The organism is Nocardioides cavernae (assembly GCF_016907475.1).
GTDB classification, from domain to species: Bacteria; Actinomycetota; Actinomycetes; order Propionibacteriales; family Nocardioidaceae; genus Nocardioides; species Nocardioides cavernae.
The window spans coordinates 1-55,885 of record NZ_JAFBCA010000001.1 but is presented as its reverse complement, the minus strand read 5'-3'; the positions used below and the strand labels follow the sequence as shown (position 1 = coordinate 55,885).

Below are 55,885 nucleotides of genomic sequence, written 5' to 3'. Positions count from 1 at the left end.
AGGAAGTGGGCCGCGAGGCGCTCGTGGCTCTCGGGACGGTCCTCGTGGCGCGGGTGGAGCCGGCCGCCCGCGGGGTAGACGGCGTCGTACCCGCCCCACAGCACGCGGTCGTCGGCGGTCAGCCGGGCGTAGTGGAACTGGTTGGCGAGGTCGCCGAGCCCCTGCCGCCCGGCCCAGCCGATCGAGGCGCGCTGCTCGGCGGTGAGCGGCTCGGTGACGAGCACGTAGTCGTAGACCGGCACGGTCATCAGCCGGTTGCGGCGCAACAGGGCGGGGAAGACGCCGGTCGCGAGCACGACGTGGTCCGACGTGACGGTTGCGCGATCGGTGGCGACCTCGACGACGTCGCCCTCACGCCGGATCGCGGTCACCGCCGAGTGCTCGTGGACCTCCACGCCAAGGTCCGCAGCGGCGCGCGCCAGCCCCAGCGCGAGACGGGCCGGATGGACCAGGGCGGTCGTGTCGGCTGCGAGCCCGCCGGCCAGGAAGAGCGGGCTGTCGATCGCGGCCCGCACCTGCTCGCGGTCGAGGAAGTGCTGGTCGGGGTGGGCAGGGGAGTCACGCAGCCACTCGACCTGGTGGTCCTCGACCGCGACCGACAGGGCGCCGGTCCGCTCCCACTCGCAGGCCAGGCCGAGGTCGCGCACGTCGGCCTCGAAGGCGTCGAGGTTGGCCGCGCCCAGCCCTTCGAGGACGTCGTGCTCCTCGGGCCAGCGCGACCGGCCGTTGTCCTCGCCGTGCGTCAGCGACGCGTCGCAGAATCCTCCGTTGCGCCCCGACGCCGCCCACCCGACGGTCTGCGCCTCCAGCAGCACCACCCGGCGGCCGGGGTCGCGGCGCTTGGCGTGCACGGCCGCCCAGAGGCCGAGGTAGCCGCCGCCGACGACGGTGAGGTCGGCGCGGGTCGGAGCCGTCAGCGGGTCGTACGCCGGTGCTGCGCCGACGTCGTCGAGCCAGAAGACCGCCTGCACGCTGTCGGCCAGCGACTCCGCCACGAGCCGCGGGTCCGGGGCGTGCCGCTCGTAGGCGGTGAGGTGGGCGGTCAACGGACGTCGGTCGTCAGCCGGCGGCCGCGGCCAGAGCCGCGTCGAGGATCGCGAGACCCTCACGCGCCTCCTCGTCGGTGGTGGTGAGCGGCGGCACGACGTGGATGCGGTTGTAGTTGACGAAGGGCAGCATCCCGCGCTCCTGGCAGCCCTTCACGACCGCAGCCACCTCCGGGCTCGAGCCGCCGTAGGGCGCCAGCGGCGCCCGGGTCTCCCGGTCGCTGACCAGCTCGAGCGCCCAGAAGGCCCCGGTGCCCCGCACCTCGCCGATCCACTCGTGCCGGTCCGCGAGCTCGCGGAGGCCGGGACCGAGCACCTCGGCACCGAGACGGTCGGCGCGACCGACGACGTCGTCGTCCTCCATCGTGCGGATCGTCGCCACCGCCGCAGCGCACGCGAGCGGGTGGCCGGAGTAGGTGAGCCCGCCGGGGTAGGTGCGGTGGGCGAACGTCGCGTGGATCGCGTCGCTGATGGCCACCCCACCGAGCGGGACGTAGCCGGAGTTCACGCCCTTGGCGAAGGTCAGCAGGTCGGGGACGACCCCGCCGTGCTCGACGGCGAACCACCGCCCGGCGCGGCCGAAGCCCGACATCACCTCGTCGGCGACGAGCACGATGCCGTGGCGGTCGCAGATCTCCCGCACGCCGGCGAGGTAGCCCGGCGGCGGCACCATGATCCCGGCGGTGCCGGGGATCGCCTCGAGCACGATCGCGGCGACCGTCGAGGGCCCTTCGAGCGCGACGACCTGCTCGAGGTGCTCGAGCGCCCGCTCGCACTCCTCGGCCTCGGTGGTCGCGTGGAAGGCGCTGCGGTAGAGGAACGGGCCGAAGAAGTGCACAGTGCCGGCCGAGCCGTGGTCGCTGGCCCACCGGCGCGGGTCGCCGGTCATGTTGACGGCGAGGTGGGTGCCGCCGTGATAGCTGCGGTAGGTCGTCAGCACCTTGTGCCGGCCGGTGTGCAGCCGTGCCATGCGTACGGCGTGCTCGTTGGCGTCGGCACCGCCGTTGGTGAAGAAGACGTGGTCGAGGTCGCCTGGGGTGTGGCTCGCGATCAGGCGGGCGGCCTCGGACCGGGTGCCGTTGGCCACCGCCGGGGCGATCGTGCACAGGTGCTCGGCCTGCTCCCTGATCGCGGCGACGATGCGCGGGTGCTGGTGGCCGAGGTTGGTGAAGACCAGCTGCGAGGAGAAGTCGAGGTAGCGCCTCCCGTCGCCGTCCCACACGTGGCTGCCCTCGGCGCGGGTGACCACCATCGGGCTGATCTCGGCCTGGGCCGACCAGGAGTGGAAGACGTGCGCGCGGTCGAGCTCGTAGGCCCGCTGGGGGTCGTACGTGCTGGCCAGGTCGGTGGTGCCGGAGAGGACGTCAGTCATTGCGCGGGAATCCCAGCTCGAGGCCGCCCTCGGGGCGGTTGGCGGGGTCGATCCACCGGGTGGTGACGACCTTGCCGCGGGTGAAGAAGTGGACGCCCTCGGTGCCGTGGGCATGGGTGTCGCCGAACAGCGAGCGCTTCCAGCCGCCGAAGGAGTAGTAGGCGACCGGCACCGGGACGGGCACGTTGACGCCGATCATCCCGACGGTGACGTCGGCCTCGAAACGGCGGGCCGCGCCGCCGTCGTTGGTGAAGACGGCGGTGCCGTTGCCGTACTCGTTGGCGTTGACCAGCGCGACCGCGTCCTCGTACGACCTCGCGCGGACCACCGACAGGACGGGCCCGAAGATCTCCTCGCGGTAGACGTCCATGTCGGGGGTGACGTCGTCGAAGAGCGTCGGGCCGAGCCAGAAGCCCTCCTCGCCGCCGCGGGCCGCGACGTCGCGGCCGTCGACGACCACCTTCGCGCCGGCGGCCTCGCCGGAGTCGATGAACGAGCTGACCCGGTCGCGGTGGGCCCTGGTGACGAGCGGCCCCATGTCGGCTTCCTTCTGCTCGCCCGTCGCCTCGCGGCCACCGTCGCCGATCAGCAGGGTGCGGGTGCGGTCGGCGATCCGGGCCACGAGCTCGTCGCCGATGGGGTCGACCGCGACGAGCACGCTGATCGCCATGCAGCGCTCGCCCGCGCTGCCGTAGCCGGCGTTGACCGCCGAGTCCGCGGCGAGGTCGAGGTCGGCGTCGGGCAGCACGACCATGTGGTTCTTCGCGCCGCCGAGGGCCTGGACGCGCTTGCCGTGCCGGCTCGCGGTCTCATAGACGTACTCCGCGATCGGGGTCGAGCCGACGAAGCTGATGGCCTGCACGTCAGGGCTGGTGAGCAGCGCGTCGACGGCGGTCTTGTCGCCGTGCAGGACGTTGAAGACGCCGTCGGGGAGCCCGGCCTCCTGCCAGAGCGCGGCGATCCAGCTGGCCGCGCTCGGGTCCTTCTCGCTCGGCTTGAGCACGACGGCGTTGCCCGCGGCGATGGCGATGGGGAAGAACCACATCGGCACCATCGCCGGGAAGTTGAAGGGGCTGATGATGCCCACCACGCCGAGCGGCACCCGCTTGGAGTGCACGTCGACGCCGGTCGAGGCCTCCTCGCTGTGGCCGCCCTTGAGCAGGTGGGAGATGCCGCACGCGAACTCCACCACCTCGAGCCCGCGGGCGATCTCGCCCATCGCGTCGGAGTGCACCTTGCCGTGCTCGGCGGTGATGATCGCGGCGAGCTCGTCCTTGCGCGCGTTGAGCAGCTCGCGGAAGGAGAAGAGCACCTGCGTACGACGTGCGAGCGACGTCGTGCCCCAGGTCCGGGCGGCGCGCGACGCGGCGGCGATGACGTGGGCGGCGTCGGCCTCGCTCGCGAGCGCGACGCGACCGGTGACCCGGCCGGTCGCGGGGTTGGTCACGTCGGCCCAGCCGGTGGGGGAGCCGGTCAGGGGCGAGCCGTCGACCCAGTGCACGATCTCGACAGGGACCTCGTCGGGGGTGGAGGTGGTCATGCGGCTCATCCTGCTCGTCGTACGACACCACGGCGGGTGTCGGATCGTCGGCATCGGCCGCACCGGCCGGACACTTCGTCACCCCGCCCGCGCGTAGGCTGGGCGGCGTGGTCGACGTGACGCCGGGGGTGACGCTCCGTGAGGCGCTGGAGCTCCCCACCTTCCGCCGCGCCGCCCCCAAGGTGCTCGCCGGTGCCGCCGGGACTGACCGGGCGATCCGCTGGGTGCACGCCACCGAGCGCCCCGACGTGCGCCAGCTGCTCCGCGCGGGCGACCTCCTGCTCACCATGGGCACCGGCCTGCCGGAGGACGACGACGCGGCCGGCCTGACGTCGTTCGTCGACGAGCTCGCCGACGTCGGAAGCGCGGGAGTGGTCGTCGAGCTCGGCCGGCGGTGGGGGGCCGCGCTGCCCGAGGCCCTGGTCGACGCGTGCGAGCGGCACGGGCTGCCCCTTGTCGTGCTGGCCCGGGAGACCCGCTTCGCGGCGCTCGCGCAGGAGATCGGCGAGCGCGTGGTCGACCAGCAGCTCGCCGAGCTGCGCGAGGCGCAACGCGTGCACGAGACCTTCACCGAGCTCAGCAACGAGCTGGCCAGCCCCGTCGAGGTCCTCCGGGCCGTGCAACGCCTTGCCGACGCGCCCGTGGTCGTGGAGAACGCCCAGCACCGTCCGCTCGACTACTTCGCCGGGCCCGACGAGGACGACGGCTTCCTCGCCGGCTGGCCGGCCCGCTCGCGCCGCGTCGAGGTGGCCGGCCGCACCGGCTGGGACGCCGCCAACGGCTGGCTGGTGACCAGGCTCGGCACGACCGACCGGGCGTGGGGCCGGCTGGTCATCGGGTCGCCGCAGGCGCCGTCGCAGCGGCTGGTCGCCGTGGCCGAGCGCGCCGCGTCGGCCCTCGCGCTCCACCGGCTGCACGACCGCGACCGCGGCACCCTCATGCGTCGCACGCACCTCGAGCTGCTCACCGGGCTGGCGGAGGACCCCGGCTCCGACGACGTACGACGTCGCTGCGAGCTGGCCGGCTTCCCGGTGCACCGCCGCAGCCTCACCGGCGTCGTCGTCCGCGGCCGGATCGGGACGGTGGCGCCGGTGGACCTCGACGAGGTGGCCGCCACGGTCGTCCGGGCGGCGCACGCGCTGCGCGTACCCGCGCTGGTGTGCGAGGTGGAGCGCGACCTGCGGGTGCTCGTCTCGACCACCCCCGGCGCGGACGCCGACGAGCTCGTCGACCGGCTGGCCGCGCGCGTGCTGGCGCACCACGACGTCGTCGTCGCCGCGGGCCGCACCGCACCCGACCGCACCGGCGTCGCCCGCACGGTCGCCGAGGCCGGGCAGGTCGCCGACGCCGCCCCGCAGGCCCGGCGTGAGCAGGACCCCGACGTGCACCGGCTCGCCGACCTCCACCTGCGCGGCCTCCTGGCGCTGCTCGGCGAGGACGAGCGCGTCCGGCTCTTCGTCGAGCGCGAGCTCGGGCCGTTGCAGGAGCACGACAGGGCCGACGGGTCTCGGACCGAGCTCCTCGCTGCCCTGCGCGCGCTGCTGCTGCACCCGTCCAGCAAGACCGAGGCGGCTGCCAGTCTGCACCTGTCGCGGGCAGCCTTCTACGACCGTCTGGCACGGATCGAGGCGGTCCTCGACGCCGACCTCGACGACCCCGACGTCCGCGTCTCGCTCCACGTCGCGCTCGTGGCAGACGAACTGTTGGGCGGGCAGCCGAAGTGACGACAGATCGTCGGCCCACGGGTGCCCCGCCGCTGGGGACGATGCTGGACATGACCCGCGTGACCACCCGTGTCCTCGACGTCGCCACCACGGTGCCGACCACCCCGCTCGACCCCGGCGCCGTCGTCGACGGTGCCCCCGCGGCGGGCTCGCGCGCGCTCGCCGCGGTCTCCGGGGTCGAGGTCGGCGTGTGGGAGATGACGCCGGGCACCGCGACCGACGTCGAGGTCGACGAGGTGTTCGTCGTGCTGTCCGGCTCGGGGACGGTGTCCTTCGACGACGATGGCGAGCAGGTCGAGCTCGCGCCCGGCAGCGTCGTACGCCTGCGGTCCGGAGAGCGCACCACCTGGGTCGTCCGCGAGACCATCCGCAAGATCTACGTCGCCTGAGCACCGGAGGAGTCCCCATGACCGAGCCCACCGACCAGACGGTCCGCAACGTCATCGACGGCGAGCTCGTCGCGTCGGCGACCACCGACTTCATCGACCTCGTCGACCCGGTGACCGGCGAGCCCGACGGCCGCTCGCCGATCTCGACGCACGAGGAGGTCGACCGGGCGTACGCCGCTGCGGAGCGCGCGTCGGCCACGTGGAAGCGGCTCACCCCCGGGGCGCGGCAGGCGTACCTCCTCGACCTCGCCACCGCGATCGCCGGGCGACGCGACGAGATCAGCGCGGTGCAGGCCCGCGACACCGGCCAGCCGGTGCGGTACATCGCGAGCGAGGAGGTCGACCAGGGCGTCGACCAGCTGCGGTTCTTCGCCGGTGCCGCGCGACTGCTCGAGGGGAAGTCGTCGGGGGAGTACCTCGAGGGCCACACCTCGGCGATCCGCCGCGAGCCCATCGGCGTCGTCGGACAGGTGACGCCGTGGAACTACCCGTTCGCGATGGCGATCTGGAAGATCGCGCCCGCCCTGGCCGCCGGCAACACCATCGTGCTGAAGCCGAGCGACACCACGCCCCGCTCCACCGTGCTGCTCGCCGAGATCGCCGGCGCCGTCCTGCCGCCCGGGGTGCTCAACGTCGTCAACGGCGACGCCTCGACCGGCCGCTACCTCGTGGAGCACCCGACCCCCGGCCTGGTCGCCATCACGGGGTCCGTCCGGGCCGGCACGGAGGTCGCGCTCTCGGCGGCGAAGTCCCTCAAACGCGTGCACCTCGAGCTCGGCGGCAAGGCGCCCGTGGTCGTGATGCCGGACGCGGACCTGCCTCGCGCCGCGGAGATGATCGCCGCGGCGGCGTACTTCAACGCCGGCCAGGACTGCACCGCCGCCACCCGCGTGATCGCGCACAGGAGCGTCCACGACGAGCTGGCGGACCTGCTCGTGAAGGCGGCCGAGGGCACGAAGCCCGGCCCGCCGTCGGACGACGAGGCGGAGTACGGGCCGCTCAACAACGCGAGCCACCTCGCGAAGGTCGAGGCGTTCCTCGCGGACCTGCCCGGCCACGCGACCGTCCGCACCGGGGGGAGCCGGCACGGCGAGGCGGGGTTCTTCTTCGCCCCGACTGTCGTCACCGGCGTACGCCAGGACGACCGCATCGTGCAGGAGGAGGTCTTCGGGCCGGTGCTCACCGTGCAGTCCTTCGACGACGAGGCCGACGCGGTCGCGATGGCCAACGGCGTGCCCTACGGGCTCGCCGCCAGCGTGTGGACCCGCGACGTCGGCGTCGCCGACCGGCTCACCCGCGAGCTCGACTTCGGCTGCGTGTGGGTCAACACCCACATCCCGTTCGTCTCCGAGATGCCGCACGGCGGCTTCGGCGCCTCTGGCTACGGCAAGGACCTGTCCGGCTACGGCTTCGACGACTACACGCGCATCAAGCACGTGATGACGGCGCACTACTGACCGGCCGTCGGGGCTCCGACCTCGAACACGTCGAGCAGCTGCGCCAGGGTGCGGTAGTAGCCGACGAGGACCACCAGCTCGGTCGTCGCGCGCGGGCCGAGCCGGGTGGTGAGGACGTCGACGTCGGCGCCGGCAGCGAGCTGACCGTCCTCCAGCAGGTGGCGGCAGAGGTCGTGCGCAGCGACCTCCTGCGGGTCGGCCGAGGAGAACGACCCGTCCGCGAGGGCGGCGAGCTCGTCGTCGGTGAGCCCGACCGCCCGGCCGACGCGCTCGTGGGCGTACGCCTCGAACGCGCTGCCGGTCGCAGCGGCGACGGCGAGGATCGCGAGCTCGCGCACCCGGTCGGTGAGACCGGTGGCGTAGCGCAGTGCGGCCCCGAGCTCCTGCAGCGGCGCGCCGAGCGCGGGCTCGTGGAGCATGATCCCGAACGGCCCGGTCAACGAACCGTCGTCGTGGACCAGCTGGAAGTGCTGGGGCCCGCTGCCACGCGGGCCGCCGAGGATCTGCTCCCGCAGCGCGCGCTGCTCGTCGCTCAGCTCGGCAGGGGTCAGGTCGGGCAGGCGCACGGATCCTCCTGTGGACGGGGTCGGGGCCTCAGGATGACCGACTCGCCCCCTCTGCAGCGCACAGGTCCGGCAGGCATAGTTGGGCCATGCGCTTCACCGAGCACGAGCTGACCGTCGCCGTCACCGCTGCCGCGAAGATCGTCGCCGGCGGCAAGGTCGGGCGCCGCGCCAAGGGCGAGGCGGCGTGGGACTCGATGAGCAAGATCGATCGCTACCACCTCCTCGAGGCCGTGGGCAGCCAGGTGCTGCCCGTGCTGCTCGCGCTGCCCGACGTCGAGGTGCCCGCCGGCACCCGCCCCACCTTCACCGACGCCCAGATCGGGGACGCGGTGGAGCAGACGCTCGGCGAGACCGGGGTGGGCCGGCTGCGCCAGAAGGTCACGGTGGCCGCCCGCCTCACGCTCGTGCGTACGGCGCTCGCGCAGCTCCCGGTGCGCCAGGACCCCGACGCGCTGATCGTGCCCGACTCCCTCGACGGCCTGTGACGGCCGCCACGACCTGAGAACCCTGAGGACGGCGCTCAGGTTGGGTGCGTACCGTCGGGTGCGATGACTTCCACGATGACTTCCCTGTTCAGCACGCGCGCGCGCACGGCCCTCGGCGCCCTCTCGGTCGCCGCCGTCCTCACCCTCTCCGCCTGCGGCGGCTCGGACTCCTCCGACGCCGACGCCGGCAAGGACGCCTCCAAGGACGCCTCGTCGAGCGCGTCGCCGTCGGCGGGTGCCTCGGACGGCGCCGCCGAAGGCCCCCAGCCCGACCTCGACGCCATCCCCGACGTCGTGGCCGAGGTCAACGGCGAAGAGGTGACCAAGGAGGAGTTCGTCCCGATCTACGAGGCGGCGTTCCAGCAGGCGGCCGCCCAGGCCCAGATGGGTGGCGAGGACCCCGACGAGGAGGCGCTCCGCAAGGAGACCGCGGACAACCTCGTCGACACCGAGCTGCTGCTCCAGGAGGCCGAGTCCCGTGGGCTCGAGGTCTCCGACGAGGCCGTCGAGGCCGAGCTCACCAGCCTGGCCGAGCAGAACGGCATGAAGACGGCCGACGAGCTGCTCAAGGCGGTCGAGGCGCAGGGCGTCAGTGCCGACCAGGCGCGCGAGCAGGTCGAGACGCAGGCGATGGTCGAGCAGCTCGTCAAGGACGAGAACGGACCCATCAAGCCCACCGACAAGGAGCTGCGCAAGCTCTACGACCAGGTCAAGAAGCAGCAGGCGGCCTCGGGCGCCGGCGGCCAGAAGATCCCGCCGTTCGCCCAGGTGCGTGACCAGCTCGCGGAGCAGGCGTCGAGCCAGGAGACCGGCAAGGTCGCGACGGCACTCGTGGAGGACCTCCGCAAGCACGCGGACATCACCATCAACCTCTGACCAGGCTCCTGATCAGCTCCAGAGCTCCGCTCCGCCCACGCCGGGCAGGGCGAGCAGGTTGTCGACGGCGGCGAGGAACTCGCCCCGGTTGAACGGTTTCGGCAGGAAGTGCCGGTGCTCGTCTCCGACGTCGAGGTCGCCCGACATGATGAGCACCTTGGTGGACGGGCTGGTGCGGCGCAGCTCGTCGGCGACCGCGAGGCCGGTCATCCGCGGCATGTGGTGGTCGACGACGACCAGGTCGAAGCTCTCCGTCGCCGTGTGCGCGAGGACCTCGGCACCGTCCCCGGCGGTGGTCACGACGTGACCCGCGCGCTCGAGCACGTGGCCGATGAAGTCGCGGATGTCGGGCTCGTCGTCCGCGACGAGGCTTCGCAGCGCCATGGTTCCGAGTGTGGACCCCGGGGGGTGCTGCTGTCCTGCCGTGGCGCGATCCTGGGGCAGATGTGAGCGGATCGTGAGGTTTGGCGTCGGCGGAACGCCCCTCGGGCGCCGACCGCCGGCCGTAGTCTTTGCGCATGACGAGGGCCCTGTCTCCGGCACGGGCAGCAGCCTTCGCCGCGGCGTACGCCCTGCTGACCCTCATCGGGCGGGCCACCGCCACCGAGGGCCTCGTCGTCAGCCTCATCTGGCCGGGCTCGGGCGTCGCCCTCCTCTGGCTGCTCGCCGAGTCGCCACGCCACGTCCTGCGCGTGCTCGTCCCGCTGATGGCCATCCACTTCGGCGTGGTCCTCGCGACCGGGGTGTCACCGCTCCTCGGCTTCTTCGGGGCCGCGTCGGTGACGCTGCAGACCGCCGTGGCCGGACTGCTGCTGCGGCGCTGGTGCCCGACGATGCTCGGAGCGGGTGGCACCGCCAGCATCCGCTCGCCGCGCAACCTGGCGGCCATGGCGGGGGCGGCGGCCATCGGCTGTGCGCTGGGGGCGGTGATCGGGACGCTCGGGCTGTGGGTCGACCAGGCGCCGGTGACGGCCCTGACCCCCGTGGCCTGGTTCGCCCGCCACATCGCGGGCGTCCTGACCGTCGGTGCCGTGGGCCACCTGGCGTGGGAGTGGCGCACCCAGGCGATCCCCGCTCGCACCCACGGCGGCTCGCGCGCCGAGCTGGCGCTGCTCTGGGTCGTCTCGGTCGTCACGACGGTCCTGCTGTTCGTGCAGCCCTACCCGGTCGTCTTCCTCGTCATCGTCTTCGCGGTGTGGTCGGCCGCCCGGTTCCCGACGTTCCCCGCTGCCCTGCACTGCCTGGTCCTCGGTGGCATCGCGCTCTGGCTGAGCCTCACCGGTCACGGCCCGTTCGACGCGATCGGCGACCCGGTGGCCGAGGTGCTCGTCTCGCAGCTCTTCATGGTCGCCGTGCTGCTCACCGGCCTGGCGGTGGGAGCCCTCGGCGACCGGGTCGACGAGTCGTACGCAGCCGCGACCGCCGCCCGCTCAGAGGCAGCCGAGCAGGCCGAGCTCCTGGCCGAGATGACCGAGAGCATGGACGAGGGCCTCGTCGTGCTCGACGCCGACGGCGGGGTCGAGCGCAGCAACGGCGCCAGCCGACGGCTGGCGCACCGGGTGAGCCTGGCAACGACCGATGTCGATGCGCTGGCCGAGCTGGTCGGCCAGCTGCGCGACCCCGATCCGTCCAACACCGGCGCGATGCGCGCCGAGCTGGGCGTCGGCGACGTCGTCATCCCGTTGCGCAGCGGTGAGGAGGTCGTCCTCGCGGTCTCCCACGCGACGCTCTCCCGCGCGAACGGGCGCCCCGGTGTCCTGCTCGTGCTGCGCGAGGTGACCGAGCACCGCTCCGGCCTGCGGCCGCTCGCCGGCTTCGCGTCGACGGCCGCCCACGACCTGCGCGGTCCGCTCTCGGCGATCCGCTCCTGGGTCGGCCTCGCCGCCGACGACCTCGAGCCCGGCTCCCCGGCGGCGGAGCCGCTGCGCCGCGCCGAACGGGCGTCGGAGCAGATGGGGGAGCTCATCGGTGACCTGCTCGAGCACGCCCTCGCGGAGTCGGGGGAGCTCGCCGCCCGCGAGGTGCCCCTCACCGGTCCCGACGGGGTGCTGGACCAGGTCTACGGGCTGCTCGGCCCTGACGACGTCCTGACGGCTGCTCCCGACCTGCCGTCGGTGCGCGCCGACCCGGTGGCGCTGCGGCAGCTCTTCGGCAACCTGGTCGGCAACGCGGTGAAGTACGCCCGGCCCGGCGAGCCCGCGACCATCGCCGTCCGTGCCCGGCGCAAGGGGTCGCGCGTCGTGGTCGAGATCGAGGACTGCGGAGTCGGGGTCGAGGACTCCGAGCGGTCGCTGATCTTCCAGCGCTTCCACCGCAGCGGCGCCGTACGCGCGCACTTCCGCGGGACCGGGATGGGCCTCTCGATCTGCCAGACCATCGTGCAGCGCCACGGTGGCACCATCGAGTGCCTCACGACCCCGCCCGGGAGCGGGACCGTCTTCCGGTTCGACCTGCCGGCAGCCGAGTAGGCCCTCCGGCTCAGACGTTGCGGCGGTACTGCCCGCCGACCTCGAAGAACGCCTCGGTGACCTGCTGGAGCGAGCAGACGCGGGCGGCGTCCATCAGCACGGCGAAGACGTTGTCGCCCGAGATCGCGGCGTCCTTGAGCCGGGCGAGCGCCTCCTGCGCCTCGGCGCCGTGCTCGGCCTGGAAGCCGCGCACGCGGGAGAGCTGCGACTCCTTCTCGGACTCGGTCGCCCGGGCGAGCTCGACCTCCTTGGGCTGTGCGTCCGCCGCGGACTCCTTGACGAAGGTGTTCACGCCGATGATCGGGAGCGAGCCGTCGTGCTTGCGGTGCTCGTAGAGCATCGACTCGTCCTGGATCCGGCCGCGCTGGTAGCCGGTCTCCATTGCGCCGAGCACGCCGCCGCGCTCGTTGATCGAGTCGAACTCGGCCAGCACGGCCGCCTCGACGAGGTCGGTGAGGTCGTCGATGACGTACGAGCCCTGGAGCGGGTTCTCGTTCATCGCCAGGCCCCACTCGCGGTTGATGATCAGCTGGATCGCCAGCGCGCGGCGCACGGACTCCTCGGTCGGGGTCGTCACCGCCTCGTCGTACGCGTTGGTGTGGAGGCTGTTGGCGTTGTCGTAGATCGCGATGAGCGCCTGCAGCGTGGTGCGGATGTCGTTGAAGTCCATCTCCTGCGCGTGCAGCGACCGGCCGCTCGTCTGGACGTGGTACTTCAGCTTCTGCGAGCGCTCGGAGGCGCCGTACTTCTCCTTCATCGTCACCGCCCAGATGCGGCGGGCGACGCGGCCGAGGACGCTGTACTCCGGGTCCATGCCGTTGGAGAAGAAGAACGACAGGTTGGGCGCGAAGTCGTCGATCTTCATGCCGCGCGCCAGGTATGCCTCGACGTAGGTGAAGCCGTTGGCGAGGGTGAAGGCGAGCTGGCTGATGGGGTTCGCCCCGGCCTCGGCGATGTGGTAGCCGGAGATCGACACCGAGTAGAAGTTGCGCACCTGCTGCTCGATGAACCACTCCTGGATGTCGGCCATCATCCGCAGGCAGAACTCCGTGGAGAACAGCGCCGTGTTCTGGCCCTGGTCCTCCTTGAGGATGTCGGCCTGCACGGTGCCGCGGACGTTGGCGAGGGCGTACGCCGCCACGGTCGCGCGCTCCTCGGCCGACGGCTCGCGGCCCTCGCGCTCGGTGAACGCGGCGACCTGCTGGTCGATCGCGGTGTTGAGGAAGAACGCCAGGACGGTGGGGGCGGGGCCGTTGATGGTCAGGGACACCGACGTCGTCGGGGCGACGAGGTCGAAGCCGTCGAACAGCTCCTTCATGTCGTCGAGCGTCGCCACGCTCACACCGGACGTGCCGACCTTGCCGTAGACGTCGGGGCGCGGGTCGGGGTCGCGGCCGTAGAGCGTCACCGAGTCGAACGCCGTCGACAGGCGGGTGGCGTCGTTGCCCTCGGACAGGATCTTGAAGCGGCGGTTGGTGCGCGCGGGATCTCCCTCACCGGCGAACATCCGCGCCGGGTCCTCGTTGTCGCGCTTGAACGGGAAGACGCCGGCGGTGAAGGGGAAGTAACCGGGCAGGTTCTCGTTGCGCCAGAAGCGCACGAGCTCGCCGTGGTCGGTGAAGCGGGGGAGCGCGACGCGCGGGATCTTGTTGCCGCTGAGCGACTCCCTGGTCAGCTTGGTGGTGATCTCGCGGTCGCGCACCACCACGACCTGCTCGTCGCCGGAGTAGGACTCCACGACGGCGGGCCAGCGCTCGATCTGGTCGCTCACCTCGTGAGGCAGCTCCTTGCGCGCCTCCGCGAGGAGGCCGTCGACGCCACCGGTGGGCTCGCCCACGTCGGCCAGCTCGCCGCGTACGACGTCCAGGCGCTGCGTGCGCCGTGCCGCGTCGGCGTACTCCTCGGTGCGCGCGTGGTAGCCGCGCACCGTCTCGGTGATCTCGGACAGGTAGCGGACCCGGTCGGCCGGCACGACCTGGCGGATGCCGGAGGAGTGGCGGACGAAGACATGGGGGAGCGTGCCCTCCTGCACCTCGAGGCCGGCGTCGGCGAGCTCGCCGCGCAGGTGCTGGTAGAGCGCGGTGACGCCGTCGTCGTTGAAGGTCGCGGCGCTGGTGCCGAAGACGGGCATGTCGTGCGGCTGCTTGCCGAAGGCGCCGCGGTTGCGGACGAGCTGGCGGCCGACGTCGCGCAGCGCGTCCTTGGCGCCACGGCGCTCGAACTTGTTGATCGCCACGCTGTCGGCGAAGTCGAGCATGTCGATCTTCTCGAGCTGCGAGGCGGCGCCGAACTCCGGCGTCATGACGTAGAGGGAGTGGTCGACCAGCGGCACGATGCCCGCGTCGCCCTGCCCGATGCCGGGGGTCTCGACGATGACGAGGTCGTTGCCGGCGGCCTTCATCACCGCGATCACGTCGGCGAGGTGCTCGGGCACCTCGTGCGCGCCGCGAGTCGCCAGCGAGCGGAAGAACACGCGGTCGCCGTCGAGGGAGTTGGCGCGGATCCGGTCGCCGAGCAGCGCCCCGCCGCCCTTGCGACGGGTCGGGTCGACCGCGATGACCGCGATGCGGAGCTTGTCCTGCTGGTCGGTGCGGAAGCGGCGGACGATCTCGTCGGTGAGGCTCGACTTGCCCGAGCCGCCGGTGCCGGTGATGCCGAGCACGGGTACGACGCGGCTCGCGGCCGCGCGGCGTACGTCCTCGAGCAGCGACTCGTCGAGGCGACCGCCCTCGGCGCCCGTGATCGCACGGGCGACAGCGAACCGGTCGCCCGAGAGCACCTGCTCGACCGTGACCTGGCGGTCGGCCCACAGGTCGACGTCACAGTCGGCGACGACGGAGTTGATCATCCCGACGAGGCCCATCTTCTGGCCGTCCTCGGGGGAGAAGATCGTGACGCCGGAGTCGCGCAGCCGCTGGATCTCCTTCGGCACGATGACGCCGCCGCCACCGCCCACCACGCGCACGTGGCCCGCGCCGGCAGCACGCAGCGACTCGACGAGGTACTCGAAGTACTCCACGTGGCCGCCCTGGTAGGACGACACCGCGACGCCCTGGACGTCCTCCTCCAGCGCGGCGTCGACGACCTCCTGCACCGAGCGGTTGTGGCCGAGGTGGATGACCTCGCAGCCCTGGCTCATGAAGATCCGCCGCATGATGTTGATCGAGGCGTCGTGGCCGTCGAACAGCGCGGACGCCGTGACGAGGCGGATCGGGTGCGTGGGGGTGTGCAGGTCGGCCATGAGCCGATAGTAGGACTTCCAACTAATACTCGCGAGTCACCAGCTCGCTGCAGGCTCAGACGTCGCCGAGGCCCGCCCGCAGGCCGGTCAGTCGGTCGGTGAGCTCGCGTACGTCGCCCTCGGGCAGCCCGGGGGTCTCGAAGACCTTGCGGTTGAGGGCGTGCGTCGCCTCCTCGACCGCGTCGCGGCCGGCGTCGGTCAGCACGGCGCGTACGACGCGCTTGTCCTCGTCGCTGCGCACGCGCTCGACGTAGCCCTGGGCCACCAGGCGGTCGACCGCGCTGGTGACGCTCGTGGGGTGCACCTGCAGCAGCGACCCGAGCCGCGACATCGGCATCGCGGCGCCGCGGCTGAAGGACAACAGCCGCAGCACCTCGTAGCGGGCGAACGTCAGCCCGCGGGGGCGCAGCACCGCGTCGATGCGCTCCATCAGCAGCTGCTGCGCGCGCACGACCGAGGTCACCATCGCCATCCCGTCGGCGGCACCGGCCCAGCCGTGGGCCACCCACTGCCGGTGGGCCTCGCTGATCGGGTCGCGCGTCATGGGACGGGAGGCTACTCAGCCAGGCCGGTCAGCACGGCGTGCGCCTCGACCATCGCCGGGCCGTACCACGTGAGCAGCCGCCCCGACACGAGCCGCGTCGGCGTCCGCAGCGCCTCGGGGCCGTCGTCGGCGGTGAAGACGTAGGGCTCGTCCGGGAGCAGTACGACGTCCGCGCCGGCGCCGTCGATGTCGTCCGGGGTCACCGTCGGGTAGCGCCCCTCGCGCTCTGCCGGACCGTGGGCGAGCACGTTGGTCAACCCGGCCCGGGTGAGGAGGTCGTCGGTGTAGGTCTGCGACCCGACGACCATCCACGGGTCGCGCCAGATCGGCACGGCGACCCGGAGGCGAGGGACGGCGGGAGCGGACCACAGGGCCCGGGCATCGACCAGCCATGACGGGTCCGGGAGCCCGAGCGCCTCGCGGAGGAGCCGCGACATCGAGTCGAGCGCCTCCTCGACGGTCTCGATCCGCGTCACCCACACCGCGACACCGGCGTCGCGCAGACGACGTACGTCGAGCTCGCGGTTCTCCTCCTTGTTGGCCACGACGAGGTCGGGGGAGAGGGCCCGGATCGCCGCGAGGTCGGGGTTCTTGGTGCCGCGCACCCGGGCGACGTCGAGGTCCGCGGGGTGGGTGCACCAGTCGGTGGCACCGACGAGCCGGTCGGGTGCCGTGACCGCGAGCGCCTCGGTCAGCGACGGCACGAGCGAGACGACCCGCGTCGCCGACACCGGCAGCGGGACGTCGGCCCCGAGGTCGTCGCGCATGTGCCCGAGGCTAGCCACCGCACTCCCATCAGGGACGCACCACCGGGTGATGAACGTCGGGCAGGCGGCGTGGTGGAGTTGCGCCATGAACGCACCCCACGACGTTCTTCTCCTCCGCTGCGCTCCCCCGAACAACGCCGCGGGGACCCCGCAGTGAGCAAGCACGCCCGTCCCCGGGGGCTGCCGGTGGACGGCGTCGAGCGGCCCACGGCCGACGGCTGGACCTTCCCGGCCCGCAACCCGGCGACCGCGGAGCCGCTGTGGGACGTGCCGGACGCCGGGCTCACCGACGCCCGCGACGCGGTCACCGCCGCGCGCCGCGCCTTCGACGCGACGCAGTGGAGCTCCGACGCCGACCTGCGCGCCGACGCCGTACGACGTCTCGCCGCCGCTGTCGCCGAGCACGCCGGCGAGCTGGTGGCGCTGATGGCGGCCGAGACCGGGGTGCCGGTCGCGCTGCGGTCGTCCCACCTCGACGACGCGGTCGCCGCGATGGGGTCCGCGACGGGGTCCGAGCCGCAGCGCGGACCCGCCGGCGTGACGGTCGTCGTCACACCCGCCACCTCGCCCCTGTCCGTCGCGCTCACCGAGATCGGTCGCGTGCTCGTGGAGGGCGGGACCGTCGTGCTCAAGCCCGCGCCGGAGGCCGCGACCGCCGCGACAGAGCTGGGCCGGATCGCCCTCGACGTGCTGCCGCGCGGCGTGCTCAACGTCGTCACCACCCGCGACGTCGACGTCGCGATAGCCCTGACCCTCGACGAGCGCGTCGACGCGGTCTCCCTCACCGGGTCGCCCTTCGTGGCCGAGCGGATGCAGGTCGCCGGCGAGCGGGCCGGCAAGCGCGTCCGCATCGACATGGGCGGGCCGCGCACGGTCCGGGTGGCCGACGACGCCGAGCTCGAGGCGGTCGTCTCCGCGACGGCGTACGACCTCACAGCCAACGCCGGCCAGGGCTGCGGGCTCCCGACGAGCGTCGTCGTGCCCGTGCACCGGCACGCCGAGGCGCTGCAGGCCGCGGTCGCCGCCATGGCGGACGTCGCCGTCGGTGACCCGACCGACCCCGCCACCCGGTGCGGGCCGCTGCGCTCGGTCGTCGCCCGCGACCGGGTGCGCCGCTACGTCGACCTCGGTCACACGGAAGGCGGCGACGTCGCCCTCGGCGGACATCCGCTCGATCGGCCCGGTTGGTGGTTCGCCCCGACGGTCATCGGGGGCCTCGCTCCGGGCTCGCGGCTGGTCCGCGAGGAGGTGCTCGGCCCGGTGCTGATGGTCGTCCCGGCAGGCTGACCCGCGGGCGCCGCGCTCACTCCTCCTCGTCGAGGTGCGGGTCGGCGAGCAGGTACTGCGTGAGCTTTCCCTGGTGGGTGCGGTCGTGGTGGCGTACCGGCTCGGGGACCATGCGCCCCTCCGCGGCGTCCCAGAAGCGGTCGATGCGCCGGGCCACCGCCCGGGCGAAGTGACCCGCCACGCCCTGGTGCGGGATCCACGGGTGCGGGCGGGTGGGCGAGGTGAGCTCGGCGTGGTGGAGACGGGTGCCGAGGTCCTCGGTGCCGTGGTCCTCGTCGAGCAGCGCCTCGGCGAGACGGAGCTCGAGCGCGCACACCGTGTCGAGCTCGCGGCGCACCTCCGCCCAGATCTCGGGCCACGGCCGGTTCACGGCGTAGCTGGAGCCGTAGAGCCGGGCCTTCACCTGGGAGAGGGCCTCTTCGTAGGTGCGGCTGGCGGCGAGGTAGTCGTGGGCGAGGTCGTGGCCCCCGGGGAGGTCGCGCACGAGTGGGGCGATCGCGTCGACCATCGCCGCGTTGTGGCGGCTGGCGATGGCGAGGAAGGTGTCGATCGCGGTGTAGTGGTCGCGGGGATGACGCCGGTCGCCGCGCGCGCTGCTGGCCAGCGCGAGGCGGTACTGGAGGTCGTGGTGGGTCGTCTCGAGGTCGTGGGCGAGGGTGATCACGGCGATCATCTCCTTCGAAGAGCCGTGTCCTTCCAGTCTCGCTCGCCCAGCACCGATCACAAGGTCGAGGGACGCTCCGCGCGGGCCATCGGCACGTGCATGACGCCGTCCTCGTCGAACTCCGGCCCGGTCGCCACGAAGCCGTAGCCCTCGTAGAAGGCGGTGAGCCCGGTTTGGGCGTCGAGTCGCACCTCGCGGTCGCCGCACAGGGCCATCGCCTCGTCCATCATCACGGCCGCCAGCCCACGCCCCCGTGCGGCCGGGGCGACCACCACGCGGCCGATCCGCGACCATCCGCCGTCGTCGAGCACGCGCAGGGTGCCGACCACCGCGTCCTCGTCGTCGAGCAGCACCAGGTGGCGGGTCGAGTCCTCGAGGTCGCGGCCGTCGAGGTCGGGGTAGGGGCAGTCCTGCTCCACGACGAAGACCTGCTGGCGCAGCCGCCACACGTCGTACGCCGTGCGCACCGGCAGCTCGTCGAAGCCGGCGACCAGCACCCTCACCGGAGGAACTCCGTCACCTGACGGAAGGCGCGGGCGCTCTCGGGGACGAAGGGGAGCAGGCCGTAGACGTGGATCAGGTCCGGCTCCTCGATCGCCGTGAGGTCCCAGCCTGCCTCCGCTGCCCGACGCGCCAGCAGGCGGCAGCCGGGCGCGAGCAGGTCGCGGGTGCCGTAGAGCACCAGGGCGCGCGGGAGACCGGTCAGGTCGCCGAGCGCGGGCGACACCTCGGGACGGTCGAGGCCGTCGGCCGACCCCGCCCACCACGCGGCGTACGCCTGCACCTTGCCGATGAACAGCCACGGGTCGATCGCGTCGGCGGCGAAGGTCTCGGGCGTCGAGGTGGTGAGGTCCACCCAGGGCGCGTGCATCACGAGCGACGACGCCTGCGACAGACCGCGGTCGCGCATCGACAGGGCCATCGACAGCGCGAGCCCACCGCCGGCGGAGTCGCCGGCCAGCACCGCACCGCCCTCCGAGCCCGCCCACCGCGCGGCGTCGTCGACCAGCGCGTCGTGGGAGTCCTTCCACGTGTGCTCGGGGGCGAGCGGGTAGTCGGGCATCACCACGCGGGCCTCGATCGCGTCGGCCAGGCGGGTGGCGTAGCGGACGTGGAAGGGGTCGATCGGCGCCATGTAGCCGCCGCCGTGCACGTAGTAGAGGGTCCGCGTCACCGGCCGGCCGCGCGGGGTGAGGACGTGGCAGGGGAAGCCGATGTCGGTGACCGTGGCCTCCCACCGCTTCGCGAAGCGCGGAACCGCGCGGGTCGGCAGGGTCCGGTCGAGCCCCTGGTCGAGGGTGGCGTGCCAGGCCTCGACGCGTGCCCGCTCGGTCGGCTCGTCATCGAGCTCGCGCGAGCGGCGCACCGCGGGCACCAGGCGGGCGAGGAGGTCGTGGCGGCGACTCGGCATGGGAGGCAGCGTAGGGGGAGGCTAGGGTTGGACCACGAAGACAGGGGAGCACGTGCAGGCGTGCTGAGAGTGCGGACCAGCCGCAGACCCTCCGAACCTGATCCGGTTAGCACCGGCGCAAGGGAGTCACACATGTTGCACGTACGCGTCCGCGCTGCCCTCACGGCCTCGAGCCTCGCCTCCGTGGCGGCCTTGTCACTCGTCGGCTGCAGCCTCGCCGGGGGTGGCGGCGACGGGTCGACCGCCACCGAGCCGTCCGCCTCCTCCTCGGGGGCCGAGCAGCGCGGCGGCACCGTCGTCCTGGCCACCCACGAGTCCTTCCACCTGCCCAAGAAGCTGGTCAGGGCGTTCGAGGCCGAGACCGGCTACGACCTTGAGGTCCGCGCCGCGGGCGATGCCGGCACGCTGGCCACCAAGCTCAGCCTCACCGCCGACAACCCGATCGCCGACGCTGCGTTCGGCGTCGACAACACCTTCGCCTCCCGCCCGCTCGGCGAGGGCGCGTTCGCCGAGGTCACCACCACGACGACCCCGCCGGCGGAGTACGCCCTGCCCGAGGGCGGCGACCGGCTGGTGCCGATCGACTCGGCCAACGTGTGCGTCAACGTCGACACCGCGTGGTTCGAGCAGGAGGGCCTCGAGCCGCCGCGCACCCTCGACGACCTCGCCGACGACCGCTACCGCGACCTCTTCGTGACCCCGGGCGCCTCGACCAGCAGCCCGGGGATGGCCTTCTTCCTGGCGACCGTCGCGGCCTTCGGCGACTCGTGGCCCGACTACTGGACCCAGCTGCTCGACAACGGCACCAAGGTCGTCGACGGGTGGGAGGACGCCTACTACGGCGACTTCACCGCCGCCTCCGACAACGGCACCCGCCCGATCGTGGTGTCGTACGACTCCTCCCCGGCCTTCACCGTCAGCGGCGGCAGGACCACGACGGCAGCGCTGCTCGACACCTGCTTCCGGCAGGTGGAGTACGCCGGCGTGCTGGAGGGCGCCGACAACCCCGCGGGCGCCGAGGCGCTGGTCGACTGGATGCTCACCGACGAGGTGCAGAGCGCGCTGCCGGAGTCGATGTACGTCTTCCCCGTGATGCCGGGTGCCACCGTCCCCGAGGACTGGGCCGAGTTCGCGCCGCAGCCGAGCGACCCCTTCGAGGTGGACCCCGCCGAGATCGACGCCAACCGCGAGCAGTGGCTGACCGACTGGACGGACGTCATCTCGCGGTGAGTCTCGATACGCCCGGGCTCGTTCCTCGCCCGGCCACTCGACCACCGAGGGCTTCGCGCCGGATCGCCGGCCTGCTCGCCCTCGCGGCCGCGCCGGTCCTGGTGCTGGGCGTGCTCTTCGTCCTGCCGGTGGCCGGCATGGTCGCCGAGGGGTTCGTGGTGGACGGGCGCTTCGCGCCGGGCGCGGTGCTCGACGTCCTGGCGCGGCCGCGCGTGCACCGAGTCGCCTGGTTCACGGTGTGGACCTCCGGCCTCGCGACGCTGCTCGCGGTCGCCGTCGGGCTGCCGGCGGCGTACGCCCTCCACCGGCTCGCGCTGCCGGGCCGCACGGCGGTGCGCGCGGCGCTGCTCGTGCCGTTCGTGCTCCCGACCGTCGTCGTCGGCGTCGCCTTCCGCCAGCTGCTGGGGGAGGGCGGCCCGCTGGGCTTCCTCGGCCTCGACGGCACGCCCGTCGCCATCGTGTGCGGGCTGGTCTTCTTCAACGTCGCCGTCGTGGTGCGCACCGTCGGGGTCGCGTGGGAGTCGCTCGACCCGCGGCCCGGGCAGGCCGCGGCCGCGCTGGGCGCGTCGCCGTGGCAGGTGCTGCGCACCGTGACCCTGCCGGCGCTGCGGCCCGCGATCGTCGGCTCCGCGAGCATCGTCTTCCTCTTCTGCGCGACCGCCTTCGGCATCGTGCTCACCCTCGGCGGGGTCCGCTACTCGACGGTCGAGACCGAGATCTACCTGCTCACCACCACCGTCTTCGACCTGCAGGCGGCGGCCGCGCTGTCGGTGCTGCAGATCGTGGTGGTCGTCTGCCTGCTCGCCCTCTCCGCGCGACTGCGGGCCACTCCGGACCCGACGGCCCAGCGCGTGGTGACGCCGGTGCGGGCCGTACGCCGCTCCGACGCGCCCGTCGTCGTCGCGACGCTGCTGGTGCTGGCGGCGATGCTGCTGCCGATCCTCACGCTCGTGCTCGGGTCGCTGAGCGTCGGCGACGGCTGGGGGCTCGACAACTACCGTGCGCTCACCACCGCCGGCGACGACCAGGTCCTCCTCGTGCCGGTCACCGCGGCGCTTGCGACGAGCCTGCGCACCGCCGTCGACGCGATGTGGATGGCGCTCCTCGTCGGTGGCGTGGTGTCGCTGATCGTGACGCGCCGCTCGCACTCGGTCGGGGAGCGGCGGGTGCGCTCGACCCTCGACGGCTTCTTCATGCTGCCCCTGGGCGTGAGCGCGGTGACGCTCGGCTTCGGCTTCCTGATCACCCTCGACGAGCCGCCGCTCGACCTCCGCGACTCGCCCCTGCTCGTGCCGATGGCCCAGGCGCTGGTCGCCCTGCCGCTCGTCGTGCGCACCCTCGCCCCGGTGCTGGGCGGCATCGACGACCGGCAGCGCCAGGCCGCCGCCTCGCTGGGCGCCTCCCCGTGGCGGACGCTGCTCACCGTCGACCTGCCGGTGGTCTGGAAGCCGATGCTCGCCGCCTGCGGCTTCGCCTTCGCGGTGTCGCTGGGGGAGTTCGGCGCGACGTCCTTCCTGGCGCGCGACACCAGTCCGACCCTGCCCGTCGTGATCTTCCGGTTGATCGGGCACCCCGGCGAGATGAACTACGGGATGGCCCTGGCCGCCTCCGTCGTGCTCGCTGTCGTCACGGCCGTGGTGGTCCTGGCCGTCGAGCGGCTGCGCGTGCCGGGTGTGGGAGCGTTCTGAGGTGCTGGCCCTGCGGGACGTGACCGTGCGCTACGGCGACACCGCGGCCGTCGACGACGTGTCGCTCGACCTCGCATCGGGACAGGTGCTCGCCGTGCTCGGCCCCTCGGGCTGCGGGAAGTCCACCCTGCTGCGCGCCGTCGCCGGCCTGGAGCCGCTCGCGTCCGGCTCGATCGCCTGGGGCGGCACCGATCTCTCCGGCACGCCCACCCACAAACGCGGCTTCGCGCTGATGTTCCAGGACGGCCAGCTCTTCGCCCACCTGACCGTCGCCCGCAACGTCGCCTACGCGCTCCGGCTCCGTCGTACCCCGTCGGCGCGCGTCGCGGCGCGGGTGCGCGAGCTGCTCGACCTCGTCGGGCTGTCGGGGTACGACGACCGGCTCCCCGGCACCCTGTCCGGGGGAGAGCGGCAGCGGGTCGCCCTCGCCCGGGCGCTCGCCGTCGAGCCGCGACTGATCCTGCTCGACGAGCCGCTGTCGGCGCTCGACGCCTCGCTGCGCGAGCGGCTGGCCGGCGACCTGCGGTCGATCCTGCACGAGGCGGGGACGACCGCCCTGCTGGTCACCCACGACCACGAGGAGGCCTTCGCGCTGGCGGACCGGCTGGCCGTGATGCGCGGCGGACGCGTCGTGCAGCAGGGAGCGATCGACGAGGTGTGGCGCGAACCGGTCGACGAGGAGACCGCCCTGTTCCTCGGCTACGCGCGCGTGCTGCGCGACGACGCCGCGCGCCGCGTGCTCGGGGCCGCCGCGCTGCCGCCGGCGTACGCCGTCGCGCTCCGCCGCTCCGCCCTGGTCGTCGACGACGCCGGCTCCCTGTCCGCTGTCGTCGAGTCCGCGCGCGTGACGCCCGAGCTGGTCCGGCTGGTCGTCCGTGTCGAAGGCGCCGGCATCGTCGACGCCGTCGCTCCGCTCGGCGGCCGGGTCGCCCCCGGCGACGAGGTGTCGCTGCGCGTCGACGTGACGCGTCTCGCTGTGCTGCCGATCACCCGGTGACGGTGCCGCGTCCCTAGACTGACCTTCGTGTACAGACCGGCCTATGCCCTGCTCGTGGGAGTCGCCGCCACCATGGGCGCGCTGGCTGTCACGGCTGCGCTCGTGCTCGACCGCCCCCTGGTCGACCCGGAGGGCTTCCTCGGTCCGTCGTGGCTGCGGCTGCCGCTGCTGATCCTCGGGGCGTTCCTGCTCGACATCCTGCCCCGGACGCTGTGGTACTCGCGGATGAATCCGGCGCTGATGCGCGACATCGCGCGCGAGCGGATCCGTGAGCACTGGGACCGCGAGCGGATCACCCTGGTGGTGCTCGGGCTCGTGTCCTTCTACATCACCTACGTCTGCTACCGGAACCTCAAGTCGTTCCTCCCCTTCATCATGGGCGAGGACAAGTACGACCGCGAGCTGCACCTGGTCGACCGGGCGCTGATGTTCGGCCACGAGCCGGCGACGATCCTGCACACGATGTTCGGCACCGGGTTCTCCGCCCACATCCTGTCCACGATCTACCTGTGGTTCCTGCCGCTCGTGCCGCTGGCGCTCGCCGCCTGGCTGGTGTGGTCGCGCAACATCACCTTCGGCTACTGGTTCGCCACCTCCCAGTGCCTGGCCTGGTCGCTCGGCACCGCGTCCTACTTCGCGCTGCCGACCCTCGGTCCCGGCTTCCAGTACAGCTACCTCTACGCCGACCTCCCCGACACCGGGTCGAGCGCGTTGATGGAGTCACTGTTCTACGGACGCAAGGGGGTCATCCGCGACGGCGCGGAAGGCGCCGTGCAATCCGTGGCCGGCTTCGCCTCGCTCCACGTCGCCATCACCCTGCTCGTCGCGCTGATGGTGCAGTACACGCTCCGCAACAAGGTCCTCCACATCGTGTTCTGGACCAACTTCGCCATCACCGTCGTGGCGACCCTCTACTTCGGCTGGCACTACATCGCCGACGACCTCGCCGGCGTGGTGATCGCCCTCTTCTCCTTCTGGCTCGGCGGGCTCGCGAGCGGGCAGAAGTTCGATCGACATGGCTTGGCGAGCCATCCGACCTCGACGACCAGCCAGGTTCCCGTCGACGCCGAGTGACCGGCGTACGCCTCCGGTCTACTTGCCTGAAGTCCCCGGATATCCGGGGACTCTCACACCTGTCACACCAGATCTCGGCCGACAAGTGTGAGACTCGGGTGCGAAGTCGGGGTCACGCGACCTGCTTGCGTCGCGCAGCGATCACCCCGCGGATCCGGGTCGCCAGCCTCTCGGGGCGCGCCAGGTCGGCCCAGGTGATCCGGATGCAGGTCCAACCGGTGAGCAGGCACACCAGCTCCTCACGCGCCTTCTCGCGCATGAGGAACTCGTCGAGCGTCTCGCCGTCCCTGCGGTAGCGCTCGTACTTCACCTTTCCGTCGAACTCGACGAACACCCCGTGCTCCGGCCACGCGAAGTCCACCCGCGCGACGAGCGTTCCGTCTTCGTCGAAGACCTCGAACTGCGGCTCCGGCTTCGGCAAGCCCTGCCTGTAGGCCAGATAGCTGAATCGGTCCTCGCCCACGGACTCCAACCGAGGGTCGGCCAGCCGCAGGACGAGGTCCGAGGTCAGGCTTCCGGGCCACCGCTGGTGGCACTCCACCTGCTCCATGAAGTCCGCCATCGTCATCGCGCCCGCGTGCAGGAGTCGGTTCACGGCCACGAGGGACCGCTCGACGTCGCTGATCGTCGTCAGCTCGAACGCCGACCTGGCCGCTGTGCTGATGACGACGCCGTTGATCTCTTCATGGTCGTCCTCGCCGAGGACGCCGCGATGCGGCGCCCAGTCGCCCTGTCGCCGGCCGGCGCGCTCCGGCCCGGTGCGGGTGGTGTGGACGACGTCGAGGGTGAAGCCCCAGAGCGGGATGCCCCGCTCGATGATCGACGAGACGTGCGTCAGTGCCGTCGAGGTGTGCGCCCGCGCAAGGACCGCGCGTGCGAGGACGCGGTGCCGGTCCTCGGGTGACAGGTCGTCCCAGACGGCGTGGTCGACGAACGCGCCGTACCTGACGCGTTTGAGGACCTTGGCGCGTACGAGGCTGGTGATCTGGTTGTCGGTCATGCCGTCTGCGATGAGCTGGCGCCGCAGGCGAACGACACCGGTCGGGTCGAACTGTGGTTTGGTCATGCGCGCATGGATGCCCTCGCCGGCGAGGTCGTACGCCCGGGTTCGGCGATCTGTGGACAACGGGCCGGTCACCGTCGGACGACGACTTCGCACCCGAGTTCCCCGGTTGTCGACCCAGATCTCGGGCGCTCAGTGTGAGAGTCCCCGGATATCCGGGGACTTCATGAGCGCGAAACCGAGAACTACATTGATGTAGTTCGCAAGTCGACACGCCGTGCGACGGTGAAAAAGTTGAGGAAAGTGTTCCCAGTGTGACGAAAGTTCACTAACGTGCCTCGAGTTGCCCGTGCGAAGGGGAAGTCGCACGGGCCCGAGACCACCCAGGGAGCCCCGTGCCCGTCGCAGCACCGCACGACCACGAGCCACGACGGCGTACGACGTCGCGCTGGGCGAGCGCGGTCGTCCTCGTCGCCGGCCTGGCCGTCGGGGGCGGGCACGCGGCGTACGCCGACGACGACCCGACGCCCAGCGAGTCCGACGTCGCGGCCGCGAAGGACCGGGCCGACGCCAAGGGGCGCGACGTCGCCACCGTGCAGGCCGACCTGATCCGCGCGAACCTCGCGCTCGAGACCGCCGGTGACCGCGCCGCCCAGGCTGCCGAGGCCTGGAACGGCGCCCGCTGGCGCGCCGAGCAGGCACGGGCCGACGCCGACGAGGCCGAGGAGGCCGCCGAGGCAGCGCGTGAGGACGTCGAGTCGCAGCGGGAGCTGTACGCCGCGACGGTCGTGCAGTCCTACGAGGACGGCACCCAGGTGCAGGGACTCTCGGCGATCGTCGAGGCCGACGGGGTCGAGTCGCTGATCGACCGCACGGTCACGATGGGCAACACCTCGGACGCGCTCAACCACCAGTACGACTCCTTCCTCGCCTCGTCGGCCGTCGCTGACGTCACCGCGTCGACCGCGGCCCAGGCCTCCGAGCGGGCCGAGGTCGCCGAGGCGGACGCCGAGGAGGCGTACGACGCCGCCGGGGCCGCCGAGGCCGCAGCCGGGGCGGAGGCGCAGTCGGTGTCCGCCACGAAGGCCGACCTGATCGCCGAGCTCGCCGAGCTCGAGGGGATCAGCGTCCGCCTCGCCGAGAAGCGGCAGTCCGCGCTCGAGCGGGAAGCCGCCGATGCAGCAGCGGCCGCAGCCCAGGCGCAGGCCGAGGCCGTGGCTCAGGCACAGGCGGAGGCGGAAGCGGAGGCCCAGGCCGTGGCGGACGCCCAGGCGCAGGCCCAGGCGGAGCAGGAGCAGCAGTCCGCGCCGACACCCGCGCCGACGCCGACCAGCACGCCGACCACGAAGCCCACGCCGACGCCGACTCCCGCTCCGACGGCAACGCCGACGCCGACGCCGACCGAGACGCCCACACCCACGCCGACCCCCACTCCGACCCCCACGCCGACCCCCACCCCGACCGAGACGCCGACCCCGGCACCGACGCCGACGACGCCTCCGCCCCCGCCCCCGCCCCCGCCGGCGTCGACGGGTGCCGCGGCCGTGATCGCCTTCGCCGCCGCGCAGATCGGCGACCCGTACAAGTGGGGCGCCTCGGGTCCGAACGCGTGGGACTGCTCAGGCCTCACCGCGGGCGCGTGGGCGGCTGCCGGCAAGGTGCTGCCGCACTACTCGGTCGCGCAGTACACCCAGTCGACGAAGATCACCGCCGCCGAGCTCGCGCCGGGTGACCTCGTCTTCTGGGGGTCCTCGAGCAGCCCGAGCTCGATCTACCACGTCGCCCTCTACATCGGCGACGGCCAGATCATCCACGCCCCGCGCACAGGTCGGCCGGTGAGCCAGGAGTCGATGTACTACTGGCGGGCGCCGAACTTCTTCGCCCGTCCTTGACGACTGTGCACCCGAGTCTCCCGCTTGGCGCCCCAGATCTGGTGTGACCAGCGGGAGAGTCACCGGATATCCGGTGACTCCATCGCGGGCAGTTCCTCAGCGCACCTTGCGCGCCAGCCGCGCGGCCAGCTCGCCGGGGTCGAGCTGCCCGTCGAGGATGAGGCGCGTCGGCCAGGCTGAGGTGTCGATGCCCGACAGCTCCTCGAAGAGCGCGAGGTCCTTGGCGTAGATCTCGGCGACGCGCGCGAGGTCGTCGCCGGTGGGAGCGGTTCCGGGCACCTGCTCGGCGCCGGCGTGCCAGTTCTGCAGCGGCGGCACCTGCTCGAAGCGGGGCAGGTCGAGGAAGTCGGTGGTGCGGTCGACCGTCGCGGAGAAGTCGCCGAGCATCGCGCGCAGCTCGATCAACAGCCACTGCCGCCGGTCGAAGAGCTCGAAGCCGCGCTGCAGCTGCTCGCCGTAGAACCCGCGCGCCAGGCCGGTCATGTGCCGCCACCGCATGGTGCGTACGACGGCGGGATCGGGCACCTCGTCGGGCAGCGAGGTGTGCGGCCACTCGGTCAGGAAGTCCGGCCAGTCGGGCCACGCGAGGTTGCGCGAGCGCAGCATCACCCAGTGGGAGAACAGCCGCTCCAGCGGGTCGCGGAACACGGCGACGAGCGGCATGTCCGGCTTGTAGGCGCGCATCCGCTCCAGCGCGTGCGGCCAGTAGAGGTAGGTGGGCGAGGCGTCGCCGAGCAGCCGGTGCACGCCGGCCCGTCGCGGCGCGGTGTAGTCGCGGTCGTAGTCCGGCGCGGACCAGTCGACGGTCTCGTCGTCGAAGTAGTGGCGCTCCTTGTCGGGCGCCTGGCACACGAGCCGGTGCTGGTTCAGCGTCACCGCCAGCGTCGACGTACCGCCCTTCTGCACGCCCACGACGGCGAAGTTGTAGGGCATCGACCCCAGCGCTTCGCCCGGAGGGGTGGCATCCGACACGTTCATCGCGGTGAACCTACCGGCATGGCTACCTTTGGTGAATGGCCACCGACCAGGTTCCGCCCATCGCCGACGAGATGCCCACCGTCGAGCCGGAGACGGCCCCGGCCCGCGTCGAGGACGACGGGCCCCACGCCGACGACTCGGGCTACCGGCAGCCGGAGGTCGACGTCGACGCGATGCGCAGGCTGCTCGACGGCCGCTACGGCGACGTCCGCGACCTCGTGCGCGACAACCTCACGGAGCACGCGCAGATCCTGGTCGACCAGGAGCAGATGACCACCGCCGACTTCCGCGAGCGCGTGAAGGACGTCGTGGTGATGATGGCCGAGACCGGCCAGACCGGCATGGGCTTCCCGGAGGAGTACGGCGGTGGTGGCGACATCGGCGCCTCGATCGCCGCCTTCGAGACCCTCGCCCTCGGCGACCTGTCGGTGCTCGTGAAGGTCGGCGTGCAGTTCGGCCTCTTCGGGGGCGCGATCCTGCAGCTCGGCACCAGGCACCACCACGACGCGCACCTCGCCGACCTCGTCAGCGGCCGCACGATGGGCTGCTTCGCGATGACCGAGAGCGGCCACGGCTCCAACGTGCAGGCGCTCGGCACCGTGGCGACGTACGACGCCGAGGCGCAGGAGTTCGTGATCACGACGCCCGACGACACGAGCCGCAAGGACTACATCGGCAACGCTGCGGCCCACGCCGAGCTGGCCGTCGTGTTCGCCCAGCTCGAGGTCGGCGGCGAGCGTCATGGCGTGCACGCCTTCGTCGTCCCGGTCCGCGAGGACGGCCGGGTGCTCGACGGCGTCCGCATCGAGGACTGCGGCCCCAAGATGGGCCTCAACGGCGTCGACAACGGACGCATCTGGTTCGACGGGGTCCGGGTGCCGCGCACCGCGCTGCTCAACCAGTTCGCCGAGGTGACGCCCGAGGGCCGCTACCTCTCGCCGATCGACAACCCCAACAAGCGCTTCTTCACGATGCTCGGCACCCTGGTCCAGGGCCGCGTGTGCGTCGGCGGCGCCGGCATCAACGCGTCGAAGGTCGCACTCACCATCGCCACCCGCTACGCCGTGCGCCGCCGCCAGTTCGAGGCGACCGACCCCGACCAGGAGCAGGTGCTCCTCGACTACGGCATGCACCAGCGCCGCCTGCTGCCGCTCATCGCGAGGACGTACGCCCTCCACTTCGCGCAGGAGGTCGTCGCCGGGCAGCTGCACGACGTGTTCTCCGGCCCCGGGCCGATCGAGCAGGGCAGCGACGAGCACGCCCGGCGGATGCTGGAGTCACGCGCCGCCGGCACCAAGGCCCTCGGCACCTGGCACGCCACCCGCACCATCCAGGAGTGCCGCGAGGCCTGCGGCGGGGCGGGCTACCTCAGCGAGAACCGGTTCGCGGCGCTGAAGGCCGACACCGACGTCTTCACCACCTTCGAGGGCGACAACCACGTCCTGCTCCAGCTGGTCGCCAAGGGCCTGCTCACCGACTACGCCGGCGAGTTCGAGGAGATGGACCAGCTCGGCATGGCGCGCTTCGTCGCCGGCCTGGCGGTCGAGACCGTCGTGGAGCGGACGGCGGTGCACAAGCTCGTGCAGTCGGTGCGCGACCTGCTGCCCGGGGGCGACACCTGGGACCAGGAGGCCGGGCTGCTCGACCCGAACTACCAGCTCGCGATGCTGCGCTTCCGCGAGGAGCACATGATCGGCGGCGTTGCGCGCCGGCTCAAGCGAGGGATCGACCAGGGAGCGAACGCCGGCGCCGTCTTCTCCCGCGTCCAGGACCACGTCATCGCGGCCGCCCGCGCCCACACCGAGCGGCTCGTGCTCGAGGCCTTCGTCTCGAAGACCGCGGCCCTGCCCGACGGCGACCTCAAGGTCGCCCTCAACCTGCTGTGCGACCTCCACGCCCTCACCACGATCGAGGCCGACCGGGCCTGGTTCATGGAGCACGGCCGCCTCTCCAGCGCCCGCTCCAAGGCGATCAGCCGCGAGATCAACGCCCTGTGCCGCAAGGCCAGGCCGCTCGCGGTCGACCTCGTCGACGCCTTCGGCGTGCCCGAGGAGATGCTGCGCAGCCCCGAGCTCCTCGGCTGGCCCATCGGGTCGGACCACTGACGTGCGGCTCCCCGGGCTGGGCGGCTGGCACGAGGACCCGCTGTGGTCCTACGTCTACCCCTGGCTCGTTGAGCACGACCGCGTCGGGGGCGCCGCCTGGCGGGCCGGCACCGGCAGCGACCTTGCGCTCCTGCGCGCGACGGCCGACGAGATCGGCACCCTCCCGCGCGGTGCCCGGGTCCTCGACGTGCCGACGGGGTCGGGCGTCGCCCTCCGCGGCCTGCGTCCCGGTCAGGGGATCGACTACGTCGCCGCCGACATCTCGCCGACGATGCTCGGCCGGGCGCGCGCGGCCGCGACCCGGCTCGGCGTCTCCGACCAGGTCACCACCGTCCCGGCCGACGTGGGCGCCCTGCCGTTCGCCGACGCGTCGTTCGACCTCGTCATCTCCCTGACCGGCCTGCACTGCTTCCCCGACCCGCGCCGTGCCATCGCCGAGATGGCGCGCGTGCTGGCGCCCGGTGCCTCGCTCACGGGGAGCTCGCTGTTCACCGACACCGGCCCTCGCTACGAGCTGCTGCGCCGCGTCGGCACGCGCGCCGGGATCCTCGGGCCGATGTGCACCTCGACCGAGGCGGTCACCTGGCTGCGGGAGTCCGGCTGCCGCGACGTCGACCTCACCCTCCACGGCGGGATCGGCTACTTCCACGCGACCAAGCAGGAGGACCGCGGATGACCTTCGGAGGACTGCCCACCCGCTTCGAACCCGAGGGCCGCAGCCGCGGCGTCGCGCTCGTCGCCCCCGGCCGCGCCTACTCGCCGGCCGCGCCGCTGCTCGAGCTCGCCCGGCTCGCGCTCCTGCAGCACGACATCACCGTCCAGCAGATCTGGTGGGACTCGACCACCCGCGGCGACGAGGATGCCGAGGCGTGGGTACGCCGTCACGTGACCGCAGCGCACGCCGGCGAGGACGCCGACCACGTGCTCGTCGTCGGCAAGTCGCTCGGCACCCGCGCAGCGTCGTACGCCGCCGAGCGGGGGCTCGACGCGATCTGGTTCACGCCCCTCCTCGTCGACCCGGTCGTCGCCGAGGGGATCGCCGCCAACGCCGGGCGGCAGCTGCTGGTCGGCGGCCTCGCCGACGAGCTGTGGGACGCCTCCGTCGCCCGCGAGCTCGCCGACGCCGGCTGCGAGGTGCTGGAGGTGCCGGACGCCGACCACGGCATGGGGGTTCCGGGCGACGTGGTGCGGACCGCGGAGATCCACGTCGAGGTGGCGCGGGCCGTCGACGCGTTCCTGTCCGGCCTCTGAGCCTCAGCGTCCCTCGAACGACCACTGCCCGTCGTCGACGGTGATGGCGATCGACGCCGTTCCGCCACCTCCGGCGTGGCGGTAGGCGATGGACAGGCGCTCCTCGGTGGCATCGGTCACCGTCACCTCGAGCCGTGGCACCGGCAGGTCGGTGCCGTCGCCGACGTCGATCGACGTCCGATCGACCTTGACTCCCGGAGGCGGATCCGTGGTGAACCTGCCGCGACGGTCGTCAGGGACGCACAGGAAGACCGTCGTGGATGACCCGAGCGGGCGCTGCTCCTCGGAGTAGGTCACCGTCCAGTCGGAGTCCACGTCTGCGGAGTGGGAGCCACGTTGCTCGCGGCCGGCGCCGTAGCACTCCTCCATCGTGGTGGGCGCGACGAATGGCTCGCTGCACGCCGTCGACGCCGCCAGCAGCAGCGCGACCACGCCCGCTCGCCGAACCCCCATCCGACCGAGTGTCACAGAACCCGACCGGCCGGTGTCTCCATGTCGACGAAAACGTGTGACCCACCAGGAGGAGACATGCCCAGCCAGTTCCGGATCCCGCAGGCACGGCTCGACGGTGCCTACGGCGCACTCATGACCCGCATCGCCACACGCATGTGGGGCAAGGTCCCCGACAACGCCTACGTGCTCTGGCACAACAAGCCGGTCCTCAAGGCGGTCTTCGGCTTCGAGCAGAAGGTCGGCAAGTGGTCCGCGCTCGACCCCCACCTCACGACGTACGCCGAGATGGCCAGCGCCGGGGTGATCGGCTGCTCGTGGTGCCTGGACTTCGGCTACTTCATGGCCCACACCAAGGGCCTCGACGAGGCCAAGGTGCGCGAGGTGCCGCGGTGGCGCGAGTCCGACGTCTTCACCGACCTCGAGCGCGACGTGATGGCGTACGCCGAGGCGATGACCGTGACGCCCCCGGAGGTCACCGACGAGATGGTCGCCGACCTCGACCGGCAGCTCGGCCACGCCGCCGTCGTCGAGCTGACGATGATGGTCGCGGTCGAGAACGAGCGCTCGCGCTTCAACTCCGCGATGGGACTGGCCTCGCAGGGCTTCAGCGACGTCTGCGAGCTGCCGCTCGCCGAGGCTGGGACGATCAGCAGGTGAGCGAGACCGACCACTTCACCACCCACCGCAACCTGCTCTTCACCGTCTCCTACGAGATGCTCGGCTCGGCCGCCGACGCCGAGGACGTGCTGCAGGAGGTCTGGCTGCGGTGGGCGGACGTCGTGGTCGACGAGGTGCGCGACCCGCGGGCCTACCTGGTCAGGATGACCACCCGGCTCTCGCTCAACCGGCTGCGCACCCTCGCCCGGCGTCGCGAGGACTACGTCGGCACCTGGCTGCCCGAGCCGGTGCTCACCGCGCCCGACGTGGCGCAGGACGTGGAGCTCGCCGACAGCGTCTCGACCGCGATGCTGCTCGTGCTGGAGACGCTGCCGCCCACCGAGCGGGCGGTCTTCGTGCTGCGTGAGGTCTTCGACGTGCCGTACGCCGAGATCGCGGAGGCGGTCGAGAAGTCCGAGCCCGCGGTGCGTCAGATCGCCAGCCGCGCGCGGGCGCACGTCGCGGACAAGCGCCCGCGCGCGTCGGTCAGCGCTGCCGAGCGCGACGCGGTGATCGAGCGGTTCCGCGCGGCCACCGAGACGGGCGACCTGCAGGGCCTGATGGACGTGCTCGCCCCCGACGTCGTGCTGATGACCGACGGCGGCGGCAAGGTGAAGGCGGCGCTCAACCCGATCTTCGGGCGCGAGAAGGTCTTCCGCTTCCTCACCGCGGTCGCCCCGGAGGCCCTCGAGCTCGAGCCGGTCTGGCTCAACGGGTCGCCGGCGATCCAGTTCGTGGTCGCCGGGCACCGCGACGGCGTCGGCACGATGCTCGTCGAGGATGGCGTGGTGACGCAGCTGTTCCTGGTCCGCAACCCCGACAAGCTCGGCTCGGTGGCCGGCGGCGAGGTCCCGCTCTCCCGCCTGTAACGCCGGGTTACGGCGGGTACCCACTGGGTTGCTCGGGGGTGGGTACCCCCACTAACCCGGCGTTACAGCGGCCGCGGACCGTTCGCGGTGGGCGAAACCGGAACCGGAACATGCCTCCGGTTCTCCGGCGTTGAGAGGGCATGACGAACAACCTCTCGCTTCCCGTGGTGTTCCTCCACGACACGGTCGTGCTCCCCGGCATGGTCGTGCCCATCGAGCTCGACGACCAGGCCCGCGCGGCCATCGACGCCGCCCGCCTCGCCCACGACGCCGACCCCGACAACGAGCCCACCCGCGTCCTCGTCGCCCCGCGGCTCGAGGACCGCTACGCCACCCACGGCGTGGTGGCCGTGGTCGACCGGGTCGGCCGCTTCGCCGGCGGCAGGCCCGCCGCGGTGCTGCGCGCCGAGCGCCGCGTCGCCATCGGTGCCGGCGTGACGGGACCCGGTGCGGCCCTCTGGGTCGAGGCCGAGCCCGTGCCCGAGACGGTCGTCACCGAGGAGCTCCGCGCGCTCGCGGAGGACTACCGCACCCTCGTCGTCTCCATCCTCGAGCGCCGCGAGGCGTGGCAGGTGATCGAGAACGTACGCCGCCTCGCCGACCCCGACGCGCTCGCCGACATGTCCGGCTACGCGCCGTACCTCTCCGACGACCAGAAGCGTCAGGTGCTGGAGACGCCCGACGTGGGCGACCGGCTCCGCCTGCTCGTCGAGTGGACGCGGGCCTACGACGCCGAGGACGAGGTCAACGACAAGATCAGCGGCGACGTCCGCGAGAGCCTCGAGAAGAACCAGCGCGAGTTCCTGCTCCGTCAGCAGCTCGCCGCCATCCGCAAGGAGCTCGGCGAGGGCGAGCCCGACGGCTCGGACGACTACCGCGCCCGGGTCGAGGCGGCCGACCTGCCCGAGGCTGTCCGCGAGGCCGCAGTGCGCGAGGTCGCCAAGCTCGAGCGCTCCAGCGACCAGGCCCCCGAGGCGGGGTACATCCGCACCTGGCTGGACACCGTCCTCGAGCTGCCGTGGAACGTCCGCACCGAGGACTCCACCGACGTGGCCGCCGCGCGAGCCGTCCTCGACGCCGACCACCACGGCCTCGACGAGGTCAAGGACCGCATCACCGAGTATCTCGCGGTGCGCACCCGCCGGGCCGAGCGCGGCCTGGAGGTCGTGGGCGGTCGGGGCTCCGGCGCCGTGGTCCTGCTGGCCGGTCCTCCCGGCGTCGGCAAGACCTCGCTCGGCGAGTCCGTCGCCCGCACCCTGGGCCGCACGTTCGTCCGGGTCGCCCTCGGTGGCGTGCGCGACGAGGCCGAGATCCGCGGGCACCGGCGCACCTACGTCGGCGCCCTCCCCGGCCGGATCGTACGGGCGATCAAGGAGGCCGGCTCGATGAACCCGGTCGTCCTGCTCGACGAGGTCGACAAGGTCGGCGCGGACTACCGCGGCGACCCGGCTGCGGCGCTGCTCGAGGTGCTCGACCCGGCGCAGAACCACACGTTCCGCGACCACTACCTCGAGCTCGACCTCGACCTGTCAGACGTGCTCTTCATCGCCACCGCCAACGTGGTCGAGCAGATCCCGTCGGCCCTGCTGGACCGCATGGAGCTCGTCACCATCGACGGCTACACCGAGGACGACAAGGTCGCCATCGCGCGCGACTTCCTGATCCCGCGCCAGCTCGAGCGGGCCGCGCTGACCCCCGACGAGGTCACGGTCTCCGACGACGCGCTCGGCGAGCTCGCGGCCAACTACACCCGCGAGGCCGGCGTACGCCAGCTCGAGCGGCTGCTGGCCAAGGCGTTCCGCAAGGCCGCCACCCGGCTCGCGACCGGCGACGTCGAGCGGCTCGACATCGACCTCGACGGGCTGAAGGACCTGGTCGGGCGGCCGCGCTTCACGCCCGACAGCCACGAGCGCACCGACGTGCCCGGTGTCGCCACCGGCCTCGCCGTGACCGGCCTCGGCGGCGACGTGCTCTACGTCGAGACGTCGGTGTCGGCAGGCAAGGAGGGACTCACGGTCACCGGCCAGCTGGGCGACGTGATGAAGGAGTCGGCGTCGATCGCCCTCTCATGGGTGCGGGCGCACGCGGACGAGCTCGGGATCGACCCGGCCGCCTTCGAGCAGTCGATCCACGTCCACTTCCCGGCGGGCGCGATCCCCAAGGACGGCCCGTCCGCGGGCGTGACGATGGTGACCGCGCTCGTGTCGCTGCTCACCGGCCGGCCCGTGCGCTCGGACGTCGGCATGACCGGTGAGGTGACGCTCTCGGGACGGGTGCTGCCGATCGGCGGCGTGAAGCAGAAGCTGCTCGCCGCCCAGCGTGCCGGCCTGTCGACGGTCTACGTCCCGGAGCGCAACCGCGCCGACCTCGACGACGTACCCGCCGAGCTGCTCAGCGAGCTCGACGTGCGTCCGGTCGGGCGGGTGACCGAGATCCTGGCCGAGGCCCTCGAGCCGGCGACCGACGCTGTGGTGGGCGCGGGCCGCGCAGCCTGACGATCGCGGGCGACAGCCTCAGGCGTCCTCGCCGAGGCTGTCGTCGGCGATGTTGGCGAGGTCGTCGCCGTGGCCCTCGGTCTTGAAGCGCTCGAAGGAGGCCTTGACCTCGGCCTCGGCCTCGACGCGACCGACCCAGTCGGCGCCCTCGACGGACTTGCCGGGCTCGAGGTCCTTGTAGACCTCGAAGAAGTGCTGGATCTCGAGGCGGTCGTACTTCGAGACGTGGTTGATGTCGCGCAGGTGCTCCAGGCGGGGGTCGTGCGCAGGCACGCACAGCACCTTGTCGTCACCGCCGGCCTCGTCGGTCATCCGGAACATGCCGATCGCGCGGCAGGCGATGAGGCAGCCCGGGAACGTCGGCGCCTGCAGGATCACCAGTGCGTCGAGCGGGTCGCCGTCCTGGCCGAGGGTGTTCTCGATGAAGCCGTAGTCCGCCGGGTAGGCGGTCGAGGTGAAGAGCATGCGGTCCAGCCGCAGGCGACCGCTCTCGTGGTCGACCTCGTACTTGTTGCGCTCACCCTTGGGGATCTCCACCAGCACGTCGAACTCGAGCACGTCTTCCTCCACACTCTGCGGCACGCCATCGGGCCGCTCTGCCGCGTCGGGCCCGGCCCGACGCATGGGTACGGGGGCAGTGTCGCGCACAATGGCCCCGATGCGCGAAGCGAGAGGGTCGAAAAGGGTGGGACGTGACCTACGCCACTCCGGCCCGCGGCGACGCCGGTGGTCGGTGTGGCACTGGCTGCCGACCGTCCTCGTCCTGACCCTGCTGGCGGCGGGAGTGGGCGCCTACCGCTTCGAGTGGGGCCAGCGCTACCTGCCGGGGCTGGCCGCCGACCCGCAGACCGAGCCGGAGCAGGTGCCCGCGCCCGCCGGCCTCGACCTGCCCGAGTGGACGCCGCCGACCGACCACGCCGTCGCCCTCGACACCGCGGGCGCCCTCGTCCCGGACCGGGTCGCCGCGGCCGTCTCCGACGACCTGGCCGACCCCGACCTGGGCAAGCACGTCGTGGGGGCGGTCGCACCCCTGGCCCCCGGCTCGGCCGAGTGGACGACCGGCGACGGGCGCTACCTGCCTGCCTCGACCACGAAGCTGCTCACCCTGGGCGCCGCACTGGACGTGCTCGGGCCCGACCACACCTTCACCACGCGCGTCGTGCGCGGCACGGGCCCTCGCGACGTCGTGCTGGTCGGCGGGGGAGACCCGCTGCTGGCCAGCAGGTCCCTCACGGTCGCCGAGGCCGAGTCGACGTACCCCGCCCGCGCCGACGTGACCACGCTCGCCCTGCAGGTCGCCGAGGCACTCGGCGGCCAGGGACGCGTCCGGGTCCGCTTCGACGACAGCCTCTTCAGCGGCCCGACCGACAACCCGGCCTGGCGGCGCGACTACGTCCCGGACGACATCGTCAGCCCGATCACCGCGCTCATGGTCGACGGCGGCGACGAGCCCGACAGCGACCTCAAGTCCGACGAGCCGTCGCTGGCGGCCGCCCAGGTCTTCGCCGACGGCCTGCGCGCCGCGGGGCTCCGCGTGAACGGGCAGCCGCAGCGGGTCGTCGCGCCGGCCGGCGCCGAGGAGCTCGCCTCCGTCGAGAGCGCGCCGCTGTCGCAGGTCGCGGAGCGGATCCTCGACGTCAGCGACAACGAGGGCGCCGAGGTGGTGGGCCACCAGGTAGGTCTCGCCACCTCCGGCACCGGGTCGTTCGAGGCGGGCGCCGCCGGGGTGCTCGACACCCTCGGCGGGCTCGGGATCGACGTCGCCGGCGCCGAGGTGTACGACGGCTCCGGCCTGTCGCGGCGCAACCGGGTCTCGACGTCCCTGCTGATCGACCTGATCCAGCACGCCGCCGGCCCGGACGGTGAGGGGATGCGCAGCCTGGTCACCGGGATGCCCGTCGCCGGGTTCACCGGGTCGCTCACCTACCGCTTCGCCGAGGGCCCGGCCGTCGCCCGCGGCCTCGTGCGCGCCAAGACCGGCACGCTCACCGGCGTGCACGCCCTCGCCGGCATCGCCGTCGACCGCGAGGGGCAGCCGCTCGCCTTCGTCTTCGGGGCGGACAAGTCCCCGCCGATCGAGAGCTACGACTCGCAGGAGGCCCTCGACCGCGCCGCAGCCTCCCTCGCCGCCTGCCGCTGCTCGGACTGACGGGCGGTCGAGCACGGCCGGGCTCCCGGGTCTCGATACGCCCCGTCGCGGCCTCGCAGGCTCGGCCGCGGGGCCACTCGACCTCCTTCCCCAATGCCGCGGGCTCATTCTTCGCCCCCGGCTAGGGTCAGGACATGAACCTCGTGGACTGGGACTTCGCCGTCACCGTGGGAGCCCGGGTGGCCGGACCGGGGCCGGACGTGTCGCCCGACGAGGCGGCTGCGGCCGTCGTCGAGCTCCGCGAGGGCGCGACGCGCTCGACCCCGCTGGTCCGTGAGTTCACCGGCCTGCACACCGAGGCCGGCACCGCGCCGGTGCTGGTCGTCGACCGCAGGGGCTGGCTGCGCGCCAACGCCGACGGCTTCGCCAAGCTCCTGACCCCGGTCGTGGACAAGCTCATCGAGAAGAAGGGCCCCCCGTCGGCGTTCGCCGAGGCCGTCGGCACCCGGGTCACGGGCGCCGAGGTCGGCCTGATGCTCGGCTTCCTCAGCAGCAAGGTGCTGGGGCAGTTCGACCCGTTCCACGAGCCGTACGGCCGGCTGCTGCTGGTGGCGCCCAACATCGTCCACGTCGAGCGCGAGATCGGCGCCGACCCGACCGACTTCCGGCTGTGGGTGTGCCTCCACGAGGAGACCCACCGAGTGCAGTTCACGGCCAACCCGTGGCTCGGCCAGCACCTGATGACCCAGATGCACGCGGTCGCCGACACGCTCGAGCCGAGCGCGCTGCTCGACGGGCTCCGCCGCGGCGCCGACGTGATCCGCGGCGGCAATGGCAGCATCATCGACCTCGTCTCATCGCCCGAGCAGAAGGAGATCCTCGACCGGGTCACCGGGGTGATGTCGCTGCTCGAGGGCCACGCCGACGTCGTGATGGACGGCGTCGGTCCCACCGTCATCCCGTCGGTGGCGGAGATCCGCCGCAAGTTCAACCAGCGTCGCAAGGGTGTCGGCTCGGTCGACAAGCTGCTGCGGCGGCTGCTCGGCCTCGACGCCAAGATGGCGCAGTACCGCGACGGAGCCGTGTTCGTCCGCCACGTCGTCGACAAGGTCGGCATGGAGGAGTTCAACGCGGTGTGGACGGGCCCCGAGACCCTGCCGTCCAAGGCCGAGATCACCGACCCCGACGCCTGGGTCGCCCGCGTGCTGTGACGCTCCACCCCTCGGTCGCGGCGGTCCGGCTACCGGTCCGCCGGACGCTGTCCGGCCTCGAGGCTCGGGAAGGCAGGCGGGAGACCGTCGCCGTGGCGTGCAGCGGCGGTGCAGACTCCCTCGCCCTCGCGTCCGCGACCGTCTTCGAGGGGCACAAGGTCGGCCTGCGCGTGGTCGGCGTGACGGTCGACCACGGCCTGCAGGCCGGCTCTGCCGAGCAGGCCGACCGGGTCGTCGCCCAGCTCGCGGCGATGGGCGTCGACGAGACGCTCACCGCGCGCGTCGACGTCGACGCCGCGTCGGGGATGGGGCCGGAGGCTGCCGCCCGCGAGGCGCGGTACGCCGTCCTGGAGCAGGTCGCCGAGCATCTCGAGGCACGGCTCGTGCTGCTCGGCCACACCCTCGACGACCAGGCCGAGACGGTGCTGCTCGGCCTCACGCGCGGCTCGGGCGGCCGGTCCCTGCAGGGCATGCGGCCGTCGTTCGGGGTTTTCGCGCGCCCGCTGCTCGGCGTACGCCGTGCCGACACCGTCACCGCCTGCCTGGTGGAGGGGCTCGAGGCCTGGGCCGACCCCCACAACGCCGACCCGGGCTACACCCGGGTGCGAGTGCGTGACCGGGTGCTGCCGGTCCTCGAGGCCGAGCTCGGCCCCGGGATCGCCGAGGCCCTCGCCCGCACCGCGGACCAGCTGCGCGAGGACACCGCCCTGCTCGACGACCTCACCGACCACGCGCTCGCCCGCGCCCGCCGCGACGGCGGCCTCGACGTCGAGACCCTGCGCCTCGAGCCGACGTCGATCCGGCACCGCGCCCTCCACCGCGCCGCCCTCGACGCCGGGTCGCCGCCCTCCGAGCTGACCCGCGACCACGTCCTCGCCGTCGACGAGCTCCTCGTCGGCTGGCGAGGCCAGAAGTGGATCGACCTCCCCGGCCCGCTCCGCGCCCTCCGCCGCGACGGGCTGCTGCTCATCGAGGCACCGTGAAGGCAGTTCGCGGCACCAGTCACGGCGGTCACGCTCACCGCCGACCGGTGCCGGGCCGAACTGCCTGCACGGTGTCCTCCGTCGCCCCCTAGGCTGACGTCCATGGACTCGTCCCACGTGGAGAACGACCTGGTCAACATCCTCTTCACCGAGGAGCAGATCCAGCAGCGACTGGCCGAGATGGCCCTCCAGATCACCGAGGACTACGAGGGTCGCGACCTGCTCGTCGTCGGCGTCCTGCGGGGGGCGGTGATGGTGATGGCCGACCTCGCGCGGTCGATGCCGCGGCACCTGGAGATGGACTGGATGGCCGTCAGCTCCTACGGGTCGGGCACCAAGTCCAGCGGCGTGGTCCGCATCCTCAAGGACCTCGACACCGACATCAGCGGCCGCGACGTGCTGATCGTCGACGAGATCATCGACACCGGCCTGACACTGAGCTGGCTGGTCAACAACCTCTCGAGCCGCAGCCCCGCGAGCGTCGAGATCGCCACGCTGCTGCGCAAGCCCGAGGCGCTCTCGATGCCCGTCGAGCCGAAGTACATCGGCTGGGACATCCCCAACGAGTTCGTCGTCGGCTACGGCCTCGACTACCGCGAGCGTTACCGCAACCTGCGCGACATCGGCACGCTCGCGCCCCATGTCTACTCCTGAGCGAGCGCGAGCCGAGTACGCCACCGACCTCGAACGGGTCGCCTCGCTTCACCCCGCCTGAAACAATGAGGGCCCCGGTGGCGTGTAGTTTCGCCTCCTCACCTCCGAACCGCTGAAAGTTGCCTGTGAAGCGCATATTCAAGGGTCCCTGGCTGTGGATCGTCCTGTCCGCCTTCGCGGTCCTCCTGGCGATCCAGTTCCTCGCACCCAGCGACGGCTACGACGAGGTCGACACCTCGACCCTGGCCTCCTACATCGACGACGGCAAGGTCGACGAGATCGAGTTCAACGGCGCCGACTTCGAGATCCAGGCGACGCTCGACAAGGGCACGCGCGAGGACGGCGACAAGGTCGTCGCGCAATACATCGACGGGCAGCAGGAGAGTCTCCTCGCGGCCGTCGACGAGCAGGTCGCCGCGGGGACGATCGACAAGGCCAACTCGACCGTGCCGCAGCCGAGCTTCCTGGGCTCGCTGCTGGCGACCCTGCTGCCGTTCGCGCTGATCATCCTGCTGTTCATCTTCCTGATGAACCAGGCGCAGGGCGGCGGTGGCCGCGGCGTCATGCAGTTCGCCAAGTCCAAGGCCAAGCTGATCACCAAGGACATGCCGAAGACGACGTTCAGCGACGTGGCCGGCTGCGAGGAGGCGATCGAGGAGCTCGGCGAGATCAAGGAGTTCCTCACCGACCCGGCCAAGTTCCAGGCCGTCGGCGCCAAGATCCCCAAGGGCGTGCTGCTCTACGGCCCGCCCGGCACCGGCAAGACCCTCCTCGCGCGCGCCGTCGCCGGCGAGGCGGGCGTGCCGTTCTACTCCATCTCCGGCTCCGACTTCGTCGAGATGTTCGTCGGTGTCGGCGCGAGCCGCGTCCGCGACCTGTTCGAGCAGGCCAAGGAGAACCCGCCGGCCATCGTCTTCATCGACGAGATCGACGCCGTCGGTCGCCATCGCGGCGCCGGCATGGGCGGCGGCCACGACGAGCGCGAGCAGACGCTCAACCAGCTGCTCGTCGAGATGGACGGCTTCGACGTGCGCGGCGGGGTCATCCTCATCGCGGCGACCAACCGGCCCGACGTCCTCGACCCGGCGCTGCTGCGCCCGGGCCGCTTCGACCGCCAGATCCAGGTCGACGCCCCCGACCTCAACGGCCGCCACCAGATCCTCAAGGTCCACTCGCGCGGCAAGCCGATCGCGCAGGACATCGACCTGCTGAGCATCGCCCGCCGCACGCCCGGCTTCACCGGCGCCGACCTGGCCAACGTGCTCAACGAGGCGGCGCTGCTCACCGCGCGCGGCAACGCCAAGATGATCACCGACGAGTCCCTCGACGAGGCCATCGACCGCGTCATCGCCGGTCCGCAGCGTCGTACGCGCTTGATGAGCGAGCGCGAGAAGCTCATCACCGCCTACCACGAGGGCGGCCACGCCCTGGTCGCCGCGGCCCTGCCCGGCACCGACCCGGTGCACAAGGTCACGATCCTGCCGCGCGGTCGCGCGCTGGGCTACACGATGGTGCTGCCCGACCGCGACAAGTACTCCCAGACGCGCAGCGAGATGCTCGACTCGCTCGCCTACATGCTCGGCGGCATGGCCGCGGAGGCGCTGATCTTCCACGACGTCACCTCCGGTGCCGGCAACGACATCGAGAAGGCCACCGGCCTGGCGCGCGCGATGGTGACCCAGTACGGCATGACCGAGCGCCTCGGCGCGGTCAAGCTCGGCGACAGCAACTCCGAGCCCTTCCTCGGCCGCGACATGGGCCACACGCGCAACTACTCCGAGGAGACCGCCGCCAAGGTCGACGACGAGATCAAGGCGCTGCTGGGCCACGCCCACCAGGAGGCCTTCGAGATCCTGGAGACCAACCGCCACGTCCTCGACACCCTGGTGCTGGCGCTGCTCGACAAGGAGACCCTCGACAAGGGCGAGATCGCCGAGATCTTCGAGGCACTCACCCTGCACCCCGTGCGGCCCGCCTGGACGGGATCGCCCGAGCGCGTGCCGTCGACGATCCCGCCGGTCGACATCCCGCAGGAGATCCGCGACCGGATCCAGGCCGACGCACTCGCGCAGGAGCCCGGTGCCGGTGCGGTCCTCACGCCGCCCGGTCCCGGAGGAGACGTGCACGGCACACCCGAGGTCGGTCCCGAGACGCCGGTCCCGCCCCACCCGGACGCACCGTGACCGACCCGGTCACCGTGCCGCTGGTCGCGCCGGAGGACGTGCCCGCCTTCGATCAGCCCCGGGCCGAGGCCGCCGTGCGCGAGCTGCTGTACGCGATCGGCGAGGACCCCGAGCGCGAGGGTCTGCTCGAGACGCCGGCGCGGGTCGCCCGTGCGTACGCCGAGCTCACCCAGGGCCTGCGCCAGAGCCCGAGGGACGTGCTGACCACCACCTTCGACCTCGGTCACGAGGAGATGGTGCTGGTGCGTGACATCGAGCTGTGGTCGATGTGCGAGCACCACCTGGTGCCGTTCACCGGGGTGGCCCACGTCGGCTACATCCCGGCCGAGACCGGCAAGATCACCGGCCTGTCCAAGCTCGCGCGGCTCGTCGACGTCTACGCCAAGCGCCCGCAGGTCCAGGAGCGGCTCACCACGCAGGTCGCCGACTCGCTGATGGAGATCCTCGAGGCGCGCGGTGTCATCGTGGTCATCGAGGCCGAGCACCTCTGCATGACGATGCGTGGGGTCCGCAAGGCGGGTGCCCGCACGATCACCTCGGCCGTGCGCGGCATGATGCTCACCCACCAGGCGACCCGCGCCGAGGCGATGGCGCTCATCCGCTCGGGCACCAGGTGAGCGAGGGCGTGCCCCCTGCTGCCCGGTCGACCCGGGTGATGGGGATCGTCAACGTCACGCCCGACTCGTTCTCCGACGGCGGCCGCTGGGACACCACCGAGGCCGCGGTCGCCCACGGCCGGCACCTCGTGGAGCACGGCGCCGACGTCCTCGACATAGGCGGCGAGTCGACCCGGCCGGGCGCGACCCGCCCCCTGGTCGCCGAGGAGCTCGGCCGTGTCGTCCCGGTCATCCGCGAGCTGGCGACCGACGGCGTGGTGGTGTCGGTCGACACGATGCGCGCCGAGGTGGCCGCGGCGGCCATCGACGCCGGCGCGGGGATCGTCAACGACGTCTCCGGCGGCCTCGCCGACCCGCGGATCCTCGACGTCGTCGCCGACAGCGACGCGTCCTACGTCGCGATGCACTGGCGCGCCCACGCCGACCGGATGCGCGACTTCTCCGACTACGGCCCCGACGGCGTCGTAGCGTCCGTACGCCGTGAGCTGGGCGAGCGGCTCGACGCGGTCCTCGCCGCCGGCGTCCCGCGTGAGCGGGTCGTCCTCGACCCCGGACTGGGCTTCGCCAAGAAGCCCGGCCAGAACTGGGAGCTGCTCGCCGCGCTCGACGGCCTGCGCGAGCTGGGCTGCCCGCTGCTGGTGGGTGCCAGCCGCAAGTCGTTCCTCGGCTCGCTGCTGGCCGTCGACGGCGTGCCGCGGCCGGTCGACGAGCGCGAGCACGCCCACGTCGCCCTGGTCACCCTGCTGGCCGTCAGTGGGGTCGACCTCCTGCGCGTGCACGACGTACGAGCCACGCGGGACGCACTGGCGGTCGTGGCAGCCATGGATGGAGGGCAGGCATGACCGACGAGCTGTCCGTGACGGGCATCGAGTGCTTCGCCCACCACGGTGTCTTCGACTTCGAGAGGCGCGAGGGTCAGGTCTTCGTGGTCGACCTGGTGCTCGGCATCGACACCCGGCCTGCGGCTGCCTCCGACGACCTGGTGGACACGGTCAACTACGGCACGCTGGTGGCGGACGTGAAGGCTGCCGTCGAGCGCGACCCGGTCGACCTGATAGAAACCGTCGCTCAACGCATCACGGACGTGTGCCTGTTGGACACTCGTGTTGAATGGGCGCGAGTCACGCTCCACAAACCTGATGCGCCCATCGACGCGACGTACTCGGACGTCGCGCTGACGATCACCAGAACGCGAGGCAACGCTCATGACTGAGACTCCCAACCCCCACATCGTGGACGCCGACTCCCTCACCGGGGAGATGCACCCGATCCGCCGGGTGGTGCTCGGCCTGGGCTCCAACCTCGGCGAACGCCTGGGCTCCCTGCAGGGCGCGGTCAACGCGCTCGCGGACACCCCGGACTTCTTCGTCACAGGCGTCTCGCCGGTCTACGAGACGGAGCCGGTCGACGCGCCCGAGGGCTCGCGCCCCTACCTGAACGCCGTCCTGCTCGCCGACACCACGCTCCCCGCGGCCCGGCTGATGGAGCGTGCGCTGGCCATCGAGGACGCCTTCGACCGCGAGCGCAGCGACATCCGCAACGCCCCGCGCACGCTCGACGTCGACCTGATCGTCGTCGGTGACCGCCGCTCCAACGAGGACTTCCTGCGGCTGCCGCACCCGCGCGCCCACGAGCGCGCCTTCGTCCTGCAGCCGTGGCACGACCTCGAGCCCGACGCGGTCTTCCCCGACCGCGGCCCGATCGCCGAGCTGCTCGACGCCTCCGACTCCTCGGGTGTGAAGAGGCGCGAGGACCTCACCCTCGAGGTCGAGTGAACACCCCACGACCTCCTGCTCCTCCGCTGCGCTCCTCCACAGGACGCCGCGGGGACCCCGAGTGAGGGGGTCCGGCCCGGACACGCCCGACGAGGACCCTGACGAGCCGCGCGGGACGCTCCGTCCCACGTCTGCGCGCGCCATGACGGCGTCCATCGTCGTCGGGCTGGCGCTCGGGTGGGCGATCCACCCGGTGATGACCTCGGTGGCCGGCCGGCCGCCGCTGGTGTCCTGGGCGCAGGCCCTGGTGCTGGTGATGGTCGCCGCGATCATGGGCTTCCTCGCCTGGCACACCTGGCAGACCGTGCACGTGCGGGGTGAACGGCTCGAACCGCACCAGGCGGTCAACCGCCTCGTGCTGGCCCGAGCGTGCGCCCTCGCCGGCGCCGCGGTGACCGCCGGCTACGTCGGCTACGCGGTCAGCTGGCTCGGCGACGAGTCGCAGTACGCCGACCGCTGGGTCCTGCGCTCGCTGGTCGCCGCCGCCGGTGCGGCGGGGGTGACCCTCGCCTCGCTGGCCCTGGAGCGTGCGTGTCGCACGGACGGCGGGCTCCCGCGCGCCTAGTCTGGCGCCATGCCTTCCCAGGAGTCACAGCAGTCACAGGCGTCTCGTACGCCTGCTCGTCGCCGCCAGCGCAGCACGCGCCTGGCTGTGGCCGTCACGCTCCTCGCCGTCGGCGCGGCGCTCGTGATCGGCGCGCTCGCGACCTCGTCGGCCGGACTGACCGCTGTCGCTGCCGTCGTGGCCGTGCTCGCCGGAGCAGCCGCCACCCGCATCACCCACTCCGAGCTCATGCAGGCCCGCCGCGACGCTGCGCGCGACCGCGCCGTGCAGGCGCAGGAGTACCGCGTCCTGACCGAGCGTCGTACGGCCGAGTCCGCCGCCTTCGCCGCCGACATGCGCCGCAAGATCAACGAGCGCGAGGAGGCCATCGACGTCCTCGAGCGCGCCCTCTCGAACGCCCAGAAGAACGCCGCCGAGCAGACCCTCAAGCGCGGCCAGGAGGCACGTCGTGCCGACGCCGCCGAGCGCGGGCGTGACGAGGCCGTCAGCGGCCGCGACGACGCCGAGGGCCGCGCCGCCGAGGCGATCGTGATCGTCGCCGAGCTCGAGGCCGAGATCGACGTCCTCCGCGCGGAGCTCGACTCCCTCCGCGCCGCCGCCGCGCGCCGCGACCACCGGAGCGCCTGAGGCTCCTCGACCTGAGCGGTGGCCCAGCCACGTTCCTGACACCGGGAACGTGGCTGGGCCACCGCTGTTTCTGCGTGTAGGGCGTGTCGCGCCGGCGAGCGGTGCCGCACCTGCATTCCGTACGTCGGAAAGGTGGCTGGCGCACCGCCCGGGAGCGCGTACGGAACAATGGCCGCTCGTGATCCCCGAGGACAACCGGTTCGAGAGCGACCCCGTCGACGCGCTGCCCGATGACCCGGGACTCCCAGCGGGCTGGATGGCCGAGACGCCCGACGGTGACGACGCGGCGACGGTCGAGCGACTGACCGAGCTGCTGCGCGACCACGAGCGGGCCGGCCGCGGCTGGCCCGGCTCGGGCGAGGACGAGGTCCGGGTCGAGGTGTCGGAGCGCGGCGTGGCCATGCGCGAGAACCTCGTCGTGCGCGACCCCGACGGCAGGATCCAGGCCTGGGGCAGCGTCCACGACCGCGCCGAGGGCCGGATGCTCTTCGTCCACATCGTCGGCCGCGAGGTCGACGAGCGGGTGGCCGACCGCTGCAGCGAGGTGCTGTTCGACTGGGCCGAGGCGCAGGCGCGGGCGGTCGGCGCGGCACGCGGCCTGCCCGAGCAGCAGATCGACACCGGCTCCTTCGCCGACGACGAGCGGCAGCACGGCTGGCTGGCCGACGCCGGCTTCGAGCGGGTCCGCACCTGGTGGCAGATGAGCCGCTCGGTGGAGGCCGCCGAGGCCGAGCTCGTGCCCGACCCGGCGCGCTGGGAGCGCAAGGGAGTCGTCTTCCGCCTCGTCGAGCGGCAGGGCGGCCCGGACTCCGACGGGATGCCCGACGAGGGCGACCTGCGCGCGGTGCACGACGTGCTCGAGGGTGCGTTCACCGACCACTTCAACTCGACGGAGGAGACCTTCGACGAGTTCATCCACCGGCTCCGCGAGGACCCGGGCCACCGCTGGGACCACTGGTGGCTGGCCGAGATCGTCGACGGGGAGGGTGGCGAGCCCGAGCCGGCCGGCGCCCTGGTCGGCACGGTGAGCGAGAGCGGCACCGGGCCCGACGGGTCGTACGTCGCCTACCTCGGCGTGCTCGAGTCCGCGCGCGGCCGCGGGGTGGCCACCGGCCTGCTCCGCACGATCATCGCCGACGCCGCGTCCCGTGGCCGCGACCGCGTTGGCCTTGAGGTGGACGCCGACTCACCGACCGGCGCGGACGGCCTCTACACGGCGATGGGCTGGGGAACGAAGTACGTCACGGAGTCCTGGCACAAGGATGTGACGGTCACGTAGGACGCGAGGAACGAGCGTCCTGCGTCCAACTGGCCAGGTCGAGCAAGTCGCCCGGCTGAGCCTGCGAAGCCGGGACCGACGCGTCGAGACAATTGACGGTCTCGTAGGGCTCAGCTCAGCGAGCTCCGCAGCGCGCGGTGCACACCGGCGGGCGTGAGCACGCCGAGGAACGTCGGCCCGCGACGCACGCCGACCATCGGCTTGTCGTCGCGGAGCATCGCGGCGAGGGCGTCCTCGAGCGAGGAGTCGATGTCGATCGCCGAGCCGAGGTCGCCGGTGGCGACGCCGTCGAGCGGTTCGAGGTGCTCCACGCGGAGCCGGGTCACGGTGAGCGTGCGCAGGCCGCCGGAGCCCACGAAGTCGGCCACCTGCTCGTCGGCCGGGTGGGCGAGCAGCTCCCCGGGGGTGGCGTACTGCGCGAGCCGGCCGCCCGCGGCGAAGACGGCGACGCGGTCGCCCATCCGGATCGCCTCGTCGATGTCGTGGGTCACCAGCACCACGGTCTTGCCGAGCTCGTCCTGCAGCCGGCGGAACTCGTCCTGCAGGCGGCCCCGCACGACCGGGTCGACGGCACCGAAGGGCTCGTCCATGAGCAGCACCGGGGGGTTGGCCGCCAGTGCCCGAGCGACGCCGACGCGCTGCCGCTGCCCGCCGGACAGCTCGTGCGGGTACTTCCGGGCGTACTGCGCCGGCTCGAGGCCCACGGTCTCGAGCAGCTCGTGGGCGCGCTCGCGCGCGGTGGCCTTGGACTCGCCGTAGAGCAGCGGCACCGTCATCACGTTCTGCTCGATGCGCTGGTGGGGGAACAGGCCGATCTGCTGGATGACGTAGCCGATGCCGCGGCGCAGCTCGACCGGGTCGGCGTCGGTGACGTCCTGGCCGTCGAGCCAGATCCGACCGGTGGTGGGCTCGATCAGCCGGTTGATCATCTTGAGCGTCGTCGACTTGCCGCAGCCGGACGGGCCGACCAGGCAGACCATCTCGCCGCGTGCCACGTCGAGGTCCAGCTCGTGGACGGCAACGGTCCCGTCGGGGTAGGTCTTGCCCACGCCTTGGAGCCGGATCATCGGCTCGTCGCCCCGTGTAGCGTCCATGCGGTGACCATACTGGGGGCAGCCGATTCCGGGCCGAGCTGCTACAGCCGGTTCGTCAACGAGTGGTTCTGCTGGCAGTACGTCGAGGACCGCCACGTGCAGATCACCGACGCCCTCGTCGAGCACATCGCCATCACGCTGGCCGCCCTCGCGCTCGGCATCGTGATCGCCGTGCCGCTCGCCCTGGTCGCACGCCGGCTGCCGCGCCTGGAGGCCCTCGTGCTCGGGTTCAGCACCGGCATCTACACGATTCCCTCGCTGGCCCTGCTGCCGCTGCTGGTGCCGTTCACCGGCCTCTCCGCGGCCACGGTCGTGATCGGGCTCGGCCTCTACGCGCTGACGATCCTGGTCCGCGCGCTCCTCGACGGGCTGCGGTCCGTGCCCGACGACGTACGTGAGGCGGCGCGGGGCCTCGGCTACGGACGTGCGCGGATGCTCACCCGCATCGAGATGCCGCTCGCGCTGCCGGTCGTGATGGCCGGCCTGCGGGTCGCGGCCGTCTCGACGATCGCGCTGACCACCGTCGGCACCCTGGTGGCGTACGGCGGCCTGGGTGACCTCATCTCCCACGGCGTGCAGCGCGACTTCCGCGCCGAGCTGATGACCGCCGCGGTGCTGTGCGTCGTGCTGGCCGTGGTCCTCGACGTCCTGCTGGTGCTGCTGCAACGGGTGCTGACGCCCTGGACGGCAGGGGCGCGCTGATGGACCTCTTCTCCGAGACCTGGCAGTACCTCCTCGACGCCGACAACTGGACCGGCGCGGAGGGCCTCGTCGCGCGGTTGCTGGAGCAGCTGCTGCTCACCGCGACGGCCCTCGTGGCTGCCATGCTGCTCGGCCTGCCGCTCGCCCTCTGGCTGGGTCACCTCGGCAGGGGCGGCTTCCTCGCCGTCAACATCTCCAACGTCGGCCGCGCCGTCCCGACCTTCGCCCTGCTGGCCCTGCTGGTCGCGGCGGACTGGCCCGGGTCGGCGGACTTCGGCCCCTACGGCCGCGCCGGGCTCGCCACGCTCATCGCGCTCGTGCTGTTCGCCCTCCCGCCGCTGATCACCAACGGCTACGTCGGGATGCGCGAGGTGCCCTCCGACGTGCAGGAGGCCGCCGACGGCATGGGGATGTCGCCGGTCCAGCGCTTCCGGCGCGTGGAGCTCCCGCTCGCGCTGCCGGTGGTCGCGTCGGGCGTGCGCCTCGCGCTCGTGCAGGTGTGGGCCACCGCCACCATCGCGGCCCTGGTCGCCGGGCCGGGGCTCGGCCGCATCATCACCGAGGGGTTCGCGCGCAACGACTACGCCCAGGGCATGGCCGGCGCGGTCGTGGTCGCCGTCGTCGCGCTGGTGCTCGAGCTCGCCGCGGCCGCGGCCCAGCGCGCCGTCGACCCCATGCCGAGCCGTCCGTCACTGGATCGTGATCACGAGTTGTCGGTGCCCTCGACTACGGTGACAGAGGCTCCCACCGGGAGCTGAGCGGACTCGCTCGCATCACCGGACACGCGTGGCTCGGCCACGGGACACAGAAGGTTGAACGACATGCACGTACGACGTCCGCTGATGGCGGTGACCGGCCTGGCCCTCACCGCCCTGCTCGCCGGGTGCGCCGGCGACGACCTGGCCTCGGAGAACGACGAGCCCACCTCCGGCTCGGGCGGTGGTGGCGGCGGCGAGGGCACCTCTGTCGTCATCGGCAGCCAGAGCTTCGACGAGGCCGCGCTCGTCACCGCGATGTACCAGCAGGTCCTCGAGGCCGAGGGCTACGAGGTCGAGACCCGCCTGGTCGACACCCGCCCGATCTACCTCAACGAGATGCCCGACTCCGTCCAGATCGCCCCGGAGTACGTCGCCGGCATCGTCGACCAGCTCAACACCGACGCCAACGGCCCCGACGCCAAGCCGCTGTCGACCAGCGACGCCCAGGAGACGATCGACGCCGGCGCGTCGCTGCTCGAGGAGAAGGGCATCACCCTGCTCGAGCCCTCCGAGGCGTTCTCCGCCAACGGCTACTTCGCCAGCCAGGAGTTCTCCGACTCCGAGGGCGTCACCAAGCTCTCCGACCTCGAGGGCCAGAAGGTGACGTTGGCGGCGGCGCCGGACTGCAAGGGCCGCACCGACTGCGAGAAGGGGCTCGTCGACACCTACGGCATCGACATCACCCTCGAGCCGCTCGGCTACGCCTCCACCGAGACGTTCCAGGCGGTCCTCGACGGCGAGGCCCAGCTCGGCCAGACCAGCACCCTCGACGGCACCCTGGAGGATCAGGGCCTGCTCCTGCTCGAGGACGACAAGGGCATCCAGCCCGCGCAGAACCTCATCCCGGCCGTGTCGACCGACTTCCTCGCCGACCACCCCGACATCGAGGGCCCGCTCAACGACCTGATGGCGGCGCTCGACAACGAGACCCTCGGTGGGTTGCTCGTCAGCGTCCAGATCGACCGCGAGCAGCCGGCCGACGTGGCCAAGGAGTTCCTGGAGTCCGAAGGGCTCCTCTGAGACGCGCAGCGGGGCGCGCTCGCGCGCCCCGCGTGGGCGCGGCCAGATCGAGCAAGGCCCGCGGCTGAGGTACGAAGCCGTGACGGGCGCGTCGAGATCGATCAGATGACCTCGTGGTCCCGCAGCGCCAGCGCTGCGGGATCCACGGTGGTCTCGTCGAGCACCGAGGGCGGCACCGACAGCCGCCAGGCCCCGGTTGCGACGTCCTGCACCCGGGGTGCGGGGCCGTCGAGCGTGGCCACCCACTCCATGAGCGCGGTGACGTCGGCGCGGCGGTCCTGCTCGACCAGCCAGCCGGCGAGCCGGTGGACCGGCGGCAGGCCGCTGTGCACGAGCGAGCGTCGGCCCCAGAGCTCGAGCACGCCTGACCGCAGCAGCCGCCACCACTCGGGCGTGCACCCGGGCACCAGCAGGAAGTAGCGCCAGAGGTCGCCGGCCAGCACCCGGTCGACGAAGACGGCCTCGACCTCGGGCGACCCGTGGCCGCGCACCGAGGCGAGCGACATCCGCTTGGTCTCCCAGCGGTCGCCGAGGTCCTGCAGCGAGGACGCCCGCGTCTGGGTGATCGAGCCCTCCCGGATCCGCCAGCGGTAGACGACCTCCTCGAGCACGTCGAACCTGCCCTCGAGGAACGCCCGCGTGGTGGTGGGTTGGTCCTCGTAGCGCACGCCCTCGGGCCACGACAGCCCGCGCGCGTCCCACCACGACCTGCGGAACACCTTGTTCCAGGCGAAGACGTCGCCGAGGACCTCGGGCCGGTCCTCGACGCGCGCACCCCGCGCCGGCCGGTGGAGGCGCCGCATCCAGGGCGGCTCGACCAGCCGGTCGCCCTCCCAACGCACGATCGAGCCGGTCGCGAAATCGGAGCCCGAGTCGTCGAGCGCGCCCACCAGGTCGGCGTACGCCGTCGGCGGGAGCACGTCGTCGGAGTCGAGGAAGGCGAGGTAGTCGCCGCGCACGTGCTGGACGCCGAGGTTGCGGGCGGCCCCGAGGCCGCCGTTGACGGAGTGCACGACGCTGATGCGGTTGTCGCGTCGCGCCCACGCGTCGGCGATCTCGCCGGTGCGGTCGGTCGCCCCGTCGTCGACGATCACGGCCTCCCAGCGCCGGTGCGTCTGGGCGAGGAGCGATCGCAGGCAATCGTCGAGGTAGTCCTCCACGCCCCACGCCGGGATGACCACCCCGAGGAGCGGTGCCCGGGAGAAGAGGCGCTTCATGGGCGACGACCCTAGGACACGAGTCGGCAGGCAGGACGCCGGTAGGCTGCCCGCCGTGACCGAGCAGCCGAGAGCCATCGACGAGATGAACCCCGACGGAGTGCCGCGGAAGGTCCTCTTCGTCGCCGGGGCCGGCCGCAGCGGCACCAGCACCCTGGCCGGCATCGTGTCGCGACTCGGCATGCACGTGCCGCTGCCCGAGGTGCCGCCGGACGACTCCAACCCGCGCGGCTTCAGCGAGCCGCAGTGGGTCGTCGACGTCCACGACGAGTGGCTGCGCGAGGCGCTGGTGCAGGTCAGCGACAGCCGCCCGGAGGCGTGGTTCGACACCGGCCGCATCTGCAGCCGCGAGCCCGCCCGGATCCGGGTCAGCGAGTGGCTCGAGCCGCACTTCGCCGAGCACCCGGAGCTCGTCGTCAAGGACCCGCGGCTGAGCTGGTTCCTCGGCCTGTGGCGCGTCGCCGCCATCCGCACGGGCGCGACGCCGGTCTTCGCGACCATGCTGCGCCCGCCCGCCGAGGTGGTCGGCTCGAAGCAGAAGTACTACGCCAACAAGCTCGGCTCGGCGCACCTCGCGGCCAGCTGGGTCAACATGCTGCTGCACACCGAGCGGGCCACCCGAAGCGTCGACGGTGTGGGCGAGGCCGACGCCGGGCAGGGTCGCGTCTTCGTTCGCTACGAGGACCTGCTGACCGACTGGGTCAGGACGACGACGGCCATGGGCCACGCGCTCGACCTCCAGACGATCATCCACACCCGCAGCGACCAGATTCGCGAGGTGCACCGCTTCATCGACCCGACCCTGCGCCGGGTCACCGCCACGCTCGACGACCTCGCGCTGCCCAAGCGGCTCCACGACCTCACCGGCCAGACGTGGGAGGAGCTCAACAAGCTCGCCGACGAGGGCGGGGACACCACGGCTGCGCACGCGACCTTCGACCAGCTGCGCGCGGAGTACGTCGACCTCTACGAAGAGGCGGCGGCCATCAGCCGCTCGACCGCCGAGCACGCCCGCCACCAGGCCCGCCGGCGGGCACTCCACGAGGCCGCGGCCGAGGGGGCCTCCAGGTCCCTCGCGGACCGCGTGCCCCACGACGTACGCGCCGCGATCCCGCCGTCGGTGCGCCGCGGCGTCCGCAAGGCCCTCGGGCGCAGCCGAGACGCGACCGGGGACACGCAGCCGTGACCGTTCCGATCGGCTCCGGCCACGGCCTGACCAACGTCGAGGGCCACGAAGACTTCGACATCGTCTGGCCGTGGAACCAGCCCGGCGGTCTCCGGCGCGGCGCGACCGCGGTGCTGCGGGTCAAGAACGAGGCACCCGGCCTGCGCTTCGTGCTGCCGCCGCTGCTCCGCGCGTGCGACCACGTGCTGCTCGTCGACAACGGGTCGGACGACGGCACCGGCGAGGAGGCGCTGCGGGTCGCCGCCGAGCACGGCCTGTCCGACCGGTTCACCCTGAAGGCGTACCCCTTCGAGGTGGCGCGCGCAGGGGCCGAGCACCTCGCGGTCAACGAGCGCTCGGTGCACTCGCTCGCCTACTTCTACAACTGGTGCTTCTCGCACGTCCGCACCCGCTACTCGTGGAAGTGGGACGGCGACATGGTCCTCACCACCGAGGGCGAGGTGTCCATGGCCGACTTGTCCTGGCAGGTGGGGATGGCCGAGGCGGTCATCCGCTTCCCGCGCCACGGCCTCTACATCGAGTCCGACCGCAAGGCCTACCTCGACCTCGGCCTGCGCAACATCGAGGAGTGGGGCTTCCCGATGAGCCCCGACTACGTCTACACGAAGGCGCCGGAGTGGGAGATCCGCACGACGCCCGACCGCATCGAGATGTTCGCGCTGCCGCAGGGCCTGTGCGTCGAGCTGAAGTGGCTCGACGGCGACGAGTTCGCGCACTGGACCAACCCCGAGTCGTTCGCCACCTCCATCCGCAACCGGCGCAAGCGCCGCGAGTGGCTGGTCTGGAACGCCCTCCACGACGGCCAGGTGCCCGAGGGCGTCGTCGAGATCGAGTCTTCGGAGGGTGTGCACGTCGTCGACCACGTGACCCACTCCTGGCTGCCCCGCGCACCGCGCCCGTTCGTCGTCGACGACCCCGACCACGCCAGGCTGCACCTGCGCGCCTGAGCGCTCCCGAGGTCCCGGTCGGAGGTCCCGGTCGAGGGGTAGTGAGGCGGTTCACACCGGCTCGGGGCATATCGGTTTGGTGTCCGGGGGTTCCACCGGTCTAAGGTCGTCGCAGGCTTTGTCATGCTTGTCTACCAACTTAGTTTGGTTAGGCGGCGGCCAGTGGGGGTTCGCGAGCGCGTGCGCGTCCCTGCGCTCCACGACGTACGACGAAAGGCTCCGCCATGTCCGAGAACCACCCGCAGATCGCCCCTCCCGCCAAGCGACGTACGCCGCTCCTGGTCGGCATCGCCGTCCTGGCGATCATCGCCGTGGTGGGCGGCTTCCTCTGGTCCCGGGGCGGCGACGACGCCGGTGCCGCGAGCGGTGAGGAGCGCGAGAAGGTCGTGCTGGGCACCGTCGGCGCCAGCGACCCGTATTGGCAGGTCCTGGTCGACGCCGCCGCCGAC

At 72.4% G+C, this 55,885-nt stretch carries 53 protein-coding genes and 1 riboswitch (1 of these 54 cut by a window edge); of the genes, 36 read left to right on the top strand and 17 right to left on the bottom strand.

Annotated elements, in window-relative coordinates:
• The 3 genes in view from JOD65_RS00265 to JOD65_RS00255 are tightly spaced (each overlapping or abutting the next) and all read right to left on the bottom strand, a layout consistent with a single transcriptional unit that may run on beyond the window.
• Nucleotides 1-1,109, bottom strand: partial view of an NAD(P)/FAD-dependent oxidoreductase gene (locus JOD65_RS00265; protein ID WP_307820850.1) — the 5' portion only. The gene continues 379 nt to the left of window position 1, outside the view; 1,109 of the gene's 1,488 nt are visible here — the first part of the coding sequence; its start codon is at nt 1,107-1,109; its stop codon lies off the left edge, out of view.
• Complete coding sequence (locus JOD65_RS00260) at nt 1,060-2,418, bottom strand: aspartate aminotransferase family protein (protein ID WP_191194304.1); 1,359 nt, start codon at nt 2,416-2,418, stop codon at nt 1,060-1,062. Before JOD65_RS00260 ends, JOD65_RS00265 begins: the two co-directional genes overlap by 50 nt.
• A complete protein-coding gene (locus tag JOD65_RS00255) occupies nt 2,411-3,958 on the bottom strand; it encodes a CoA-acylating methylmalonate-semialdehyde dehydrogenase (RefSeq protein ID WP_191194305.1) in 1,548 nt (515 codons plus the stop codon). Before JOD65_RS00255 ends, JOD65_RS00260 begins: the two co-directional genes overlap by 8 nt.
• 107 nt (nt 3,959-4,065) lie before the next feature.
• Between JOD65_RS00255 and JOD65_RS00250 the strand changes: the two genes are divergently transcribed.
• The 3 genes from JOD65_RS00250 to JOD65_RS00240 are packed head-to-tail and all read left to right on the top strand — an operon-like array spanning nt 4,066 to nt 7,528.
• Nucleotides 4,066-5,682, top strand: a complete 1,617-nt coding sequence (locus JOD65_RS00250) for a PucR family transcriptional regulator (protein ID WP_307820849.1) — start codon at nt 4,066-4,068, stop codon at nt 5,680-5,682.
• Nucleotides 5,683-5,732: 50 nt separating this feature from the next.
• The gene (locus tag JOD65_RS00245) at nt 5,733-6,071 is read left to right on the top strand and encodes a cupin domain-containing protein (RefSeq protein WP_204810865.1); all 339 of its coding nucleotides are present in this window, start codon (nt 5,733-5,735) and stop codon (nt 6,069-6,071) included.
• 17 nt (nt 6,072-6,088) lie between these two features.
• Nucleotides 6,089-7,528 (top strand): gamma-aminobutyraldehyde dehydrogenase, encoded by a 1,440-nt coding sequence (locus tag JOD65_RS00240; protein ID WP_191194307.1) that lies wholly within the window; start codon nt 6,089-6,091, stop codon nt 7,526-7,528.
• On the opposite strand, the gene JOD65_RS00235 is transcribed toward JOD65_RS00240, so the two are convergent.
• On the bottom strand, nt 7,522-8,094 hold the full coding sequence (locus JOD65_RS00235; protein WP_191194308.1) for a carboxymuconolactone decarboxylase family protein: 573 nt from the start codon (nt 8,092-8,094) through the stop codon (nt 7,522-7,524). The genes JOD65_RS00240 and JOD65_RS00235 overlap by 7 nt on opposite strands.
• Before the next feature lie 86 nt (nt 8,095-8,180).
• Between JOD65_RS00235 and JOD65_RS00230 the strand changes: the two genes are divergently transcribed.
• Nucleotides 8,181-8,579 (top strand): hypothetical protein, encoded by a 399-nt coding sequence (locus JOD65_RS00230; protein WP_191194309.1) that lies wholly within the window; start codon nt 8,181-8,183, stop codon nt 8,577-8,579.
• 75 nt (nt 8,580-8,654) lie between these two features.
• The gene (locus tag JOD65_RS00225; protein WP_191194310.1) at nt 8,655-9,455 is read left to right on the top strand and encodes a SurA N-terminal domain-containing protein; all 801 of its coding nucleotides are present in this window, start codon (nt 8,655-8,657) and stop codon (nt 9,453-9,455) included.
• A 12-nt stretch (nt 9,456-9,467) separates the two neighbouring features.
• Here the strand turns inward: JOD65_RS00225 and JOD65_RS00220 are convergent, their stop codons facing one another.
• The gene (locus JOD65_RS00220) at nt 9,468-9,839 is read right to left on the bottom strand and encodes a response regulator (protein ID WP_191194311.1); all 372 of its coding nucleotides are present in this window, start codon (nt 9,837-9,839) and stop codon (nt 9,468-9,470) included.
• A gap of 134 nt (nt 9,840-9,973) precedes the next feature.
• Here JOD65_RS00220 and JOD65_RS00215 point away from each other — a divergent pair, with 134 nt between their 5' ends.
• Complete coding sequence (locus JOD65_RS00215) at nt 9,974-11,923, top strand: sensor histidine kinase (RefSeq protein WP_191194312.1); 1,950 nt, start codon at nt 9,974-9,976, stop codon at nt 11,921-11,923.
• Nucleotides 11,924-11,933: 10 nt separating this feature from the next.
• Here the strand turns inward: JOD65_RS00215 and icmF are convergent, their stop codons facing one another.
• The 3 genes from icmF to JOD65_RS00200 are packed head-to-tail and all read right to left on the bottom strand — an operon-like array spanning nt 11,934 to nt 16,475.
• Nucleotides 11,934-15,164, bottom strand: coding sequence for a fused isobutyryl-CoA mutase/GTPase IcmF (gene icmF, locus JOD65_RS00210; protein WP_191194313.1), 3,231 nt, complete (start codon nt 15,162-15,164; stop codon nt 11,934-11,936).
• 55 nt (nt 15,165-15,219) lie between these two features.
• Nucleotides 15,220-15,708 carry a MarR family winged helix-turn-helix transcriptional regulator gene (locus JOD65_RS00205; RefSeq protein WP_191194314.1) on the bottom strand — a complete coding sequence of 163 codons (489 nt, stop codon included), beginning with the start codon at nt 15,706-15,708 and terminating at the stop codon, nt 15,220-15,222.
• Between the two features lie 11 nt (nt 15,709-15,719).
• A complete protein-coding gene (locus JOD65_RS00200; protein WP_191194315.1) occupies nt 15,720-16,475 on the bottom strand; it encodes a helical backbone metal receptor in 756 nt (251 codons plus the stop codon).
• A 153-nt stretch (nt 16,476-16,628) separates the two neighbouring features.
• On the opposite strand from JOD65_RS00200, the gene JOD65_RS00195 reads away from it, so the two are divergent.
• Nucleotides 16,629-17,762, top strand: coding sequence for an aldehyde dehydrogenase family protein (locus JOD65_RS00195; RefSeq protein ID WP_191194316.1), 1,134 nt, complete (start codon nt 16,629-16,631; stop codon nt 17,760-17,762).
• A gap of 16 nt (nt 17,763-17,778) precedes the next feature.
• Here the strand turns inward: JOD65_RS00195 and JOD65_RS00190 are convergent, their stop codons facing one another.
• From JOD65_RS00190 to JOD65_RS00180, 3 genes are read right to left on the bottom strand one after another with little or no spacing between them, the layout of a single operon-like run.
• Nucleotides 17,779-18,426, bottom strand: a complete 648-nt coding sequence (locus JOD65_RS00190) for a hypothetical protein (protein WP_191194317.1) — start codon at nt 18,424-18,426, stop codon at nt 17,779-17,781.
• Between the two features lie 56 nt (nt 18,427-18,482).
• Complete coding sequence (locus tag JOD65_RS00185) at nt 18,483-18,929, bottom strand: GNAT family N-acetyltransferase (protein ID WP_191194318.1); 447 nt, start codon at nt 18,927-18,929, stop codon at nt 18,483-18,485.
• Nucleotides 18,926-19,837: an alpha/beta hydrolase gene (locus tag JOD65_RS00180; protein ID WP_191194319.1), complete on the bottom strand. Its 912-nt coding sequence runs from the start codon at nt 19,835-19,837 to the stop codon at nt 18,926-18,928. Before JOD65_RS00180 ends, JOD65_RS00185 begins: the two co-directional genes overlap by 4 nt.
• A 32-nt stretch (nt 19,838-19,869) precedes the next feature.
• Nucleotides 19,870-19,979, top strand: a riboswitch (TPP riboswitch).
• On the opposite strand from JOD65_RS00180, the gene JOD65_RS00175 reads away from it, so the two are divergent.
• The 4 genes from JOD65_RS00175 to JOD65_RS00160 all read left to right on the top strand — a co-directional run bounded on the left by JOD65_RS00175 (nt 19,970) and on the right by JOD65_RS00160 (nt 24,826).
• Nucleotides 19,970-21,067 carry a thiamine ABC transporter substrate-binding protein gene (locus JOD65_RS00175; protein WP_191194320.1) on the top strand — a complete coding sequence of 366 codons (1,098 nt, stop codon included), beginning with the start codon at nt 19,970-19,972 and terminating at the stop codon, nt 21,065-21,067. Its footprint overlaps the riboswitch before it by 10 nt.
• Nucleotides 21,064-22,755 (top strand): ABC transporter permease, encoded by a 1,692-nt coding sequence (locus JOD65_RS00170; protein ID WP_307820847.1) that lies wholly within the window; start codon nt 21,064-21,066, stop codon nt 22,753-22,755. The genes JOD65_RS00175 and JOD65_RS00170 overlap by 4 nt, the downstream gene beginning before the upstream one ends.
• A gap of 1 nt (nt 22,756) precedes the next feature.
• Nucleotides 22,757-23,752 carry an ABC transporter ATP-binding protein gene (locus JOD65_RS00165; RefSeq protein WP_191194321.1) on the top strand — a complete coding sequence of 332 codons (996 nt, stop codon included), beginning with the start codon at nt 22,757-22,759 and terminating at the stop codon, nt 23,750-23,752.
• A 27-nt stretch (nt 23,753-23,779) separates the two neighbouring features.
• Nucleotides 23,780-24,826, top strand: a complete 1,047-nt coding sequence (locus tag JOD65_RS00160; RefSeq protein WP_307820845.1) for a phosphatase PAP2 family protein — start codon at nt 23,780-23,782, stop codon at nt 24,824-24,826.
• 112 nt (nt 24,827-24,938) lie between these two features.
• Here the strand turns inward: JOD65_RS00160 and JOD65_RS00155 are convergent, their stop codons facing one another.
• A complete protein-coding gene (locus JOD65_RS00155) occupies nt 24,939-25,892 on the bottom strand; it encodes a putative endonuclease domain-containing protein (RefSeq protein WP_191194322.1) in 954 nt (317 codons plus the stop codon).
• A 332-nt stretch (nt 25,893-26,224) separates the two neighbouring features.
• Between JOD65_RS00155 and JOD65_RS00150 the strand changes: the two genes are divergently transcribed.
• Nucleotides 26,225-27,721 (top strand): C40 family peptidase, encoded by a 1,497-nt coding sequence (locus JOD65_RS00150; protein WP_307820843.1) that lies wholly within the window; start codon nt 26,225-26,227, stop codon nt 27,719-27,721.
• 96 nt (nt 27,722-27,817) lie between these two features.
• Here JOD65_RS00150 and JOD65_RS00145 read toward each other — a convergent pair whose 3' ends face one another.
• Nucleotides 27,818-28,699, bottom strand: a complete 882-nt coding sequence (locus JOD65_RS00145; protein ID WP_191194323.1) for a sulfotransferase domain-containing protein — start codon at nt 28,697-28,699, stop codon at nt 27,818-27,820.
• Nucleotides 28,700-28,734: 35 nt separating this feature from the next.
• On the opposite strand from JOD65_RS00145, the gene JOD65_RS00140 reads away from it, so the two are divergent.
• The 3 genes from JOD65_RS00140 to JOD65_RS00130 are packed head-to-tail and all read left to right on the top strand — an operon-like array spanning nt 28,735 to nt 32,055.
• Nucleotides 28,735-30,804, top strand: a complete 2,070-nt coding sequence (locus JOD65_RS00140) for an acyl-CoA dehydrogenase family protein (protein ID WP_224747154.1) — start codon at nt 28,735-28,737, stop codon at nt 30,802-30,804.
• 1 nt (nt 30,805) lies between these two features.
• Nucleotides 30,806-31,480 carry a class I SAM-dependent methyltransferase gene (locus tag JOD65_RS00135; RefSeq protein WP_191194324.1) on the top strand — a complete coding sequence of 225 codons (675 nt, stop codon included), beginning with the start codon at nt 30,806-30,808 and terminating at the stop codon, nt 31,478-31,480.
• Complete coding sequence (locus JOD65_RS00130) at nt 31,477-32,055, top strand: alpha/beta hydrolase (protein ID WP_191194325.1); 579 nt, start codon at nt 31,477-31,479, stop codon at nt 32,053-32,055. Before JOD65_RS00135 ends, JOD65_RS00130 begins: the two co-directional genes overlap by 4 nt.
• Nucleotides 32,056-32,058: 3 nt before the next feature.
• On the opposite strand, the gene JOD65_RS00125 is transcribed toward JOD65_RS00130, so the two are convergent.
• Nucleotides 32,059-32,508 carry a hypothetical protein gene (locus JOD65_RS00125; RefSeq protein WP_191194326.1) on the bottom strand — a complete coding sequence of 150 codons (450 nt, stop codon included), beginning with the start codon at nt 32,506-32,508 and terminating at the stop codon, nt 32,059-32,061.
• Between the two features lie 75 nt (nt 32,509-32,583).
• Here JOD65_RS00125 and JOD65_RS00120 point away from each other — a divergent pair, with 75 nt between their 5' ends.
• The 3 genes from JOD65_RS00120 to lon all read left to right on the top strand — a co-directional run bounded on the left by JOD65_RS00120 (nt 32,584) and on the right by lon (nt 36,529).
• A complete protein-coding gene (locus JOD65_RS00120; protein WP_191194327.1) occupies nt 32,584-33,165 on the top strand; it encodes a carboxymuconolactone decarboxylase family protein in 582 nt (193 codons plus the stop codon).
• Nucleotides 33,166-33,221: 56 nt separating this feature from the next.
• A complete protein-coding gene (locus tag JOD65_RS00115) occupies nt 33,222-34,034 on the top strand; it encodes an RNA polymerase sigma-70 factor (protein ID WP_239558010.1) in 813 nt (270 codons plus the stop codon).
• Between the two features lie 140 nt (nt 34,035-34,174).
• Nucleotides 34,175-36,529, top strand: a complete 2,355-nt coding sequence (lon, locus tag JOD65_RS00110; protein WP_191194328.1) for an endopeptidase La — start codon at nt 34,175-34,177, stop codon at nt 36,527-36,529.
• Between the two features lie 18 nt (nt 36,530-36,547).
• Here lon and JOD65_RS00105 read toward each other — a convergent pair whose 3' ends face one another.
• Complete coding sequence (locus tag JOD65_RS00105) at nt 36,548-37,087, bottom strand: inorganic diphosphatase (RefSeq protein WP_307820842.1); 540 nt, start codon at nt 37,085-37,087, stop codon at nt 36,548-36,550.
• A 127-nt stretch (nt 37,088-37,214) separates the two neighbouring features.
• Between JOD65_RS00105 and dacB the strand changes: the two genes are divergently transcribed.
• The 12 genes from dacB (at nt 37,215) to JOD65_RS23860 (ending at nt 48,512) form a co-directional block, all read left to right on the top strand.
• Nucleotides 37,215-38,678, top strand: coding sequence for a D-alanyl-D-alanine carboxypeptidase/D-alanyl-D-alanine endopeptidase (dacB, locus tag JOD65_RS00100; protein ID WP_191194330.1), 1,464 nt, complete (start codon nt 37,215-37,217; stop codon nt 38,676-38,678).
• A gap of 134 nt (nt 38,679-38,812) precedes the next feature.
• Nucleotides 38,813-39,829 carry an Rv3626c family coenzyme F420 biosynthesis-associated protein gene (locus JOD65_RS00095; protein WP_191194331.1) on the top strand — a complete coding sequence of 339 codons (1,017 nt, stop codon included), beginning with the start codon at nt 38,813-38,815 and terminating at the stop codon, nt 39,827-39,829.
• Nucleotides 39,826-40,812 (top strand): tRNA lysidine(34) synthetase TilS, encoded by a 987-nt coding sequence (tilS, locus tag JOD65_RS00090; RefSeq protein WP_191194332.1) that lies wholly within the window; start codon nt 39,826-39,828, stop codon nt 40,810-40,812. The genes JOD65_RS00095 and tilS overlap by 4 nt, the downstream gene beginning before the upstream one ends.
• 102 nt (nt 40,813-40,914) lie before the next feature.
• Nucleotides 40,915-41,466: a hypoxanthine phosphoribosyltransferase gene (gene hpt / locus JOD65_RS00085; RefSeq protein ID WP_191194333.1), complete on the top strand. Its 552-nt coding sequence runs from the start codon at nt 40,915-40,917 to the stop codon at nt 41,464-41,466.
• A 125-nt stretch (nt 41,467-41,591) separates the two neighbouring features.
• Nucleotides 41,592-43,649 carry an ATP-dependent zinc metalloprotease FtsH gene (gene ftsH / locus JOD65_RS00080; RefSeq protein ID WP_372440088.1) on the top strand — a complete coding sequence of 686 codons (2,058 nt, stop codon included), beginning with the start codon at nt 41,592-41,594 and terminating at the stop codon, nt 43,647-43,649.
• 38 nt (nt 43,650-43,687) lie between these two features.
• Nucleotides 43,688-44,266 carry a GTP cyclohydrolase I FolE gene (gene folE / locus JOD65_RS00075; RefSeq protein WP_307821359.1) on the top strand — a complete coding sequence of 193 codons (579 nt, stop codon included), beginning with the start codon at nt 43,688-43,690 and terminating at the stop codon, nt 44,264-44,266.
• 38 nt (nt 44,267-44,304) lie between these two features.
• Nucleotides 44,305-45,108 (top strand): dihydropteroate synthase, encoded by an 804-nt coding sequence (folP, locus tag JOD65_RS00070; RefSeq protein WP_191195433.1) that lies wholly within the window; start codon nt 44,305-44,307, stop codon nt 45,106-45,108.
• On the top strand, nt 45,105-45,479 hold the full coding sequence (folB, locus tag JOD65_RS00065; RefSeq protein ID WP_191194336.1) for a dihydroneopterin aldolase: 375 nt from the start codon (nt 45,105-45,107) through the stop codon (nt 45,477-45,479). The genes folP and folB overlap by 4 nt, the downstream gene beginning before the upstream one ends.
• Nucleotides 45,472-46,041, top strand: a complete 570-nt coding sequence (folK, locus tag JOD65_RS00060; protein ID WP_191194337.1) for a 2-amino-4-hydroxy-6-hydroxymethyldihydropteridine diphosphokinase — start codon at nt 45,472-45,474, stop codon at nt 46,039-46,041. The genes folB and folK overlap by 8 nt, the downstream gene beginning before the upstream one ends.
• A gap of 142 nt (nt 46,042-46,183) precedes the next feature.
• Nucleotides 46,184-46,606, top strand: coding sequence for a DUF3180 family protein (locus JOD65_RS00055; protein ID WP_191194338.1), 423 nt, complete (start codon nt 46,184-46,186; stop codon nt 46,604-46,606).
• A 9-nt stretch (nt 46,607-46,615) separates the two neighbouring features.
• Entirely contained in the window at nt 46,616-47,233 is a 618-nt protein-coding gene (locus JOD65_RS00050) for a hypothetical protein (protein ID WP_191194339.1), read from the top strand.
• 178 nt (nt 47,234-47,411) lie between these two features.
• Nucleotides 47,412-48,512: a GNAT family N-acetyltransferase gene (locus tag JOD65_RS23860; protein WP_191194340.1), complete on the top strand. Its 1,101-nt coding sequence runs from the start codon at nt 47,412-47,414 to the stop codon at nt 48,510-48,512.
• Nucleotides 48,513-48,622: 110 nt separating this feature from the next.
• Here JOD65_RS23860 and JOD65_RS00040 read toward each other — a convergent pair whose 3' ends face one another.
• Nucleotides 48,623-49,606 (bottom strand): ABC transporter ATP-binding protein, encoded by a 984-nt coding sequence (locus JOD65_RS00040; protein ID WP_275579239.1) that lies wholly within the window; start codon nt 49,604-49,606, stop codon nt 48,623-48,625.
• 3 nt (nt 49,607-49,609) lie between these two features.
• Between JOD65_RS00040 and JOD65_RS00035 the strand changes: the two genes are divergently transcribed.
• The 3 genes from JOD65_RS00035 to JOD65_RS00025 all read left to right on the top strand — a co-directional run bounded on the left by JOD65_RS00035 (nt 49,610) and on the right by JOD65_RS00025 (nt 52,086).
• The gene (locus tag JOD65_RS00035; RefSeq protein ID WP_191194341.1) at nt 49,610-50,308 is read left to right on the top strand and encodes an ABC transporter permease; all 699 of its coding nucleotides are present in this window, start codon (nt 49,610-49,612) and stop codon (nt 50,306-50,308) included.
• Complete coding sequence (locus tag JOD65_RS00030) at nt 50,308-51,066, top strand: ABC transporter permease (RefSeq protein ID WP_191194342.1); 759 nt, start codon at nt 50,308-50,310, stop codon at nt 51,064-51,066. Before JOD65_RS00035 ends, JOD65_RS00030 begins: the two co-directional genes overlap by 1 nt.
• A gap of 63 nt (nt 51,067-51,129) precedes the next feature.
• Entirely contained in the window at nt 51,130-52,086 is a 957-nt protein-coding gene (locus JOD65_RS00025) for a glycine betaine ABC transporter substrate-binding protein (protein ID WP_191194343.1), read from the top strand.
• 101 nt (nt 52,087-52,187) lie between these two features.
• On the opposite strand, the gene JOD65_RS00020 is transcribed toward JOD65_RS00025, so the two are convergent.
• On the bottom strand, nt 52,188-53,303 hold the full coding sequence (locus JOD65_RS00020; RefSeq protein WP_191194344.1) for a glycosyltransferase family 2 protein: 1,116 nt from the start codon (nt 53,301-53,303) through the stop codon (nt 52,188-52,190).
• 55 nt (nt 53,304-53,358) lie between these two features.
• On the opposite strand from JOD65_RS00020, the gene JOD65_RS00015 reads away from it, so the two are divergent.
• The 3 genes from JOD65_RS00015 to JOD65_RS00005 form a co-directional block, all read left to right on the top strand.
• A complete protein-coding gene (locus tag JOD65_RS00015) occupies nt 53,359-54,489 on the top strand; it encodes a sulfotransferase family protein (RefSeq protein ID WP_307820841.1) in 1,131 nt (376 codons plus the stop codon).
• Nucleotides 54,486-55,436: a glycosyltransferase gene (locus JOD65_RS00010; protein WP_191194345.1), complete on the top strand. Its 951-nt coding sequence runs from the start codon at nt 54,486-54,488 to the stop codon at nt 55,434-55,436. The genes JOD65_RS00015 and JOD65_RS00010 overlap by 4 nt, the downstream gene beginning before the upstream one ends.
• A gap of 224 nt (nt 55,437-55,660) precedes the next feature.
• A partial coding sequence (locus JOD65_RS00005; RefSeq protein WP_204810861.1) for a hypothetical protein occupies nt 55,661-55,885 on the top strand: 225 nt, incomplete at its 3' end.

Bases quoted from the DNA above. Each gene is read 5' to 3' on its own strand.
- JOD65_RS00260 (WP_191194304.1), bottom strand. From the start codon at position 2,418: ATGACTGACGTCCTCTCCGGCACCACCGACCTGGCCAGCACGTACGAC.
- JOD65_RS00255 (WP_191194305.1), bottom strand. From the start codon at position 3,958: ATGACCACCTCCACCCCCGACGAGGTCCCTGTCGAGATCGTGCACTGG.
- JOD65_RS00245 (WP_204810865.1), top strand. From the start codon at position 5,733: ATGACCCGCGTGACCACCCGTGTCCTCGACGTCGCCACCACGGTGCCG.
- JOD65_RS00240 (WP_191194307.1), top strand. From the start codon at position 6,089: ATGACCGAGCCCACCGACCAGACGGTCCGCAACGTCATCGACGGCGAG.
- JOD65_RS00230 (WP_191194309.1), top strand. From the start codon at position 8,181: ATGCGCTTCACCGAGCACGAGCTGACCGTCGCCGTCACCGCTGCCGCG.
- JOD65_RS00225 (WP_191194310.1), top strand. From the start codon at position 8,655: ATGACTTCCCTGTTCAGCACGCGCGCGCGCACGGCCCTCGGCGCCCTC.
- JOD65_RS00220 (WP_191194311.1), bottom strand. From the start codon at position 9,839: ATGGCGCTGCGAAGCCTCGTCGCGGACGACGAGCCCGACATCCGCGAC.
- JOD65_RS00215 (WP_191194312.1), top strand. From the start codon at position 9,974: ATGACGAGGGCCCTGTCTCCGGCACGGGCAGCAGCCTTCGCCGCGGCG.
- icmF (WP_191194313.1), bottom strand. From the start codon at position 15,164: ATGGCCGACCTGCACACCCCCACGCACCCGATCCGCCTCGTCACGGCG.
- JOD65_RS00205 (WP_191194314.1), bottom strand. From the start codon at position 15,708: ATGACGCGCGACCCGATCAGCGAGGCCCACCGGCAGTGGGTGGCCCAC.
- JOD65_RS00200 (WP_191194315.1), bottom strand. From the start codon at position 16,475: ATGCGCGACGACCTCGGGGCCGACGTCCCGCTGCCGGTGTCGGCGACG.
- JOD65_RS00180 (WP_191194319.1), bottom strand. From the start codon at position 19,837: ATGCCGAGTCGCCGCCACGACCTCCTCGCCCGCCTGGTGCCCGCGGTG.
- JOD65_RS00175 (WP_191194320.1), top strand. From the start codon at position 19,970: ATGTTGCACGTACGCGTCCGCGCTGCCCTCACGGCCTCGAGCCTCGCC.
- JOD65_RS00155 (WP_191194322.1), bottom strand. From the start codon at position 25,892: ATGACCAAACCACAGTTCGACCCGACCGGTGTCGTTCGCCTGCGGCGC.
- JOD65_RS00145 (WP_191194323.1), bottom strand. From the start codon at position 28,699: ATGAACGTGTCGGATGCCACCCCTCCGGGCGAAGCGCTGGGGTCGATG.
- JOD65_RS00140 (WP_224747154.1), top strand. From the start codon at position 28,735: ATGGCCACCGACCAGGTTCCGCCCATCGCCGACGAGATGCCCACCGTC.
- JOD65_RS00130 (WP_191194325.1), top strand. From the start codon at position 31,477: ATGACCTTCGGAGGACTGCCCACCCGCTTCGAACCCGAGGGCCGCAGC.
- JOD65_RS00125 (WP_191194326.1), bottom strand. From the start codon at position 32,508: ATGGGGGTTCGGCGAGCGGGCGTGGTCGCGCTGCTGCTGGCGGCGTCG.
- JOD65_RS00120 (WP_191194327.1), top strand. From the start codon at position 32,584: ATGCCCAGCCAGTTCCGGATCCCGCAGGCACGGCTCGACGGTGCCTAC.
- JOD65_RS00115 (WP_239558010.1), top strand. From the start codon at position 33,222: ATGCTCGGCTCGGCCGCCGACGCCGAGGACGTGCTGCAGGAGGTCTGG.
- lon (WP_191194328.1), top strand. From the start codon at position 34,175: ATGACGAACAACCTCTCGCTTCCCGTGGTGTTCCTCCACGACACGGTC.
- JOD65_RS00095 (WP_191194331.1), top strand. From the start codon at position 38,813: ATGAACCTCGTGGACTGGGACTTCGCCGTCACCGTGGGAGCCCGGGTG.
- hpt (WP_191194333.1), top strand. From the start codon at position 40,915: ATGGACTCGTCCCACGTGGAGAACGACCTGGTCAACATCCTCTTCACC.
- folP (WP_191195433.1), top strand. From the start codon at position 44,305: ATGGGGATCGTCAACGTCACGCCCGACTCGTTCTCCGACGGCGGCCGC.
- folB (WP_191194336.1), top strand. From the start codon at position 45,105: ATGACCGACGAGCTGTCCGTGACGGGCATCGAGTGCTTCGCCCACCAC.
- folK (WP_191194337.1), top strand. From the start codon at position 45,472: ATGACTGAGACTCCCAACCCCCACATCGTGGACGCCGACTCCCTCACC.
- JOD65_RS00055 (WP_191194338.1), top strand. From the start codon at position 46,184: ATGACGGCGTCCATCGTCGTCGGGCTGGCGCTCGGGTGGGCGATCCAC.
- JOD65_RS00050 (WP_191194339.1), top strand. From the start codon at position 46,616: ATGCCTTCCCAGGAGTCACAGCAGTCACAGGCGTCTCGTACGCCTGCT.
- JOD65_RS00040 (WP_275579239.1), bottom strand. From the start codon at position 49,606: ATGGACGCTACACGGGGCGACGAGCCGATGATCCGGCTCCAAGGCGTG.
- JOD65_RS00030 (WP_191194342.1), top strand. From the start codon at position 50,308: ATGGACCTCTTCTCCGAGACCTGGCAGTACCTCCTCGACGCCGACAAC.
- JOD65_RS00025 (WP_191194343.1), top strand. From the start codon at position 51,130: ATGCACGTACGACGTCCGCTGATGGCGGTGACCGGCCTGGCCCTCACC.
- JOD65_RS00020 (WP_191194344.1), bottom strand. From the start codon at position 53,303: ATGAAGCGCCTCTTCTCCCGGGCACCGCTCCTCGGGGTGGTCATCCCG.